This is a genomic window from Streptosporangiales bacterium (assembly GCA_009379825.1).
Lineage (GTDB): Bacteria > Actinomycetota > Actinomycetes > Streptosporangiales > WHST01 > WHST01.
Window position 1 is genome coordinate 1 of record WHTA01000046.1, and the last position, 46,258, is coordinate 46,258.

Sequence of the window (46,258 nt, forward strand, 5' to 3'; positions counted from 1 at the left end):
CAGCGCCTCGAAGAAGTCCGCGGTCTGCTCATCGGCGAGCGCTTCCGCCGAACCCGAGGAGATGTGGTGCCGGTGCATCTCGGAGCTCCACACCACGTGGTCGTGCAGCCAGATCGAGTTGAAGCCCATGGCCTCGGCCGCGTACGCGCTCTTGACCATGTTCGGCACGCTCGTGAGTGGCCCGGAATTGGGGATGCGCACCCCGAACCTGATGTCTGTCATGGCACCGTGTTCCCTCCTACAGATCCTCCGCCCGATGCACGACTCGTCCGCCCACGACAGTGGAGAAGTCGAGGAAAAGCTCTTGCAGCACGGCCGTGCGGTGGAATGGGTGTGGCTGTCGGTGAACGCGGGCAGCCCGGGACGGCCTCGGTCACCACGGCGGACGCCCCTCCATCGGATCTGGCCAGACGAAGTCGTTCAGGTCCGGCGCGTCCGAGAGGTCGGGCAACTCCTCGAGTAGATCGAGCGGATCGAGGAGGATGCGCATCATGTTGTACAGCGAGTCGTAGTTGTGCACGCGGATCAATCGGGCCGACTTCTCCTCGTCGTCGTTGAAGTGCTGGTGCCAGCACCAGTGGTCGACGACCACGAGGTCCCCTGTCGACCAGCTGTACGACTCCCCGTCGACCTCGGTGTGTCCGTTGCCGTTGACGACGTAGAGGTATGCCTCTCCCCCGTGCCGGTGCTTCGCTTGCCACAGCCCGGGCGCGAGCTCGTGCATCACCGCGGTCAACCCCGACGTCCGGTAGCCGATGGACTCGTCGACCAGAAAGGTGCTGCGCGCGCCGCGCTTGGTGACCCGCGGCGTCGCGTCCTCCCAGCGTGTGTTCAGCCGGTACGCCTCAGGGCGCCATTGCGCTGACGAGAGCCGGCGCATCCGCTCCAGGTACGGGTCGGTGACGTCGCCCGTGGGCGGCGTCGACGTGGGAGGCGGGCCGAACGCGGACACGTCGTCGCCCGCGTCCTCGAGCACGGCCACGCCGAAGTACTCGTACATCGGCGCGACGCTCCAGGTGAGGAAGCGAGCTTCCCGTCCCTCCTGGTCGTCGTTGCCCTGCCGGTGCCAGGCCCACGACGGGAGGTACACGGTGTCCCACGGCCGCCAGTGGATACGTCGTCCGTTGATCTCGGTCCATCCCTGGCCCGCGACCACGAACATGATGGCGTCCCAGGAATGCCGGTGGGTCGTCGTACGACCGCCCGCGGGGATCTCGTGCAAGGCGGCGTCGAGCACCTTCGCCGGCCGGCGGCTCTCGGCCCCGATGTACACCCCGCGCCGGCTGCCCCGCGAGGACATGTCCTCCATCACCACATCGGACGCGCGAACCACGGTCGTGCGGTGCCGGCGCGCCTCGTCGAGTATCGCCTTCCGCCGACGCAGCTGAACCTCGTAGTGCGTTGCGTCGGTCCGCGTCACCGCCCTTGCCATGGCGACCCCTCACCTTCCGGGTGGGCGGACGTCGTCAGTCCGAGTGGGTGATGAATCCTTCTGGCCCGAAGTGCACGCCGTCCTCAGGCGTGATGTGGTAATGCGAGTAGGGGGAGAACTTGCCTGAGGAGATCTCGCGCTCGACCTCTTCCTGCGGCACGTGGATGCCTGCCTCGACCTTGCGGTCCAGACCCAGCCAGTCCAACATCCGCTTGTTCGTGATGCCCATGTAGAGGACGGGGCCGGCACCGGAGTTGACGTGCGTGTGCCACTGCATGGAAGGGACGTAGAGGAAGTCACCGCGTTCCCACGGATAGCTGACGCCTTGCACGTCGCTGTGACCTGAACCCTCGATGATGTAGATGGCCGCCTCGTTGTGGTGCTTGTGCAGGCGGGTCTGCTGTCCTGGCTCGAGTCGTCCGATGTGCAGCTGGATCGTCCGCAACGGCAGATCCACGTCTCTGCCCGGGTGCTTGCGGTCCGCGTCGTCGTAGAGGTCCTTGTGCGGCTGGCGATGGATCAGCGGCGTCGCCTCGATGGGCCGGACTTCTTCCTCGTGATAGTGCAGCTTGCCCGTACGCCGCGGACTAGCCGGATCCCCATGCTGGTGCGAGTGGTCGTGGTCACTGCGCTGCTCGGGTCGCACGTCGCTCACTACCCCTCGGCCTCTCTGGTCGGTCTCTCCTGCTCGCCGAGCATGCTGGTGCCGGTTGGCTGTAACCATGGCCAGCCGCGAGAGCGCGAGGCCGGCACGGCAGGCCATCGAGAACAGTCTGCGCAAGCCCCGATGGAACGGTCAAGTATTTTGGCTACAATTTACGGAATCTTATAGGCGCACTGACCGCTATGGTGCTAACCAGGTCGCGGCGTCAGCCGGCTTCCCCGCTCGTCTCTTCGGGCGAGTTCATCTTGTCCCCGGCGGACGCCTCTGCGTCACCCACCGGTGCCTCGTCCTCGTCCAGGGCGATGGCCTCCATGCCCTTGCGGACGCCTTCCAAGTGCGAGTAGATCCACGCCTCCGCCTTGGTGAGGTCACCGCTCGCGACGTAGTCGAGCAGGTCGGAGTGCACGTGCTTGTGGTCGCTCAGCAAGCGGAAGCTGAGCAGATACCTTCCGATGCTGCTGCGCAGTTCCTCGATCAACTCCACCAGCCGCGGGTTGTGCTCGGCGTCGTACAGTTCCCGATAGAAGCGAATCCTCGCATCGAGGAACTCCCTGCCCTCGGGTTCCTCGTCGAGCTGCTCCGCGAGCTCGCGGAGCAGCACGAGCCGCTCAGGGGTGATCCGCGGCATGGCCAGGCGCACTGCGTAGGTCTCGAGCAGGGTCCGCAACCGGAAGATCTCGTCGATCTGCGCCGCGGTCAACGTGCGCACCTTTGCCCCTTTGTGTGGATGGAAGGTGACGAGACCCTCCGCCTCGAGCTGCAGCAACGCGGTGCGGACCGGAATGCGCGACACGCCTATGGCAGTGGCGAGGGACTCCTGCCCGAGCCACTCACCGGGCGCGAAGGCACCGCCGAGGATCGACTCCTTCAGGACGGAGTACACCATCTCGCCGATGGTCCGGTAACCGCCAGCAAGCTGGTTCACCACGTCGGAGAACCTCGCATCGGTGCTGAGATTACGCCGCTTCTTGCGGGGCATCAGTGCATACCCTTCCCAAAATGTGCTTTGGATACATATTATCCTATGTGATCCGCGCTCATACACCTTATGGCGGTGCTGAGCGAGACGGCGTACCGACGCGGTTGGCGAGTGCTGCCGTGGCCAGGATGCCCGACGCCGCACCGATCGCCAGTCCGACACTGTGGAGAGACATGAGCGTCGCCAGCAGCACGGGCCCCACCAGCGCGCCGAGGTCCACACAGAAGCGATAGGCGCCCAACGCCATCGCTCGCCGCGGCCCCTCTACCAGGTCAGAGAGCAGCGCGGTCTGCGAGCTCGCGAAGAAGTCGCCGCATCCCAGAAGCACGGCGGCGAGCATGAACATGACGAAGTCAGTCGCCACGAGCACGAAGACGACGCCACTGACGGCCATCAGCGCGAGTCCCGCCACCACGATGCGGCGCCGGCCGATCCTGTCGCCGAGCGCGGCGCCAGGGATGGTGACGAGCACCCCGGTCAGCGACATGACCGTGATGCCGATCGCGATCTCGATCGCGTTCAGCCCGAGATGGCTCGCCGCGAACAACGGCAGTACCGTGTTGCGGAAGCCGTGCCTGTTGACCATGTTGGCGATGACGCCGAAGTAGATGACGCCGAACGCGACGATCGGCGCACCGCGGCGCGGTTGCGGTTCGTTCTGCGCCGCAGCGGTCGTACCGCGCGCGGCACGCTGTGCTCGGCTGGCGGGCACTCTGCGTAGCGCCGGGATCAGCACCGACCCGCTCAGCACCGCTGCACCCGCAGCGAGCGCGAACGCAGAACGCCACCCGGCGAACGAGCCGACGAGACCGCCGATCAACGGATAGATCGCGACGCCGAGGTTGTTCGCCACCTGATACAGGCTCATCACCCGGCCGCGGATGTCCGGCGGCGCCACATCACTCAGCGCGGACAGGACCACCGTCGCCACCAACCCGGCTCCGATGCCGGCGACGATGCGGGCGACGATGAGGAGACCGAAGCGCGGCGCAACCGCCGCGCCCGCCGACGACAGCACGATCAGGACGACACCGACGGCGGCGACGGGGTGCGGACCTATCCTCGTCGTCAGCGCGCCCGAGGGAAGGTCGACGATGAGGCGGGCAAGGCCGTAGGTCGAGACGAACGCGCCGATGGCGGCCAGCGAGACCCCCATGTCGTCGCGGATATCGGGCAGGAGCGGCGTCAAGAGGTTGTTCGAAGCGACGGCTAGGAATAATCCGACGAAGAGGAGGTACGCCTGTCGAGGGATCCTCGTTCGCCCGCCAGCGGAGGCGGCCTCAGCGCCCACGAACCGCGCGCGGGCTCGGGATCATTCGACGACCTCCCACAGGTGGTCGACGTCGATCCGGTCCGGCGCCAGGGCGAGCTCAGGACCGTTGCTCACGATCGCGCGCAGCACGAGCTTGCGCACCTGCCGGGCATCCAGAGAGTGTGACGCGCAGCGCTCCGCCACAGCGGCGAGCCGCCCGGCCTGGCCATCCACGCGGACGCCGATCTCGGCGAGCGTGTCCACCAGCATGGCTTCGATGGCTGCCGGCTGCGGAAGCTCGAACTGCTCCCTGAGGTCGACGCGGGACAGGAACGCCTGATCGATCTCGCGCTCCTCGTTGGTCGTCGCGATGAGCAGCACGTTGTCGTGTTCGGCCGCGACGTGGTCGACTCCGGTGAGCACCGCGTTCGTCGCACGGTGCACGTCCACCGGATTCGTCTCGAAGGACGCCCTGGAGCGGTTCACCGCAAGGGCCTCCACCTCGTCGAGCAGGACGATCAGCGGCAGTCCGCGCGCAGCCAGGTCGGGCAAGGTCTCGGCGAACAGCCTGGCCACCGTGCGCTGACTCTCACCGAGGAACTCGCTGGGAAAGGCGTGCGGATCGACCACACCGAACAGCGCGTTCTCGGCGAGACCATGGTCGACCAGCGTCCGCGCGATCCGGTTGGCGAGCCCGTGCGCGAGCGTCGTCTTGCCCGTGCCCGGTGGGCCGGCGAGCAGGGCCAGCCCGTGCACGGGGAATCGTACCCACGAGACGGAAGACCGCCGGGTGAGGCAGAACAGGCCGAAGCTCAGCAGTCGAGCCTTCATCTCGTCGTCGACGACGATGCCGTCCCACCGTTCGTCCCAGCCGTCGTCGGGCAACAGCGCCCGCACGCTGAGGCCCGGCTGCTCGATCCCCTCGAACTGGGCTGGACTCGTACCCACAGCGTCGCCCACCTAGCTCAACTCCCATGCCTGTACCTGCGGCCGCGAGCGAGCCGGCTACGTGGTGGTTCCCTCTTCTGGGAAGCGCTCGATCTGGTGCAGGCCCAGTGCCTTGATGGCGAACGTGTCCTGCACCGCGAGGTACCGACACGGTTCGGTCTCGCTGTCGTTGAAGTGCTGATGCCACATCCACACCGGGAAGCTGAACAGGTCTCCTTCTGCCCAGTCGATGCGCTCCTCGTTGTGCCCGTCCCAGCTGATGGTCGTGTGCCCGCAACCCATCACGATGTAGATGACCGCTTCGGTGGTGTGCCGGTGGTTCACCGACTTCCCGAGCGGCGGCAGCTCGCTCACGTGCGGCTGCAACCGGATGTCGTGCCCGAGCCGGTAGAACCTGGCCTTGGTATTGCGGTACTCACGCGGCGTCAGCTCAGTCGTCTTCAAGTCCTTGACGATGATGGCCTCGGTGGGAGGATTCTTCTTGTTCCACTCCTCCCGCTGCTTCATCTCGCTGTTGGCCGTCTCGCTGAGCGCCTGGTCCTTGGTGATCAAGTGCTGCTGGGTGCGTACGCTCATCCCATCCCCTTCCACCGAACCTCACACGTCTCCAACGCAGCGCAGTTGGCCGCGGTAATAGAATACCGTATACAAATTCCCCGTCAAACTTACCTGGCAGGTACACGTACCGGTGGCTCAGCCCGATGAACATGTCCGTGCAGGGAGCGAACCGCTCTACGGGAAACGCCCACATGGCCAATGAATCCGTCCACTGCTGTGAGCCCGATGTAGCGAGCCTTGGAGGAGCCGTGCTGGAGAGCGGCTCGTCACCCACCAGTCATGGCGCCGGCATTCCTCCCCAACCCGGCCACCGAACCGGTTAGCACAGCTCAGGCAGGGAGGCGGGCGGTCCGGCGAGGTCCTGGTGAGAGGCCGTTGAATATGTCGGAACGAGCCGACTTGGGATCGTCGAGAGAGTCTTTTCCAGTTCGCCGTCCTCCCCTACTGCTCCAACCAGTCAGTCAGTGCAGGTAACGCCGCGTTCAGCGCCGCGCATGCTGCACGGGCGCACGGTCTGCGCGTCGCCGTCATGGAGAAGGCGCCCGCGGACGAGCTCGGCGGCAACTCCTACTACACCCGCGGGCGCGTTCCGCACGGCTTATGACAGCGTGGACGACCTCCGCCTGTGCTCGACGACGAGTCGCTCAAGCTCCTCGGCAAGTCGGTCATCCCGCCGTACACCAAGCAGGCCTACTACGACGGCATGAAACGGGTGACCGAGAGACGATGCGACCCGGTGATGACCCGGCTGCTCGTCGAGAACGGCGCCGACGTTATCCGCTGGCTGCACGGCGTCGGGCTGCGGTTCCGCCTGCTGCACGAGCGACAGGCGTACGTCTCCGACGGTGCGTACCACTTCTTCTGTGGTGTCCCGTCGGGACGGTCGACGGTGGCCAGGGCGTGGTCGAGCGGCACCTCGCGGTAGCACAGCGTTCCGGGATCGAGGTGCGCTGCGCGTCGCCGGTCACGGCCTCACCTGGACGAAGGTTGGGCGCGAGCATACGTACGCAGTACCCTGCACGACACCGGCGAGGTACTGCAACGGCCATCGCGGCCGGCGCGGACACATTCGGCGACTGGGGTTCGTGCCACAGTGTCCAGTGGGACGTGGGTGCGCCGCGCGAGCGCGGCAGCCGCGCACACGAACCAGTTCACCCGGCAGAGCTACCCGCTCGGCATCGTCGTCAACGTCCTGGGTGAGCGCTTCCTCAACGAGGGTGCCAACTACCGCAACCTCACGTACGCTAAGTACGGCCGGGAGATTCTGCGCCAACCCGGCGGTATGGCAAGCAGATCTTCGACGCGAAGACGCCCTCCAGACTGCGCACCAACGAGTACGGCACCACACCGATCACGGGTGAACACGCCTACTCGCTGGCCGAGCCGGCAGGGCGAGTCGGTGTCGATCCCGACGGCTTGCAGGCGACCGTCGACGAGGTCAACGCCGCGATCGCGGACGTGCCGTTCGATCCGCCGTGAAGGACGGCAAACGTCACCAGCGGTCGACGCCGGTCCGGTAGGTCAGGCGTAGAGCAGGTAGGGCGAGCAGCCGACTGATCGGCACCTTCCGCCCGCCGAGTGTCACCGCCCCGGTCCCCGGCCCGTGCCGACGTGCGACCCGGTTCGGGTCGTGCTTGCCTTCGGTCCACACGCCGCGGTGATCTCAGCGTCGAACATCGCGTGCATCACCAAGAGCCCGCCGGCCACGCTCATCGCCAACCAGCCCTCCCGGGCGGCACCGCCGGTGTCGGTCAACGCGAGCCGAACCTCCTCCGGCACCTCCGGCAGCCCACAGAAGGACCCCACTCTCTCGCCTACAGCGAGCGTGATGTCCGTTCCGTTGTCAAGGCCCGGCTGGTGGCGTTCGGTCTCTACCTCGCCGCGCTGCTCGCCGGCACCTCACCTTGCCGCTGCTGGTCACCGCACCCGGCTGGATCAGCGCCGCGGCGCCGGCCGCAGCGGCCCGGCCGGTCCTCACCCCGCTCGTGGCCTACGGCTACTGGCCGACCGTGGTCGTGTTGTGTACAGGGCTGCTCGTCGCGCTGTACCACCGCGCCGTCCCGACCCGCGGCCGGTGGCACCGCGACCTGCCTGGCGCCATCGCCGCCATGCTGGCCTGGCTGGCCGGTAGCTACCTGCTGCGGACCTTCCTCACCTTCGCCGTCACCCACTCCCCCGATCTACGGCGTCCTGTCCGCACCCGCCGCGACCCTGCTGTTCCTCTACCTGACCGCCCTGGCCGTGCTCCTCGGCGCCGAACTCAACGCCCAACTCGACCGACGCCACCCCAACCCCGCCACCGCCCTCGCCAAAGCCGCCCAGATCCACCGAGGACGCGCCCAGCCATGACCACCTGCCAGGCGCCCAATATCAGACCCGGGTTGCCCGCTCGGTCGGGTGACGTTGGATTCGCTGCTACAGCACGGCGCGGCTCGGGGGTCCGGTGCCGGAACACGCACCCTGGGGTGACACACATCCCGCGTGCCCGGCGCCGGACCGAGAACCCCACGCGGGGCCCGGGGCCTGGAAAGCACAGGTACAGGCCCGGCGGAGGATGGCGCACTATAGCCGCAGTCCCACCCGTCGACAGCCGGGTAGCCCTAACAGATACTGGCTGCTCAGGGCCTCGGCCCATCGACGGTGAGGGGAGGGAAGCGCAGCGGTGACATGGCCGGTGATGGTGTGCGACGGTGGCCAGCGGCGAGAGGTACACACGCTGCTGGAACTGGAAGCGTTGTTGGCTGCGATCGCCGCGGTCGGCCCGCCCAGCTGGGTGCAGATCACCAGCAGCGACGGCACCCACGTGCTCGGTGTCGCGCTCGGCCGCGGCGACGTCAGCGCCCTGACGTTCTCTGACCGCGACACCGCCACCACGCTGGCGAGCACCGCAACCGTGCCGATGCTGGGCGGCTACGACTTCGACGACGCCGGAACACCCCGACCGGTACACCACGACGACGCGATCTCCGTACAGACTGCCCACTGGGCCATCACCGAGTTCGTCCAGACCGGGCAACGGCCCCGCTGCGTGGACTGGCACCCAGCAGAGAACCCAGCCTGGCCGAGCTAGCCGGCATACAGGTCCGGTCGCGCCACGACTCCCCACCCGGGTACAGGGAAACCACGCCACTGTAACGCCCGGGCGGCAGAGTGGCACAGGCCCCGGTGCTCTAGACCAAGGGCACCGGGACCGCCCCTTGCCACCTGGTAAGCCCACGACCGCACCATCGACCACCGCCGCGAACCGGTGAATGGCCAGGTGTCCCGCATCATCGTCACCGCACCAGGCTGCAGTCCTCGATCGCGGAGGTGAGATCGGCGACGGCGAACAATTCGAGCCGTTGACCACGCCAGGTAGGCGATGTTGGTGCACCGCGCCTTCAGCCCGAACAGCCGCTCACAGGTCGACATCGCGGGGAGATCATGCCGGCCCCGGCTGTGCTCCGCCAGGTCGCCGGCTGCGGCTGGACCGTCACTATCATCGGGGGCGCAGAGGTCATCGGCGAGCCTACCCCGGCCAGCCCCGATGCCGACCACGCCAGGACGGCGGTGGGCATCGATGTCGACCTTGTCATCGGCCACACCCTCACCAGCTCCTGAGATCAAGCCCTGTCGCGGGGACCCATGATGTCACCCGTCGCGGCGCTTCTACTGCCTGGTGTCTTGATCTTCCTCAGACCCTGACCCGGACAGCTTGGCCCGAACCTTCTCCGCCGCCTGCTCAGCGGCCTGCCGCGCCGGCGCGGCCTTCTCCCGTACCACCTCGGTGGCTGCATGCCCCTTGTCGCGGACCGTCTCCGCCAACCCGTACGCGCGGGGTCCTCGCCACCGAACAGCGGGAGCTCACTACGACGAGCGGCGCCAGCAACCACCACACCCGCAACAAACCCGGCCACCGCGCCCGCGGCCAACCACCGCCACCGCGACCGGCGACGACCTCGCAACGCCTCCAGCGCCTCGACCGCCCGCTGCCGCGACTCCTCCCCCACCGCGGTACCCGCGCTCGACGCCGTCGCAACCAGACGCGACACATGCCCCCATCCGCCGGATACAGCAACAGTTCCAGGCGGAAAACCAGGTACTCCAAGGCACCTCCGCGGCGACACAACACCGCACGACGATCCGGCACGATCTCCACCGCGTACGCCCCGACCGTGCGACGCCGCCACTCCCACCGCAAGACCGCGTTCCAAGTTCCGCCGAGACTTCCGGTCGAGCGAGCGTCCAGGCGATGGCTGACATGAGGTGGGCACGACTGCCCATCTCCAATCCAGGTGGTCGGTCCAGACCCGACCCGGTGCATCACCACCGGATCGGGGTCGCTATCGGATCGCCATCCAGGTAGGAGCCACTAATTTGACCTCAGCCTGGGTGGTCGGCCTGTGGGGCAGCGCGAAGTCGATGGCCAGGGTCGCCAAGTACGACGGCATCCTGCCGGCGAAGCGCCAGCCCGACGGCAGCTTCGGCGAGGTCGACCAGGAGACGGTCCGCGAGATCGCCGCCTGGGCACGCACCGAGCGCACATCGAGCACCCCGTTCGACATCGTCATGGAGGGCAAGACGGCCGGGCTGTCCCCGCGGCCGCCGCCGACCGGGTGCGGCCGCTGGCCGAGGCGGGCGCGACCTGGTGGATGGAAGGCATGTGGGAGACCCAGGACGGCAGCCCCGGTTCGCGCGCCCGGCTCGCCGAACGCGTCGCGCAGGGCCCACCGCGCATCTGACAATGGGCGCATGACGACACGGCAACCACGCCTGGAGATCGAGTACTGCACGCAGTGCCGCTGGCTGCTGCGGGCGGCATGGACCGCACAGGAGCTGTTGACCACGTTCACCACCGACCTCGGCGAGGTAGCCCTGGTACCCGGCACCGGCGGAGTGTTCGACGTCCGCCTCGACGGCCAGCCCCTCTGGTCCCGCGGCGAACGCGGCTTCCCCGACCTCGCCGAGCTCAAGCGGCTCGTCCGCGACCAGGTCGCACCGGACCGCGACCTCGGCCACACCGACCGCCGCTGACCCGGAGCGGCGTCTGGTCCGGACGCGCCGGTAGGTTCGGGAGGGTGAACAGAGCAGACAGCTACGATGCCGTGCCGCTGATCCCCAGAGACGTCCTCTTCGGCAATCCCGATCGGGTACTTCCTTCGCTGTCGCCGGACGGCAGCAAGATCGCGTACATCGCGCCCGACGAGGGTGTGCTCAACGTGTGGGTGGGCCCGAGCGACTCGTCGGCGCCGGCGCGGCCGGTGACGGGCGACCGCGACCGCGGCATCCGTACCTTCAGGTTCTGCCACGACGACCGGCACCTGCTGTACCTGCAGGACACCGGCGGGGACGAGAACTGGCGGCTCTACGCCATCGACCTCGAGACCGGCGCGGAACGGGAGCTCTCGCCGTCCGGCTCCGGGGTGCAGGCGTACATCCTCGCGCACAACAGGTGGCACCCGCACGAGGTGCTGATCGGTCTGAACGACCGCGACGCGCAGGTGCACGACGTGCACCGCATCGACCTGCGCACCGGTGAGCGCACCCTGGTGGAGAAGAACCCCGGCTTCGCCGGCTGGCTGGTCGACTCCGACCTCGTCGTCCGCGGCGGCGTGGCGGTACGCTCGGACGGCGCCGAGGTGGTGCAGCTGCGCGACGGCGACGGCGGGGAGTTCGAGACGTTCCTCGAGATCGCGCACGAGGACACCGCGGGCACCGGCGTCGTCGGGTTCGGCCGCGACGGCCGCAGCGTGCTCGTACAGTCCACGGTGGACGCGAACGCGTCCAGACTGCTGCAGGTCGACCTGGACACCGGTGCCCAGCGGGTGCTCGCCGCCGACGACACCTACGACATCGGTGGCGTGGTGCTCGACCCGCAGACGCTCGAGCCGCAGCTCGCCGTCGTCGCCAAGGACCGGGACGAGTACGTGCTGCTCGACGACGCGATCCGGGCGGACATCGAGCTGCTGACTGCGCACCGCGACGCCGAGTTGGGCATCAGTCGCGCGGAGCGCACCGACCGGGTCTGGCTGGTCACCCACGCCCGCCCCGACCGGCCGGCGGAGTACTCCGTCTACGACCGGTCGACCGGCGAGATCCGGCCGCTGTTCGTACACAAGGAGGCCCTGCTCGACTACACCCTCGCCCAGGTGGAGCCGTTCCAGTTCACCGCGCGCGACGGCCTCACGGTGCACGGCTACGTCACGTTCCCCGTGGCGGCCGCGCGCAGCGGGTTGCCGTGCGTCGTGCTGGTCCACGGCGGACCGTGGGTGCGCGACTCGTGGTCGTACCACCCGGAGGTGCAGTGGCTGGCCAACCGTGGCTATGCGGTGCTGCAGGTCAACTACCGCGGCTCCACCGGGTACGGCAAGGCGTTCACCAACGCCGGCGACAAGCAGTGGGGCGCCAGCATGCACGACGACCTGGTCGACGCCGTGCAGCACGCGGTCGACCAGAGCTGGGTGGACGAGCAGCGCGCCGGCATCTACGGCGGTTCGTACGGCGGCTACGCCGCGCTGGCCGGTGCGGCGTTCACCCCTGAGGCGTTCCGGTGCGCCGTGGACATGTGCGGCCCGTCGAACCTGCTGACGCTTATCGCGTCGGTGCCCGAGTACTGGAAGCCGATGATCGCCGAGCTCCACCAGCGCATCGGCGACCCGGCCACCGACGAGCAGATGTTGCAGGAGCGCTCGCCGTTGAACAGCGCCCACCAGATCCGGATCCCGGTGCTCGTGGCGCAGGGCGCGAACGACCCGCGGGTCAAGCAGGCCGAGGCCGAGGAGATCGTGGCGGCGCTGCGTGACCGCGGCCTGGACCACGAGTACCTGCTGTTCGAAGATGAGGGTCACGGGTTGGCGAAGCCGGAGAACCGGGAGCGGTTCTACGCTGTCGCCGAACCGTTCCTGGCCCGGCACCTCGGCGGCCGGCAGCAGCGGGACCAGTCGGGCGCGACCGGATAGGACGGGGATTCGATGAGCTGGCGGAGCCGCCCACCGTCGCAGTACGAAGGGTTGAAGAGCGCCGGCGGGCACATCCCCCTGTGGGTGCTGCTGCTCGTCGCCGTGCTCTGCCTCGCGCTGGGCGGAGCCGCCGGCCTGACCCTGCCGCAGGAGGAACCCCTCGCCGACCCGAACGCCCGGAAGTCGGAACGGAAGCGCGACAAGCTCATCGACGAGGCGCACGACGAGCTGACCGGCGCGACTCAGCTGGACGCGGCGACCGGGGTGGCCGGCATGCCGTCGCGCTTCGACCTGGTGGTGCTCGGCAAGGAGGAGCAGGACGTCTGCGTCACCGCGTGGGACGGCTGGAAGGCGCACAACTGGTACGAGTCCGCGTGCGGCGTGGAGGTGACCTGGTACCTCGCGGCACGCCGCGGCACACCCAAGATGGTGGAGGCTGCGGCGAAGGCCAGGTTCAAGGCACGCAAGATCCCGACCGTCGGCTCGTTCGCACAGGACGAGGAGAGCGGCCCGTTACCCGACAAGCTCAGCGGCGAGGTGGTAGCCGCCCGGATGGGCACCCAGGCGCTGGTCGACATCAAGGACGACGCGCAGCTGCAATTCCCCGAGATGCAGGACGTGTACCACGACCGCGTCACCACGTTCGACCTCGCAACCGCGTACCGCGAACACGGCGGCAAGCGCAAGGTCGTCGCCCGGATGTCACTGCTCGCCCAGTACACCTGGACCTGACCGGCCACGCCGCCTAGCGGCCCCGGTGTCCGCCGGGGCTCCTCGCGGCCAGCGCCGGCGGCAGGCCGTGGCTCCTCAGCTCGGCGGCTCCCGCACTCGGCGGGGCGTAGCTCCAGGCCGACCAGGTGGCGGGCGTACGTTCGCGGGCAGCAGCGCGGCGGTTCCCGGGCTGGCCAACGGCAGCCCGATGTCGCTGGCGCCGAGCGCTTCGCCGGCGAGACCGCCGACCGCCTGGCCGGCCACGCCGCCTAGCGGAAGCGGCGCAGCCGCAGGCTGTTCGAGACGACGAACACCGAGGAGAACGCCATCGCGGCGGCCGCGATCATCGGGTTCAGCAGACCGGCAGCGGCGAGCGGTAGCGCCGCGACGTTGTACGCGAACGCCCAGAACAGGTTGCCCTTGATGGTGCCGAGCGTCTTGCGTGCCAACCGGATCGCGTCCGCGGCGACCCGCAGGTCACCGCGCACGAGGGTCAGGTCACTCGCCTCGATCGCGACGTCGGTGCCGGTGCCCATCGCCAGGCCAAGGTCGGCCTGGGCGAGCGCGGCCGCGTCGTTGACGCCGTCGCCGACCATCGCCACCACCTTGCCGTCGGACTGCAGCCGCGACACCACGTCGACCTTGTCCTTCGGCAGCACCTCGGCGACCACCTCGTCGATGCCCACCTGCGCCGCCACCGACCTGGCCACAGTCTCGTTGTCACCGGTCAGCAGCACCGGCGCGAGGCCGAGCTCACGGAACTGCCGCACGGCTTCCGCGGAGGTGTCCTTCACGGTGTCCGCGACGAGCAGCACGGCACGCGCCTCGCCGTCCCAGCCGACGGCGACGGCCGTCTGCCCGTCCTGCTCCGCCTCGGCACGCGCCGCAGCGAGCTCTGCGGGCAGGTACTGGCTCCACTGCTCGAGCAGTGCCGGTCGCCCGACGAGCACCGCGTGCCCGTCCACGATGCCCTGTACGCCGAGGCCCTCGACGTTCTCGAACTGCTCGACGGCGGCCAGCTCGCCGACCCGCTCTTCCGCACCACGGGCGATCGCCTGCGCGATCGGGTGCTCGGACGCGTTCTCCAGCGCACCGGCGACGCGCAGCACCTCGTCCTCGGCCATGCCGTCCGCGACGTGCACGCCGGTGAGCGTCATCCGGCCGGTGGTCACCGTGCCGGTCTTGTCCAGCACGACGGTGTCGACCCTGCGGGTGGACTCCAGCACCTCGGGGCCCTTGATCAGGATGCCGAGCTGGGCACCCCGGCCGGTGCCGACCATCAGGGCGGTCGGCGTCGCCAGACCGAGCGCACACGGGCAGGCGATGATCAACACGGCGACGGCCGCGGTGAGGGCGGCGGCCGCTGCGGCGCCTGCGCCGAACCAGAAGGCCCAGGTGCCGACCGCGAGCGCGATGACGACGGGGACGAAGACCGCGGACACCCGGTCGGCCAGCCGCTGCACGGCCGCCTTGCCGTTCTGCGCGTCCTCGACCAGCTTGGCCATCTGCGCCAGCTGGGTGTCGGCGCCGACCCTGGTGGCACGTACGACCAGCCGGCCGCCGGCGTTGACGGTCGCCCCGGTCACCGCGTCGTCGACCGTGACCTCGACGGGCACGGACTCACCGGTGAGCATGCTCGCGTCGACGGCCGAGCTGCCTTCCTCGACGACACCGTCGGTCGCGATCTTCTCGCCCGGCCGCACCACGAACCGGTCGCCCACGGTCAGTGCCTCGACGGGGACCCGTTCCTCCCTGCCGTCCCTCAGTACGGCGACGTCGCGCGCACCAAGCTCGAGCAGGGCACGCAGCGCGGCGCCGGCGCGGCGCTTCGACCGCGCCTCGAAGTAGCGGCCGACGAGGATCAGCGTGGTGACCGCTGCGCCCACCTCGAGGTAGAGGTCGCCGTCCGCAGGTCCGCCGCCGATGCTCAGCTCGAACGGGTGGGTCATGCCGGGCACACCTGCGGACCCGAACAGCAACGCGTAAAGCGACCACAGGAACGCCGTCAGCGTGCCCATGGAGATCAGCGTGTCCATGGTCGCCGAGCCGTGCCTGAGGTTCGTCCAGGCGACCTTGTGGAACGGCCAGCCGGCCCACAACACCACAGGTGCGGCCAGGGCGAGCGAGATCCACTGCCAGTACGTGAACTGGAACGCAGGCACCATGGACATGGCGACCACCGGTACGGACAGCACGATCGCGCCGATCAGCCGCTGCCGCAGCGGTCGGTTCTCGTCCGCCTCGGCCGCCTCGCCTGTCGCCGCCTCACCGGCCGGCCGCTCCGCCGGCAGCGTCGCGGCGTAGCCGGCCGCTTCTACCGTCTCGACGAGCAACGCCTGCTCGACGTCGTCGGGATACGTGACCTTCGCCTTCTCGGTGGCGAAGTTCACCGTGGCCGTGACGCCGTCCAGCTTGTTCAGCTTCCGCTCGATCCTGGAGGCGCATGAGGCGCACGTCATACCGGTGATCGCCAGCTCCACGGCGTTGTCGGCCGCGGAGGCGCGGTCTCGAACATCCGAGCTCATGTCGTACTCCTCAGTCGCCGTGGCCGTGCGGCTCGTCGTCGTGGTCGTCGCTGTCGGTGGTGGAGCCGGTGGGCTTCGGCACCGGCTGCCCGCGGGTGGGCAGGGTGAAATCCGCCGTACGCACCTCGCCGTCGTGCTTGAAGTCCAGGAACAGTCGGTAGGTGTCCGCGGACGGCACCTCCGCAGCGAACGTCACCTCGGGTCCTGGCTCGGTCTTGCCATCACCCGGTTCGCCTTCCGGGTGCACGTGCAAGTACGCCAGGTCGCCGGTGCGCAGCGCGACCAGGTGGCCGTACGCACCGAGATAGGGCTCCAGGTCGGTGACGTCGCGACCGTCCTTGCGGACCCGCAATGTCACCTCCGAGGAACGCCCGGACACCAGATCGCCGGTCATCGTCACCTCGTACCCGTCCACGGTGGCGGTACGGGAGACGGGGTGGTCGACCGGTTCGAAGTTGCCGGCCACGGAGAGATCCACACCGAGCGTCTGCCCATCGCCGCCTTCGGGCGCGAAGTCGGCGAAGGCGCGGTAGCTGCCCGCCTTCGGCAACCGCATGTCGATCCGCCAGGTGCCGTCGGCCGCCATGGTCGGGTGCACGTGCTGGAAGCCGCTCGTGTCGCGCCGCACGACGATCAGGTGCATCCGCTTCTCGTGCTCGACGGCGAACTTCTTGACCGGCTTGCCGTTCTGCCCGAGGATGCGGAACGCGAAGGTTCCCCCGTCGGCCGGCAACCGGGTGGTTGCCGGCGCGAAGGTGTACCCGTTGGCGGTGGACGCCAGGCCCGCAGGGTCCTGCGCCGCCGTCTTCTTCGTGTCACCGTCGTGCCCACCGTGCTTGCTGGGCTTCGCTCGCTGCGGCTCGGCTCGGCCGTCGTCGGGGCCGGCTACCGCGCCGAGCCCCCAGCCCGCCGTCGCGACCAGGGCGAGCACCGCCGCGTATCCGGTGAGCTTTGCCGCAGTGTTCATCGTCTCTCCGTTCCAGCCCTCAGGTCAGTTGACGACCGTGTAGCCGGCCTCTTCGACCGCGGCGCGTACAGCAGCCGGGTCGACGGAGTCCGCGCTGCTGACGGTCAGCTGCCCGCTGGCGAGGTCTACCTGTACGTTCGACACGCCTTCGATCTCGCTGACTTCCTCGGTCACCGAGCGAACGCAGTGTTCGCACGTCATCCCGTTGACGGTGTAGGTGGCGTCGGTCATGACTGTTCTCCGATCACGTGGTTCGGCTGATGGTTACGAGCGGACGAGCCTGGCGATCGCGTCGCTGGCTTCCCGCACCTTCTCGTCCGCCTCGGCGCCGCCCTCGGCGACGGCTTGGCTGACACAGTGCTTGAGGTGTTCGTCGAGCAGCCCGAGCGAGACGTTCTGCAGGGCTCTGGTGACCGCGGACACCTGAGTCAGCACGTCGATGCAGTACTCGTCGTTGTCCACCATCCGCTGCAGCCCACGGACCTGACCCTCGATCCGCCGCAGCCGCTTGAGGTAGGCGTCCTTGTCGTCGGTGTACCCGCGCATTGCTTTCCTCCTCCATTTGCCGACGAATCCACTTTACCCCTTACCTCTAGGGGGTAACTACCACTGGACATCGCCAGCACCCTCGTACAGATATACCCTAGGGGGGTATCGACGTCAAGCGGGCAGCAGGCTCGCCGTCACGAAGGCACAACCAGATCCACATGGTACCCCCAACGGGTAAGGAGTATTATGGAGACGCAATCACGGGGCCGGCGCGGCTGGGCACTCGGGCTCATCGCCACGGCGCAGTTCATGGTCATCATGGACACGTCGATCATCGGGGTGGCACTGCCCAGGATCCAGGCCGCGCTCGGCTTCTCGCAGGAGAACCTCTCCTGGGTGTTCAACGCCTACGTCATCGCCTTCGGCGGTCTGCTGCTGCTCGGCGGCCGATTGGCGGACCTGTTCACCGCACGGCGGATGTTCGTCGCCGGCTGGGTGACGCTGCTCGTCGGTTCCGTCGTGGCGGGTGTCGCGACCGAGCCGTGGGTGCTGCTCACCGGCCGCGCGCTCCAGGGCGTCGGTGCCGCGTTCATCGCTCCGTCGGCGCTGACGCTGCTGATGATGATCTTCGGCAGCGAGCCGAAGGAAATGACGAAGGCACTCGCGCTCTACGGTGCGGCCGCTCCGGCCGGTGGTACCGCGGGTGTGTTCCTCGGCGGCGTGATCACCCAGTACGTCAGCTGGCCGTGGGTGTTCTACGTCAACGCGCCGATCGCGTTGCTGGCGCTCGCGGCCACCCCCGCGCTCATGCCGAAGGGTGCCGTGCAGCGGGGCTCGACCGACCTGTTCGGAGCGGCTACCGTCACCGCGGGGCTTGCAGTGCTCGTCTACGCGATCGTGCGGGCGCCCGAGGCCGGCTGGGGCTCGACCGGGACGGTCGTCGGACTGCTCGCCGCCACAGTCCTGCTCACCGCGTTCGTGGTGAGCCAGGCCGTACGCCGCGCACCGCTGGTGCAGCTGAGCATCTTCCGTACGCCCAACCTCGCCGCGGCCAACGGTGCGCAGTTGCTGCTCGGTGGCGCGTGGATCCCCATGTGGTTCTTCCTGAACCTCTACCTGCAGCAGGGCCTGGGGCTGGACGCGTTCGCCAGCGGTTCGGCACTGCTGCCGATGACCGTGGCGATCATGCTGATCATGGTGGTGCTCGCGCCGCGGGTGATCGGCAGGATCGGGCCGTTGGCGACCATCGTCGGTGGCCTGCTGGTGCTGGCCGCCGGCATGGGCTGGCTGTCGCTCGTGCGGGCCGACGGCACGTTCTGGCAGGACGTGCTGCCCGCCTCGCTCGTCGCGGCCACCGGCATGGCGTTCGCCTTCATCCCTTCGCTTGGCACCGCCATCTCCAGCGCACGACCGGAGGAAGGCGGCCTGGCCTCGGGCATCGTGAACACCAGCTACCAGATCGGCTCGGCGGTCGGGCTGGCGGCGATCACCGCCGTAGCGACGTCGTTCGGAGCCGGCGAGCTCGGTGACGTCGAGGCGCTGACCGACGGCATCTCGGCGGCGTTCCTCGGTGCCGCCGGGGTCGCCGTCGCGGGTGCGCTCCTGGCCGGTGTGGCACTGCGCCGCGCACCGGCTCGGGCGGAAGCGGAGCCGGAGGTGAGCAGCACCAGGTGAGGCACACAAGGCGGCCGTCGCTGCTTGCAGCGGCGGCCGCCCGTGCGTTCAGGGAGTCGGCGCGACGACGTAAGGCTCGAGCGTACCGGCCAGGTCGCCCGGCACCCGCGCGTGCAGTCTCGTGCCGGTCGCCGTGTGCTCGAGCTCGAGCACCTCGCCGCGCTGGTGGACGCCCGCGACCAGCTCGCCGCGCTCGTAGGGCACCAGCGCGTGCACCTCGTGCTCCGGCCGCGGCAGGTCACGCTCGATCAGCTCACGCAGCTCGGCGATGCCTTCGCCCGTACGGGTGGACACGGCGACCGCGTGCGGTTCCCTGCGCAGCACCGACTTCACCGCCAACGGGTCGGCGATGTCGGTCTTGTTCACCGCGATGATCTCGGTGAGGTCCTTCGCGCCGATGGCGGCGAGCACCTCGCGCACGGCGCCGATCTGCGCGATCGGGTCGGGGTCCGAGCCGTCCACCACGTGTACCACCAGGTCGGCGTCGGTGACCTCCTCGAGCGTCGACCGGAACGCCTCCACGATGTCGTGCGGCAGGTGCCGGACGAAGCCGACGGTGTCGGTGAGCGTGTAGACCCGGCCGTCACTCGTGGTCGTACGCCGCGTGGTGGGGTCGAGCGTCGCGAACAACGCGTCCTCCACCAGCACGCCCGCGTCGGTGAGCCGGTTGAGCAACGACGACTTGCCCGCGTTGGTGTAGCCGGCGATGGCGACCGAGGGCACCTGACGGCGCTGTCTGGTCAACCGCTTGGTGTCGCGGGTGGTGCGCATGTTCTGCAGGTCGCGACGCAGCTTCGCCATCCGCTGCTGAACCCGCCTGCGGTCGGTCTCCAGCTTGGTCTCACCTGGACCACGGCCACCGATGCCGCCGCCTTGCCCGCCGACGCGGCCACCGGCCTGCCTGGACAGGTTGCCGCCCCAGCCGCGTAGCCGCTGGTTCATGTACTGCAGCTGCGCGAGCTCGACCTGCGCCTTGCCTTCCTTGCTCTTCGCGTGCTGCGCGAAGATGTCGAGGATCAGCGCGGTGCGGTCGATGACCTTCACCTTCGTGCGGTCTTCCAGGTTGCGCAGCTGCGCCGGGCTCAGCTCACCGTCGAGGATGACGGTGTCGGCGCCGCTGCCGTCCACGAGGGCCTTCAGCTCGCCCACCTTGCCAGGGCCGAGGTACGTCGCCGGGTCCGGGCGCTTGCGCCGCTGCAGCACGGCGTCGAGCACCTCAGAGCCCGCGGTCTCGGCGAGCAGCTTCAGCTCGGCCAGCGAGTTCTCCGCGTCCTCGACGGTGCCGTCGGTCCAGACGCCGGCGAGCACGACCCGCTCCAGCCGGAGCTGCCGGTACTCGACCTCGCTGACGTCCGCGAGCTCGGTGGACAGCCCCGCGACCCGCCGCAGCGCGGCCCGGTCCTCCAGGTCGAGCTCCCCCGTCACCGGCGCCTCACCGGCGTCGAGCTCGTACCCGTCGACGAGCTCCTGCGCCGCGGCGTCGATGTGTTCGTCGCCCACGGGCGACACGTTCGAATCGGTCATATGCCTATAGCCTCGCATGTTCGGCCGGCAATGACACCTTCATTTGGGGGACGGGAGGGCCGCGAGCCAGTCCGGGCGCAGCTCGCCGTCCGACACCAGCACCGCGGGGCCGGCGAGCACCGCTGTGCGGCCGTCGAGCGTCACCCGCACCTCGCCGCCCGGCACCTCGACCGTCCAGACGCCCGTGCTCTCGCCCTGCTGGCTGGCCACGGTGAGCGCCGCCGCGCACGCACCCGTGCCGCACGACCTCGTCTCGCCCACGCCGCGCTCGTGTACCCGCATCCGGATGCGCCGGTCGCCGAGTACGTTGATGAACTCGACGTTGGCGCCAGTCGGGAAGAGGACGGGATCGACCTCGGGCGCCTTGTGCAGCTCGAGCTCGGCGACCGGGACGTCCACCACGCACGCCAGGTGCGGGTTGCCTGTCGACAGCTCGACGCCGGCGAAGACCTGGTCGGCGATGCGCGCTTTGCTCTGCCCGCGCAGGTCGGGCAGGCCGATGTCGACGGCGAGCCAGCCGTCCGCGTGCACGGTGACCGTCTTGACCCCGTCGCGGGTGGCGACGGCGAGCTGGTCGCCGGCCGCGAGTCCGGACTCGAGCAGGTACTGGGCGAAGACCCGTACGCCGTTGCCGCACATCTCACCGACGGAACCGTCGGCGTTGCGGTAGTCCATGAACCACTCGGCCGCCCCGGCCAGGTGCGCCACCTCGGCGACGGCGGCGGTGCGGACCACCCGAATGACCCCGTCGCCGCCGATCCCGGCGTGCCGGTCGCACAGCAGCCTGACCAGGCCGGCGTCGATGTCGAGCCGGCCGGACGGATCGGCGATCAGCACGAAGTCGTTCTCCGTGCCGTGTCCCTTGACGAAGCGCACGCTTCCATTGTCTCAGGCCGCACCGCGTGCTGCTTGGCATGCGCGGATCGGGTGGAGATGTCACACTTCGCGAGCCGCGCGGCTCCAAGGATGCAGATCCCGAAAGAGGAGGGGCGTCGGATGTCCGATCAACCGGCCACGGATCCGGTCTTCGCGGAGTACCGGGAGCTGTTGTTCTCCATCGCGTACAACATGCTCGGCAGCGTCGCGGACACCGAGGACGTGCTGCAGGACACCTGGGTGGCGTGGACGACCCGCAACCGCGCGCAGGACGCGGAACCGGTGACCAACGTCCGCGGCTACCTGGTTCGGGTGGCCATGAACCAGGCGCTCGCCCGGCGGGCGGACGTCGACCGCCGGCGCGAGACGTACATCGGGCCGTGGCTGCCAGAACCACTCGTCGACGACGGCACTGACGTGGTCGAGCGGGCCGAGGCGTTGTCGATGGCGGTGCTCGTGGTGCTGGAGACGCTGAGCCCGTTGGAGCGGGCGGTGTTCGTGCTGCACGAGGTGTTCGGTTATCCGCACACGGAGATCGCGGACCTGCTCGACCGCACACCGGCGGCGATCCGGCAGCTCGCGCACCGCGCACGCGAGCACGTGCAGGCCCGCAGGCCGCGGCAGCGCGTCGACCGGCGGGTCCAGCGGCAGGTGACAGAACGGTTCATCGCGGCGTCCGGCGGCGGTGACCTGGCTGCGCTGATGCAGCTCCTCGCACCCGACGTGACGTTGTGGACCGACGGCGGCGGCAAGGTGCGCCGGGCGAGCCTGCATCCGATCCACGGGGCGGACAAGGTCGCCAGGTTCCTCATCGGGGTTGCACAGCAGTCCGGGGTTGTGGAGGTCAGGTACCGGTTCGTCAACGGCGACCCGTCGGCGCTGCTGTTCGCCGGCGAGTCCCCGCTGACCGCGCTGGTGCTCGACCTCGGCGACGACGGCACCCGCGTCGAGGGTGTCTACGCCGTCGGCAACCCGGACAAACTCACCCGGATCGACTGACGAGGAGCCGCATGAACCCCCACCCATTCCGCTTCGGCGCCGCCGTAGCCCTCGTGCCCGACGGCGCCACCCTGGTCGAGACCGCACGGCGGATCGAACGGCTCGGCTACTCGACCGTGCTCGTCGCGGACGGACTGTGGCTGCCGGCGCCGTTCGGCATGCTGACCGCGGCCGCCACGGCGACGTCGACGTTGCACGTCGGTACCCACGTGCTGGCCACGCCGCTGCGCGCCCCTGCGATGGTCGCGCAGGAGGCGGACACGCTCGACCTGCTCTCCGCGCACCGGTTCGAGCTCGGCCTCGGCACCGGCCAGTACCCGGCGACGCTCGGCGACGCACAGCGCCTCGGCGTGCCGTTCGGCACGCGCGCCGAGCGGGTCGCGCGCGTCGGCGAGACGATCACCGCCGTCGAGGAGCAGTTCGCCGCGAAGGACCGGCAGGCGCCGCGGATGCTGGTCGCAGGCACCGGGCGGACGCTTGTCGAGCTGGCCGCACAGCGCGCAGACACGTTGGCGCTGCCGGTGCCGTACGACCGGTCCGAGGACGGCCTGGTGGCCAAGGTGGACGAGCTACGAGCGGCCGTCGGCGCGGGGTTCGCCCGGCTGGAGCTGGCCACGAACATCCTGGCGGTCGGCGACAAGGCCGCCCCTGACTGGGTGCCGAGCCACTTCCGTGAGCTGCCCGCGGACTCGTACGGCCGGCTGGCCGGCGAGCCAGCAGAGGTCGCCGACACGCTGCGCCGCCGGCGTGACCGCACCGACATCTCCTACGTCACGGTGCCGCAGTGGTGCATCGACGACTTCGCCCCCGTCGTCGAGCTGCTGGCCGGCCAGTGAGCCTCGGGGGTCAGCGGACGGTCGCGGTCAGCGCACGGTCGACCAGCTGGGCGTCGGCGGGCAGCCAGGTGATCCGCCCGTCCCTCCTGAACCAGGAGTCCTGGCGCCTGGCGAACCGCTTCGTCGCCCGTACGGTCTCCGCCCGCGCCTCGTCCTCCGTGCACTCGCCGGCCAGGTACGCCAACACCTGCCGGTAGCCGAGCGCACGGCTCGCGGTGGGACCGTCGCGCAGGCCGTGGCGCTCCAGCTCCCGCACCTCGGCCACCAGCCCGGCGGCCCACATCAGGTCCACCCGGGTGGCGATCCGCTCGTCCAGCTCGGGGCGGGGCACGTCGACGCCGATCTGCACGGCCGGATACACCGCCCGGTGCTCGGGCAATCGGCCGTTGAACGTGCCGCGCAGCTCGATCACCTCGAGCGCCCGCACGATCCGGCGCCCGTTGCTCGGCAGGATGGCCGCCGCCGCGTCCGGGTCGCGCTCGCGCAGCCGCTCGTACAACGGCTGCGGGCCGGCGGCGGCCAGCTCGGCCTCCAGCCGCGCGCGGATCTCCGGGTCGGTGCCGGGGAAGTCCATCTCGTCGAGCACGGCACACACGTAGAGCCCGGAGCCGCCGACGAGGATCGGCACCTTGCCGCGCGCCCTGACGTCGTCCACCACGCCGCGGGCCAGCCGCTGGTACTCGGCGACGGACGCCGACCGCGTCACCGGCCAGATGTCGAGCAGGTGGTGCGGCACGCCTTCGCGCTCCTCGACGGTGAGCTTCGCGGTGCCGACGTCCATGCCCTGGTACAGCTGCATGGAGTCGGCGTTGACGATCTCGCCGCCGAGCGCGTGGGCGAGCGCCAGCCCCAGGGCGGACTTCCCGGCCGCGGTGGGGCCGGCCACGGCGACGACTTCAGGCGAGTGCACAGCAGCAGTCTCCCAGTGACCCGGCGCGCGAATTTCTCGCGTACGCCGGCCGCCGGGGCTGGCGCGTAGCCGTCTCACCTGGTAAACAGGGCCGCTCACCAGCCGTTACACGCCGCTGGTGGGACACATATCCAACAAGGGGGGTATCGATGAGCGTCTTCGACAACATGGGCGACCAGGCCAAGGACCTCGCCGGCGAGCACAGCGACAAGCTCGACGAGGGCCTGCAGAAGGCGGGCGACTTCGCCGACGAGAAGTCCGGCGGCAAGTTCTCCGACCAGATCGACCAGGGCGAAGAGGCGGCGTCGAACTTCGTCGAGGGTTTCGGCGACGAGAACCGGTAACACCTAGTCACAGCGGGCCCGCCGGCCGGGGTTCAGCCCTGTCAACCAGGGGCGCCGACGGTGGGCATGCCGAGCAGCACGCCGGTGCCGGCCGGCTCCGGGTCGGCGTTCGCACGCTCCCAGGCGTCGCCGGCGGGCGTACGCCGTACGGCCCGCACGGCACCGTCCGCGACCAGGTGGTGCGGCGCGGCGTACGTGACCCGCACGGTGGCGAGGTCCCCCGGGCGCACGTCGGCGTCCGCGGTGAAGTGCACCAGCCGGTTGTCCGGCGCGCGCCCTGAGCGCCGCTGGGTGCGGTCGTCCTTGCGCCCCTCGCCGTCGGCGACCAGCAGCTCGACGTCGCGACCGACGAACTGCTTGTTCTCCGTCCAGGTGACGCGCTCGACCTCGTCGACCAGCCGACCGTAGCGCTCCTTCACCACGTCGGCGGGCACCTGGTCGGTCATCTCCGCCGCCGGTGTGCCCGGCCGGGTGGAGTACTGGAACGTGAACGCGCCCGCGAACCTGGCCCGCTTCACGACGTCGAGGGTGTCCTCGAAGTCGGCGTCGGTCTCGCCGGGGAAGCCGACGATGATGTCCGTGGTGATCGCCGCCTCCGGCATCGCCTCGCGCACCCGGTCGATGATGCCGAGGTACCTGTTGCGCCGGTACGACCGCCGCATCGCGCGCAGCACCCGGTCGGAGCCGGACTGCAGCGGCATGTGCAGCTGCGGCATCACGTTCGGCGTCTCCGCCATCGCCTCGATGACGTCGTCGGTGAAGTCCCGCGGGTGCGGTGACGTGAAGCGCACCCGCTCCAGCCCGTCGATCTCGCCGCAGGCACGCAGCAGCTTCGCGAACGCCCCGCGGTCACCGAAGTCCACGCCGTACGAGTTGACGTTCTGCCCGAGCAGCGTCACCTCGACGACGCCGTCGGCGACGAGCGCCTCGATCTCCGCGAGCACGTCGCCCGGCCTGCGGTCCTTCTCCCGGCCGCGCAGACTCGGCACGATGCAGAACGTGCACGTGTTGTTGCACCCCACGCTGACCGCCACCCAGGCCGCGTAGCTCGACTCGCGCTTGGTCGGCAGCGTGGAGGGGAACGTCTCCAGCGACTCCTCGATCTCGACCTGCGCTTCCTCGTTCACCCTGGCCCGCTCGAGCAACGTCGGCAACGCGCCGATGTTGTGGGTGCCGAAGACCACGTCGACCCACGGCGCCTTGCGCACGATCGTGCCCCGGTCCTTCTGCGCGAGGCACCCGCCGACGGCGATCTGCATGCCAGGGTTGGCGCGCTTCACCGGGTAGAGGTGGCCGAGGTTGCCGTACAGCCGGTTGTCCGCGTTCTCCCGTACAGCGCAGGTGTTGAACACCACCACGTCGGCGACCTCACCCCGAGCCGCCGGCACGTACCCCGACTCCTCCAGCAGCCCGGTCAGCCGCTCGGAGTCGTGCACGTTCATCTGGCAGCCAAAGGTGCGCACCTCGTAGGTGCGCACGCCGGCCCGGTCGGTAATGTTCACACCCACCAGGGTACGAGTTGTGCGCGGAGCTACGGCTAGCGGTGGCCGAACTTGCGGGCGAGGACGATGAGGCTCACGATGCTGACCACGGCGGCGAAGGCAACCCAGAAGCTCGGGGCCATGTCGTAGTCGGTGATGTCGGTCAGCCAGGCGGCGATCAGTGGGGTGAAGCCACCGAAGATGGCTACGCCTATGTTGTAGCCGACGGCCATGCGCGTCGCGCGGGTCTCGGTGGGGAAGATGGCGGCCATCAACGCGCCCATCGGGCCGAAGTAGCAGGCCTTCAGCAGCGCCATGCCGAACAGCACGATGCCGAGCACCCACAGCGTCGGCACGGCGACCATGAACGCGAACATCGGGTAGATCAGCACCAGGATCAGCGCGGCGGACGGCAGCATGAAGTGGATCTGGCCGAATCGGTCCGAGTAGTGCCCGGCCACCGACGTCACGGCGAGCAGCACGAGGCCGGCGACCAGCGTCGCGATGAAGCCGCTGGAGTCCGGTAGCTTCAGCGTCTCGATGGAGTACGTGGGGATGTAGCTGATCATGTAGTTCAGGCAGGTCGTCACGGCGAGCACGCCGACGGTCAGCAGCACCAGCCGCTTCTGCTCCCACAGCACCGTACGGATCGGCGACCTCGCCGCACCGCTCTCCCGCGCCGCTACGGACTCCGGGGTCTCAGGCACGTGCCGCCTGATGTACAGGCCGACGGGACCGACGAGCAGGCCCACGATGAACGGGATGCGGAAGCCCCACGACGTCAGCTGGTCCGCGGTCAGCACGGTGGTCAACACCGTGCCGAGTACGGCGGCGAGCAGCGAGCTCATCGCCTGGCTGGTGAACTGCCAGCTCGCCGCGAACCCCCTGCGGTGCGGCAGGTGCTCGACCATCAGCGCCGTCGCGCTGCCGAACTCGCCGCCGGCGGCGAATCCTTGGATCAGCCGCGCCACCAGGATCCCGATCGGCGCCGCCACGCCGATCACCGCGTACGGCGGCATTACGCAGATCAGCAGCGTGCCGAGCACCATCAGGCCGATGGACAGCGTCAGCGCCGGCTTGCGGCCGGAGCGGTCCGCGTACGAACCGAGCACGAACGCACCGAGCGGCCGGATGAGGAACGAGATGGCGAACGTGCCGAGCGCAAGCAGCAGCGACACGGTCTCGTCGGCGTTGGTGAAGAACACCTTCGCGAAGTACGACGCGAAGTACGCGTAGACGGCGATGTCGTACCACTCGAGCGCGTTCCCCACGCACGCGGCGGCGATGATCCGGCGGGCACTGGGTCCCGCGCCGGTCGGGGCGAGGTGTTCCGAGCCGGTGGTCATCGGCCCTCAGGCGGCCAGCTGTCCAGCTCGGCCAGGTCCCAGAAGAGGCCGGTCATCAGCTGCAGGCCTTCGCGCAGCAGACCGGCCGGCAGGTGCTCGTTCGGCGCGTGCTGCGAACAGCCGGCGTACGAGTGCGGCACCCACACGGTCGGCAGCCCCAACGTGTCCGCGAACGCCTCGTTCGGCAGCGACCCACCGAGGTTGGGCAGGAGCACGGGCTCCGTCCCCGCGCTGCGCCGCAACGAGTCCAGCGTCCAGCGCACCCACGGGTTGTCCGGGTCGAGCCTGGTGGCGGCCATCGCATGGTCCAGGTTGACCTCGACCATCTCGAAGCCGTGCGCGTCGAGGTGCCTGCGTACGGCGCCCTCGACGGCACGCCAGTCGGTGTCCACCACGAACCGGAGCTGGCAGGTGGCCCTCGCATGGCCGGGGATGGCGTTGACCGGACCTTCGGGATCGCCGGCGATCATCGCCAGCACCTCGATGCTGTTCCACGCGATGACGCGCTCGTTGGGGGTGAGGCCGGGCTCGCCCCACCCGTCGTCGATGCTCGGGCCGTCGTCGCCGGCTTCCAGCGTGACGCCCTCGAGCGCCCTGCGCACCGGTTCCGGCACACCCGCCGGGCGCAGCTCGTCGACGAGGATCCTGCCGCGGCCGTCGACCATGCTCGCCACGGCGTTCATGACCACCGTCGCTGGGTTGCGCAGCAGGCCACCCCAGTTGCCCGAGTGGTGGGAACCCTCGCGCGCACGGAAGCTGAGGGTGAAGTTCACGACGCCCCGCGCGCCGAGGAACACCGTCGGCCGGTCGATGCTCAGGCGCGGGCCGTCCGAGGCGATGAACACGTCGGCGGCGAGCTCGTCGCGGAGCTGGGCGCAGGCCTCCGCCAGGCCTGGCGACCCGGACTCCTCGCCCATGTCCATCAGCAGCGTGACGTTATAGCCGAGCTTGCCCTGCCTGGCCCGGATCACGTGGTCGAGGGCGGTCAGGTTGACGGCGTGCTGGCCCTTGTTGTCCGCGATGCCGCGGCCGTACCAGTAGTCGCCCTCGACGACGATGTCCCACGGCGTCAGGCCGGCCCGCCACTGCTCGTCGTGCGCCATCTGCACGTCGCCGTGCCCGTACGTCAGCACGGTGGGCAGGTCGTCGCCCTCGTGGCGGTGCGCCACCAACAGCGGGTGCCGGCTGGACACGGGGTTCTCCACCATACGAGCCTCGAACCCGAGTCGCTGCAGCCAGGGCGCCATCTCGTCGGTCAGGTACGCGCGCAGCGCCTGCTCCTGCTGCGGGTCCTGGCTCTCGGTGCGGTAGCGCACCTTGCGCGCGAGATCGGTGAAGAAGGCGCCGGAGTCGAAGTACTTCGTCGCCTCCGCGATGGCCGTGTCGCGACTCACGTCCGACCTCCGAGCGCTCGGGAACCGTGCGCGCCTCACGCTGGCACAGCGGGGAAACGGCAACAAGACCAGGAAGCCGATCCGGTGCTGACAATAGTGCGGCAGCGGCATTGCCGAACCGGCAACGCACTGGCTACGTTGACCCGATGCCCTTGCACGACCCGGCGCTGCAGTACTTCCTCACGGTGCTCGAGACAGGCACCATCAACGCGGCCGCCCGCCGGCTGTACGTCGCGAGCTCGGCCATCAGCCGGCAGATCACCCGGCTGGAGACCGAGCTCGGGACCACGCTGTTCGAGCGGCACCAGAACGGGAGGATCGCCACCGACGCGGCCCATGCCTTCGCCGGCTTCGCCAGGCGCGCGATCCAGGAGGCCACGCACATCGTCGACGAGGTGCACGAACGGCAACGGCTCGCGGCCCGCTACACCATCGCCGCCACCGACGGCACCGGCCACGACCTGCTGCCCGAGCTGCTCACCGAGTTCCACGCGGCGCACCCGAAGGCACGCTTCGTCGTCCAGCTGCACGAGGCGAAGGCGGTGACCCAGGCCGTACGTGACGGCACGGCCGACCTGGGTATCACCTTCAGCCTCGCCATCGACAGCGGCGTGACCATCCTGTACGCACAGCAGGCACCGCTGCGCGCAGTCATGCGCCTTGGGCACCCGCTGGCCGACACGGCACCGCTCACGCTGGCCGAGGTCGCGGCCTACCCGCTCGCGTTGTCGTCGCTGGCGACCACCAACCGGCGGCTGGTCGAGGCCTGCGGCGCGTCGCACGGTCAGCAGATCGAAGCGGTCTTCGAGTGCGACAACCCGGATGCCCTGGTGCGGTTCGTCAGGAACAGCGACGCGGTCACGTTCCTCGGCCAGGTCACCCTGCCGCACCAGCCGGCGGACGTGGTGACCGTGCCGTTGCGTGAGCAGGAGTTCGGGCAGCGCACACTGCAGGTGCAGTGCCGGGCGGGCCGCAGCCTGCCGCAGGCCGTATCGAGCTTCGCCAACTTCCTCGTCGACGCACTCGAGCAGCGGGCGGTCTGACCGCCGTCACGCCCCCGCGTCGCGGTCCGAGAGGGTCTTGCCGCCGGTACCCCAGTCGGTGCGCGGCACCTCGTCCAGCACCACCCAGACCTTCGCCGGGTCGGTTCCCGTACTCGACGCGTACGCGTCGGTCATCGCGCTGATCAACTTGCGCTTGTCCTCCACGGACTGGGCGGTGGCGTGTTCGACACGGATCAACGGCATGTCACTCCTCGGGTTCCTCGGTTCCTGTCAGAGCAGCTCGTACGCGCTCAGGTCGAGCTCGCGGGTGAACTGCCAGTACTTCAACAGTGGCAACGGCCAGTTCTGGGTGACCCGGCCGTTGGCGTTCTTGTACCAGCTGCTCACCTCGGCGGCGCCCCACGCCTGCAGCCGGTTGCGTGCGTCGATCATCTCCGTGTAGGCCTCGTACGGCTCGCGCCTGCAGTCCATCGCGCGGTGGCCGCCGGCGAGCAGCGCGCGCAGGCACTCCAGGATGTACTCGACCGCGCACTCGGACATGTAGATGATGCTGCCGGTCACCACCAGGTTGGTGTTCGGTCCGTAGACGCAGAACAGGTTCGGGAAGCCCGGCACGGCGATGCCGAGGTACGCGCGCGCGTCGCCCGCCCACTGCTCATGCAGGTCGACGCCACCGCGGCCGGTCACCTGCATGGGGGTGAGGAACTCCGACGCCCGGAACCCGGTGGCGTAGACGAGCACGTCCACCTCGTGCTCGACGCCGTCGGCGGTCCTTACGCCCTTCTCCGTGACCTCGGCGATGGACTCGGTCACCAGGTCGACGTGCGGCTCGTGCAGCGTGGCGGCCCAGACGCCGTTGTCGCGCAGCATCCGCTTCGCGCCCGCCGGGTACGTCGGCAGCACCTTCTCGAACAGGTCCGGGCGGTCCGCGTACTGCCGGCGCAGCTCGTCCACCAGCTGCCGGCGCAGCAGGTCGTTGGCGGCGGACAGTGACTCCTCGCCGGGCCACTCGGGGTCGACGGCGACCAGCGGCAGCCGGCCCTCGGTCGCGATCCACACCTGCCAGAACCGGTACCAGCGGTGGAAGTCGGGCACCCGCTGGAACAGCCACCGCATGCCCGCCGACATGTCCGCGTGGTACGCGGGCGTCGGCAGCATCCACGGTGCGTTGCGCTGGAAGACCACGAGCTGGTCGACCTCGCCCGCGATGGACGGGATGATCTGGTACGCGCTCGCGCCGGTACCGATGACGCCGACGCGCTTGCCGGCGAGCTCGACCCCGGTGTCCCACCGCGCCGAGTGCATGGCGACGCCGGCGTACCTGTCCATGCCTGGCAGGTCCGGGTAGTTCGGCTCGTTGAGCTGGCCGACGGCGCTGATCACTGCGTTGACGGTGAGCGTCTCCTCGACACCCGCCGAGTTGCGTGTCCGCAGCTGCCAGGTCGCCGACTCGTCGTCGTACGCCGCGGCGAGCACCTCCGTGCGGAACCTGATCCGGTCACGCAGCTGCAGCGTCGTGGCGACGTCCTTGAAGTAGTCGCGGATCTCCGCCTGCGCGGAGAACTGTTGCGGCCAGTCGCTCTTCTGCGCGAACGAGTAGCTGTACGCGAAGTTGCTCGTGTCCAGCCGGCAGCCGGGGTAGTTGTTCTCCAGCCAGGTGCCGCCGACGTCACCGTTCTTCTCGAACACGACGAACGGCACCTTCGCCTGGTCGAGCCGGTGCGCGGCGGCGATCCCCGACATGCCCGCCCCGATCACCGCGACCGAGAAGTCGACGTCGGGCGCCACGTCGTCCTTGGTCCAGGTGGGGGCGCCGACGTCGCCGAGCAGGCCGAGCTCGTGCTCGAGCATCGGCAGGTACTCCGCACCCGCGTCACCGGTGAGGAACGCCATCAGCCGCTGCATCTGCTCCGGCGGGTGCTCGACCTCGGCCGGGAAGCCACCACGGTCACGCACCCCGACCAGGGCGTCGACGGCGGCCTGCCTGGCCCGCGCGAGCGCGTCGCCGGACAGCCCGCCCTGCGGCTCCACGAACCCTGCATCGAACGCAACGGCGGTTGGAGCGCAGCGTCGACGAGGGTCATGTCGCCGGTGAGGTAGGCCAGTGCGGCGAGCAGCGGCGACACCTCCGCCTCGTCCACCATCGCGCGGATCGTCGCGTCGTCCTCGACGATCGGCTTCAGCTCGGTCGGGTCGTCCATCGCACTATGCGCCGCGCAGGAACGGCAGGATCAGGTCGACGAGCGCGTCCGGCGCCTCGATGTTCGGCTCGTGCCCGTAGTCGGTCTCCACCACCTGCGCCGTCGGGGCGACCTCGGCGAGCTTCTTCGCCCACTGCTTCTCCAGCAGCTGGTCGTTCCTGCCCTCGACGAGCAGGACGGGCGCCGTCACCTGGGCGAGCTGGTCGAAGAACGGGTCCGCCGGCAGCGCACGCTCCACCGCGGGGTTCTTCAGCGCAGGCGCCTTCATCGCCTCCCAGTGCCCGGGCACGAGGCTGTTGCGGTACCGCGTCTCCACGTGATCGGCCAGCCCGTCGAGGCTGGTCACCAGCAGGCCGGTGAGGCGTCCCGCCTCCGCCATGCTCGGCTCGTACGAACCGAGCGCCTCGATGCCCGCGGGCAGCCGGTACGGCCCGCCGGTGCCCGACACGCTCACCGCACGCGCGATCGGCCACGCCGACGACGGGTCGACCAACGCACGCAGCACGAGCGAACCGCCGAACGACGCACCGACGAACGCCGCGTCGGTGACACCGACCGTGGCGCACCACGCCGCGACGTGCGGCACCCTGGCCGCGTACGGCGACCGGTCGAGGTACACCACCTTGTCGGTGCCGCCCCAGCCGAGCAGGTCGGGCGCGAGCACGTGGAACTTGCCGCTGAGCCGTTCGATCATCGGCGCCCAGCACAGCTCCGCGGTCGTGCCGAACGCCCCGTCGTGCACGAGCACGGCGGTCGGGTTGCCAGGGTCACCGGCCTCCAGGTACGCGGTGCGGAACCCGCCTGCGTCCACGGTCTTCGCCTGGTAGCTCTCGCCGTTCACTTGTCTCCTCTCGTGGGGTTCAATGCAGAACCGAGCCGCCGTCCACACACAGCGTCTGGCCGGTGACGAACCTTGCGTCGTCGGACAGCAGGAACCGCACCGGGCCGACGATGTCGTCCGGGTACGCGCGCCGCTTGATGGCGCGGGTGGCGATGTTGGCTTCCTCCGTGTGCGCCATCGACTCGACCATCGGCGTCGCCGTGAGGCCTGGGCTCACCACGTGGACGTTGATGCCGCGGTCGCCGAGCTCGGTGGCCAGGCACCGGGCGAAGCCGATCACCCCGGCCTTCGCCGCCACGTACGCGAACATGTTCTGTGGGCCCTTGAACACCGTGCCGGACGCGAAGAACACGATCCGCCCACCGTCGGTCATCAACGGCACGACCGCCTGGGTCACCGCGATGGCGGCGTGCAGGTCGACCTGGAGCACCCGCTCCCACTCGGTGCGACTGGTCTCGAGGAAGGGCGCGTAGTGCAGCACGGCCGCGCAGTGCACAAGCTGGTCGACCTGCGCGACGCCCAGCTCGTCGAGCAGCACCTCGACCCCGGCAGCAGTGGCGAGGTCGCACTCGACGTAGTCGACACCGTCGAGCGGCACGTCGGGACGCTGCACGTCCGCCACCACACACCTGGTGCCGTCGGCGCGCAGCGCCTCGACGATGGCCGCGCCGATGCCGCGGGCACCACCGGTGACGACGGCGACCGTCACGGGGTCACCGCCGGCTCGGTGGCGTCATCGGTCAGCCCGCGGGTGCGGGTCTCCGCCGTCACGGCCGCGCCCACGACGAAGATCAGCCCGGTGACCGCGGTGAGCACGGCCAGCCGCGACGGGATGTCGCTCACCTCGGGGCTCGCCAGCGTCACGAGCGTCGGCGTCATGCCACCGAGCGCATAACCGGTGTTCCAGCTCAACGCCGTACCGGTGGCCCTGATCTTCGTCGGGAACCGCTCGTTGAGGAAGATGAGGATCGGCGCGGTGGACGTCATCATCAGCAACGCCATGGCGATGGCGAGGACCGTGATCAGCACCACCTGGTCCGCGGCGAGGGTGCTCGCCCACAGGTAGAGCGCGGGGATGGCGACGAGCGCGGGCACGCCCACGAACAGGAACGTGCGGCGGCGGCCGATGCGGTCGCTGAGCGTGCCGCCCAACAGGCCGCCGCAGACGACCGCGCTGTTCGCCACGATCAGCACCACGGCCGCAGCGCCCTTCGGGACGCCGAGGTTGGTGTCGATGAACGTGGGGAAGAACCCCATGGTGAGGTAGTACAGCGAGGCGCCGCCGGCGACGAGCACCACGTTCACGAAGAACACCGACCGGTGACCGGCGGAGAAGAGCGTACGCAGCGGCGACTTCGGCTTCGCGCCCTTCTGGTCCTCCGCCGCCCACAGCGGTGACTCCGTGGTCTTCGCGTAGACGAAGAAGCTCAGGGCGGCGGCGATCAGACCGGTGAAGAACATGACCCGCCAGCCCATCGCGGCGAACGCCGGACCGGTGAAGATGTTCGAGACGACGAGGAACACCACGGAGGCGAGCACTGCGCCGAGGCCGGCGCCGCCACCGGCCACGATGCCCGACATCAGCCCGCGGTGCTTCGCCGGCACCGTCTCCGTACCAAGGGTGTGCGTGGATGCCACCACGCCGCCGACGAACACACCCTGCACCAGCCGGAGCACGACGAACATCGCCGGGGCGAGCACGCCCGCCGTCGCGTACGTCGGCACCGTACCCATCAGCGCGGTGGCGATGCCGACCCCGGTGATCGCGACGAGCATCGCCTTCTTCCTGCCGTTCCGGTCCGCGAAACTGCCGAACAGCGCGGAGCCTGCGGGCCGCATCACGAGCGTTACGGCGAAGGACGCGAAGACGAACGCCAGCTGCAGCGTCTCTGAGCCGGCGGGCAGCAGCAGCGGCCCGATGGTGGAAGCCAGGTAGAGGATGATGAGCAGGTCGTACAGGTCGATGCTCCAGCCCATCAGCGATGGCGAACCCCGCGGTCAGGATCTGTCTACGCTGCACCTGCGTAGTGGCTGCCATCGGACGCTCCCATCAGCGGCGGCGCTGAGCTCTGCGGTGTTCCCGACCGTAGAGCCGCGTTCCTACCGTTGCAACTAGAGATTTCTCATAGCGGTAAGACTTGTTGTTCGCCGGTCGCGCGTTCCGCTAGGCTGAACAGGTGGGGACCCCCGCGAAGTCGGAGAGCCTGTCGTCGGTCGACCGCGCGATCTCGATGCTCGAGGCGCTCGCGGAGTCCGGCAGCCTGACCGCGACCCAGCTGGCACGCCGGCTGGACACCGGCAAGGCCACGGCGTTCCGGCTGGCCAGGTCGCTGGTCGCGCGGGGCTGGGTCGTCCAGGACCGCGACCGCAGCTACCGGCTCGGCCCGGGCGCGCTGACCCTCGCGGTGCACGCGTCGGCCACGCTCGACCTGCGTACGCAGCTGCTGGCCGTGATGCACGAGCTGCACGAGGCGACCGGCGAGACGATCCACCTGACCAAGCTGGACGGCAGGCACATCGTCTACCTCGAACAGCTGATGTCGCCGCAGCCGGTGCTGTCCGTCGCCATGCTCGGCAGCAAGTCGCCGGCGCACTGCGTCTCGCCTGGGCTGGCGCAGCTCGCCTGCCTGCCCGCGGCCCAGCTCGACTGGGTGCTCGCCGGGGAGCTCGAACGGCACACCCCGGCCACGCTGACCGACCCGGACGCGTTACGGCAGGAGCTGGCCAACGTGCGGCAACGCGGCTACGCCGTCAACCGCGGCGCATTCCGGCCCGAGGTCGGCGGCGTGGGCATCGCCGTCACCGACGACCGCGGCCTGCCGGTGGCCGGCCTGTCCATCTGCATGCCGGTGTACCGCCTGGACGACAAGGACATCGCCGCGCTCGGCGCGCTGCTGCAGGCCGTGGCGGCGAAGGCCAAGCAGCACCTGCGCGACGAGGCGGCGCGGCCACCGCTCGGCCCGCGATGACCGACGACCTGATCATGCTGGCCGGCGTGAGCAAGTGGTTCGGCGACACGCAGGTGCTCGACGGCGTCGACCTCACCGTCCGCCGCGGCGAGGTCGTGGTGCTGATCGGTCCCTCCGGTGCCGGCAAGTCCACGCTGTGCCGCACGATTAACGGGCTGGAGACCGTCGATGTCGGCACCGTCACCGTGGACGGCCGGCCGCTGCCCACCGAGCCGAAGGCGCTCGCCCAGCTGCGGGCCGCGGTCGCCATGGTCTTCCAGCAGTTCAACCTGTTCGCGCACAAGACCGCGCTGGAGAACGTCACCCTCGGCCCCATCCGGGTGCGGCGGCTGGCGCCCGACGCCGCAGCCGCCGAAGCGACGGACCTGCTGGCTCGGGTGGGCGTGGCCGAACACGCCGCCAAGTACCCGGCCGAGCTGTCCGGCGGCCAGCAGCAACGGGTCGCCATCGCCCGCGCCCTGGCCATGCAGCCGAAGGCCATCCTCTTCGACGAGCCCACCTCCGCGCTCGACCTGGAGATGATCAAGGAGGTGCTCGACGTGATGACCGACCTCGCCGACGCCGGGATGACCATGCTCGTGGTAACGCACGAGATGGGGTTCGCCCGCCGGGCGGCCGACCGGGTGTGCTTCCTCGCCGACGGCCGGCTCGTCGAGGAGAACACCCCCGTCGAGTTCTTCGGCAACCCCTCGACCCCGCGGGCCAAGGAGTTCCTCGGCAGCCTGCTCGACGGCTAGGACGTCACCTCGGCCACCTTGGTCTTCCGGCCACTGAACCACTGCAGGCCGAACACGAGCGCGAACGCCGCGAGGCCGATCACGTCGCTCACCAGACCACTATGGATCAGCGCGAGGCCACCGGCGATCGCGACCAGCCGCAGCGGCCAGAACACCGCGGTCTTCACGTAGCCGACGACACCGACCCCCACGAGCGTCGCGCCGATCATCGCGGTGATGATCGTCCAGATCAGCAGCGGCCAGATGATGTCGCCCTGCAGCAACAGCTCCGGCGACAGCACGAGGATGTACGGCACGAGGAAGCCGGAGATCGCGATCCGCACCGACTGCACGCCGGTACGCACCGGGCTGCCGCCGGAGATGCCGGCGGCAGCGAACCCGGCCAGGCATACCGGCGGCGTGATGTCCGCCATCACCCCGAAGTAGAAGACGAACATGTGCGCGGCGAGCAACATGGCGACGGTCGGGTCCTCAGCGCCACCCTTGAGGATCGCGATGATCGCCGGCGCGGCCAGCGTCGCGGTGATCACGTAGTTGGCGGTGGTGGGCAGGCCCATGCCGAGGATCAGGCACGCGATCATCACCATCACGAGCGTCGGGATGAGGTACCCGCCGGCGAGCGCGACGAGACCGCCGCTGAGCTTGAGGCCGAGCCCGGTCAACGTGATGACACCCGCGACCATGCCGGCCGCCGCACACGCCGCGATGATCGGCAGCGCGATGCGCGCCGCGTCGACCATCCCGTCGAGGAAGGTCCTCGGGGTGATCTTGTCTTGCATCTGCCGCCAGCGGCCAAGTACCGCATACACCACCTGGGCGAGCAGGTTCACCCCGACGCTGAACCCGATACCGATGATGGCCGCCCTGATCGGCGAGTACCCCATCGAGAGGAAGACGAAGAGCACGATGATCGGGAAGACCAGGTAACCCCTCGTGCGCAAGAGGTTGACCACGCTGGGCAGCGCCGCCCGCGGCAGGCCGAGGATGCCCAGCTTCTTCGACTCGTAGTGCACGACCACGAACTGGGCCGCGAAGAACAGCGCGGCCGGGATGATCGCCGCCTTCATGATCTCCAGGTACGGCACCCCGGTCATGTCGATCATGATGAACGCCGCGGCCCCCATGACCGGCGGTGCGATCTGGCCACCGGTCGACGACGCGGCCTCGACGGCGCCAGCGAACTCCTTGCTGTAGCCAGCCTTCTTCATCATGGGAATGGTGAACGCGCCGTTGCTCACCACGTTGGCGATCGAGCTGCCGGTGATGGTGCCGGAGAAGGCGCTCGTGACGACGCCGACCTTGGCCGTGCCTCCGGTCATCCAGCCGGTCGCACCGAAGGCGAACTCGGTGAAGAACTTCTCCATGCCGGTGCGTTGCAGCATGGCCGCGAAGATCATGAACAAGAAGATGAACGTCGAGGAGATGGCGATAGGGGTGCCCAACACGCCCTCGGTCGTCAGGAACGACGTCGAGACGATGCGGTCCAGGCTGTACCCCTGGTGGTTGAGGAACCCGGGCATCCAGGGCCCCACGTACGCGTACGCCAGCATCACCGTGGCAACCACGACAAGCGCCGTGCCGATGGCGCGCTGCGCGGCGACGAGCACGAGCAGGATGCCGATGACGCCGACGGCGGTGTTCGACGCCACGATCTCGCCGGCCGACGCGATGATCTCCTCGGAGTTGACGAAGATGTAGAGCCCGGCGAAGAAGCCCAGCCCGGAGAGCAGTACGTCGGCGATCGGCATCCCGCCGACCCGCAGCGGCAGGTAACGGGCGGCCTGCACCGCCGCGAGCACCACGAACGCGGGCCCGGCGACGTAGACGTGTGCCTCGCCCATCACCACGAGCCAGCCGAGCACCGCAAGAGCGGATGCGCTCGCGACCCAACCGCGGATCTGTTCGCGACGGCGGTGCTGCGGCTTCGCCGGGTAGAGGAGGAAGATCAGACCGAGCCCGAAAGCCAGGTGGAACGTGCGCTGCTGATGGCTCGGCAACGTGCCGAAGATGCCCGTGTACAGGTGGAACGTGCTGAGCGTCAGGGCGATCACGTAGATGGCCGCGCGCCAGAACCTGGCCATCTCCCTCCGCACACCCGGGGTAGCGTGCGCGAAGCCGGTCGCCTCGAGCTTCGCGACGCCCTCGGCGACCTCACGCTTGACTTCTTCGACGTCCTGCTGTGCAGGGGGAACCGGCTGCGCCGTCATCGTCGCTCCTCGTGCTCGCGCGGGATGGTGCCGCCGACGCGCAGCTCCACCGGCTTTCGCGCCCCCACCAGCTCGAGCAACCGCAGCCGCTGACCATCCGCGAACGTGACCGTATGGTCCACCTTCGGGCCACCCGTCAGCAACGGGACCGTCCCGAGCACCCGACCGTGATGGTCCACGCGAAACTCCCCTCGCACGTGGCGGAACGTCGTACGGACACCGTCGATGGTTTCCGAGCCGGCCGGCAGGTTCGCTCCGAACTGGTCGAACCGCAGCTCTTCCATATGAATGCCACCGGCACCGACGGAGAAGGTCTCCGCGACCTCACGTTTGGTCACCGAGTGGATGTGGGTCAGCGTGAACCGCTCACCGTCGAGAACCGGCCGGCTGTACACCACCCGACCCGTGTGGGGGTCGACGAACTCCAGCCGCGGCCGGGAGTCCGCCATCGCGGCGCCACCTACGAGCAGCGCCGCGACCAGACCTACGGTCAGGATTGCCCCCGTCCGCACCCGGTGCCGGACCAGGCCGCCACCGGATGCGGCTCGTACGGCAGTCCTCAGTCGCACGACTTCGTGTCGAGGTACTTCTTCGAACCCGGGTGCATCTTGATGTTGCCCCGCGCCTCGTCGGCGGTATCGACCTTCAGCTCCTTGGAGACCTCGTGCTCCATCTCCCCGGCCTGCTCGTACATGGTCTGGGTGAGCTTGCACGCGGTGTCGTCGTCGAGCTCCGACGTGCCGTAGAGCGTGGCCCAGTTGGTCACCGTCGTCGACTTCGTCGAGTCGCCGTAGGTGCCTGCCGGGACGTCGATCTGGTTGTACGTCGGGTCGTCCTCCTGCAGCTTCGTCAGCACGTCGTCGGAGACGGACACCACCTCGACCGGCGTGGAGGTGGAGATCTCCGAGATGCTGCCTGCCGGCATCGCCAGCGCGGCGAACGCGGCGTCGACCTGACCGTCCTTCAGCTTGGTCGCGGCGTCGTCGAAGTCGCTCTGGAACTGCTTGACGTCCTTCTCCGGGTCCATGCCATAGGCCTCCATGATCTGCACGAAGGCCAGCGCAGTGCCGCTGCCGGGCGGACCGATGTCGACCCGCTTGCCCTTGAGGTCGGCGAACGTCTTGATACCGGACTTCTTCGAGGCCACCATCTGGTACACCTCGTGGTACACGTTGCCGAGCGAGACGATGTCCTCGACCGGCTTGCCCTCGAACTCGGCACCCTTGCCCTCGGACGCCTGGGACGAGAGGCCGTTGATCGCCATGATGAGGTCGACCTCACCCTGGTCGAGCAGCTTGAGGTTCTCGACGCTCGCGCCGCTGGCCTGGGTGCTGACGTTGACGCCCTTGATCTCCGAGGTCCACTTCTGGGCGATCTCGCCACCGAGCGGGAAGTAGGTACCGCCGGTCGACCCGGTCGCCATGGTCAGCTGGCCGCCGCCACCGCCCTTCCCCTCGCTCTCCTGGGGCGTCGAGCAGCCGGACAGGGCCAGCGCTCCGGTCGTGAGGAGGACGATGCCACCCGTGAGGAGACGGTGTCTCCGGTTACCGCTCTTCATCGTTTCCTACATCCTTCCTGGCAGCGGCCGGTTGAGCGCGGATCCAGTGGCGTTGATTGTGGTGGAACCCCGGTCTTGGTGCAAGCATTACCTTCGAAGGGAATGCGGACGTTACCGAAGCGTCCCCAAGGCATCCGCATTCTTGCGCGAGGGCCGACCCCGCCTGACAGGATGCTTCGATGAGCAATACGACCGAAGCACTCGTGGCACCGTACGGCACGTGGGAGTCGCCGATCGACGCCAGCCAGGTCGCCGGGACCGTACGCAGGCTGAACTGGCCCGGGCTCGTCGGCGACGAGCTGTGGTGGGTCGAAGGCGGCGGCGAGGACAGCGGCCGCGACACCCTCATGCGGCGCAGCGCCGACGGCACGGTCGCCGAGCTGCTGCCCGCACCCTGGTGGACGCGCAACCGGCTGCACGAGTACGGCGGCTGCCCGTGGGCGGCGGTGGCCGAGGGTACAGCGGTGGTATTCACGCACTGGCTGGACCACCGGATCTACCGGTTCGACCTGGCCGCAGACACCGCCGTACCGCTCACGCCGCAGCCGGCGCAGGAAGCCGGTCTGCGGTACGCCGACCTGGTGCCGGGCGCCCCGGGCGAGCTACTCGCAGTGCGGGAGCGGCATACCGACGGTCACATCGACCGACACATCGTGGCCGTACCGCTGGACGGTTCCGCCGCCGACGACCCGCCCGCGGTCCGCGAGGTGGTCGGCGGGTCGCATTTCCTGGCCAACCCCCGGCTGTCCCCGAACGGGCGGCGGCTGGCCTGGCTGGCGTGGGACCACCCCGACATGCCGTGGGACGCAACCGAGCTGCGGGTCGGCGAGCTCGACCCCGACGGCACCGTGCATCGCTACCAGACCGTGCTCGGCGGCCACAACAAGTCCGCGGTGCCCGCGGAGTCGGTGTTCCAGCCGGAGTGGGCCGACGACGACTCGCTCTACGCAGTCGCCGACCGTACCGGCTGGTGGAACCTGTACCGGGTGCCGCGCGACGGCGGCGAGCCGACGCCGCTGTGCGAGCGGGGGGAAGAGTTCGGCCGGCCGCTGTGGATGCCGGGCTTCCGCACGTACGCCGTACTCGCCGACGGCCGGCTGGCGGTTACGCACAGCGGCGCGGAGAGCAGCTCGCTGAGCGTGCTCGACCCGGCGTCCCGCGAGCTCACGGCTATCGACCTGTCCGGCTCCGACCTCGGTGCCAGCCCGGAGTTCGGCAGCGTGCTCAGCAGCGACGGCCACCGGATCGTCACCCTGGCGTCCAGCGCGACGGAGCACCTGGCCGTGGTCGTGGTCGACCCGGGCAGCGGGTCGGTCACCGTCGAGCGCCAGAGCATCGACCCCGCCGCGCTGCCCGACCTCGGCTGCCTGCCCGAGGTGGAACAGCTGACGCTCTCCAGCGCGGACGGCAAGGCCATCCACGCGAACGTCTACCCGCCCCGCAACCCGTGGTACGAGGCGCCGGACGACGACCTGCCGCCGTACATCGTGCAGGTGCACGGTGGCCCCACGGCGAAGTCGCCGGCCAGGATGAACCTCGAGTTCGCGTACTTCACCAGCCGCGGCATCGGGGTCATCGACGTCAACTACGGCGGCTCCGCCGGCTACGGCAGGCAGTACAGGGAACGGCTGCGCGGGCTGTGGGGCATCGTGGACGTCCAGGACTGCGCGGACGCGGCGCTGGCGCTGGCCGAGGCCGGCCGCGCCGACCGGAACCGGCTGGCCATCAGGGGCGGCAGCGCCGGTGGCTGGACGGTGCTCGCCTCTGTGACGGGCGGGGACACGTACGCCTGCGGCGTCTCCTACTTCGGCGTCGCCGAGCTGGTCACGTTCGCCGCAGACACGCACGACTTCGAGTCGCGCTACCTGGACGGTCTGATCGGTCCGTTGCCAGAGGCGCGGCAGATCTACGAGGAGCGGTCGCCGCTGGCACACGCCGACGACGTCCGCTGTCCCGTACTCCTGCTGCAGGGCCTCGAGGACGAGGTCGTGCCGCCCTCGCAGTCGGAGATGTTCCGCGACGCGCTGGCGAAGAAGCAGATCCGGCACGCGTACCTGGCGTTCGAGGGCGAGCAGCACGGCTTCCGCAAGGCGGAGACGATCGTCGCGAGCGTACAGGCGGAGCTGTCGTTCTACGGTCAGATCATGGGTTTCGACCCGCCGGGGGTACCGAAGCTGACGTTGGAGGGGCACGCATGAGCGGTGGCACGCTGACCTGGGCACCCGCACTCGACCGTCAGGACCTGCTCGCCGAGCCCGTGGTCGCCACTCTTCGGGAGTGGCCGGCCGCTGCCGAGGCGACGGTCGCCGAGATCGACCCGACGCTGGCCGACACCGCGGAGTTCTGCGCGCACTACGGCATCGCGCTCGCCGAGTCGGCCAACTGCGTCGTCGTCGCCGGCAAGCGCGGCGGCGAGGTGTCGTACGCGGCCTGCATGATCCTGGCGACCACGCGGGCCGACGTGAACACCGTGGTACGCAAGCGGTTGGCGGCCAGGAAGGCGTCGTTCGCACCGATGGACGACGCCGTCGCGCTGACCGGCATGGAGTACGGCGGCATCACCCCGATCGGCGTGCCCGCCGACTGGCCGGTGCTCGTCGACGCCGCGGTGGCCGACGCGCCGTGGGCGGTCATCGGCAGCGGCCTGCGCCGGTCGAAGCTCGCCGTCCCAGGCAAGGCGCTGACCACACTGCCGACCGCGGAGGTCGTCGAAGGCCTGGCCACCCCCTTCGAGTAGCGCGCCACACCCGGCCGTGACCGGGTGAAACCGGCGCGTGGGCGTGGTGAAACCGCACCGCGCGAACGTTGCTCCTGGCTACCGAGCGACAGGAGCAACTCGATGACAACCGCTGTCCATGCCCGCGGCCTGGTCAAGGCGTTCGGCGACGTACGCGCCGTCGACCAGGTCGATCTCGACATCCGCACGGGCGAGATCTTCGGCGTACTCGGCCCGAACGGCGCCGGTAAGACCACCATGCTGCGGATGCTGGCCACCCTGCTGACCATCGACGAGGGGGACGCCTCGATCTTCGGCGTGGACGTCCGCCGCGAACCACACCGGGTGCGGCAGCTGGTCGGCGTCACCGGACAGTACGCGTCCGTGGACGAGAACCTGACCGCCGCCGAGAACCTGTGGCTGTTCGGCCGGCTGCAGGGCGTCGGCAGCCGGCGCGCCCGCGCCACTGCGGCCGAGCTGCTCGCGCAGTTCGACCTGGTGGCGGCCGCGGACAAGCGGATCGCCCAGTTCTCCGGCGGGATGCGACGCCGGCTCGATCTGGCGGCGAGCCTCATCACCCGGCCGCCGCTGATCTTCCTCGACGAGCCGACCACCGGCCTGGATCCGCGTACCAGGGGCCAGATGTGGGACACCATCCGCGCGCTCGTGTCGAACGGCTGCACCGTCCTGCTGACCACGCAGTACCTGGACGAGGCGGACCAGCTCGCCGACCGGGTCGCCGTCATCGACCACGGCCGCAAGGTCGCCGAGGGCACGCCCGAGGAGCTGAAGACCTCGGTGGGCGCCTCGACGCTGCGGCTTCAGCTCACCGCGGACGCGGACCGCTCACTCGCGGTGGACGTCGTACGCCGGCAGCTCGGCGAGGAGCCGGTCCACACACCGGAGTCCGGGCGGTTGAGCGTCGCGCTCGACACCCCCGACCGCGCCGCCGACGTGCTGATCGGGCTGCGGCAGGCGGGCGTCCACATCTCCTCGGTGAGCGTCGACCAGCCCACCCTCGACGAGGTCTTCCTCGCAATGACTGGGCGCGGGACCGCGTCCGAGCAGGGCACCGAGAACTCAACAGCCAACGACGAACCCGTCCAGGAGATGGCCCGATGACCACTGTCACGATCGACCCGGCGACCGCCGTCGCCAACGCACGGCCGTACAACCCGCTGGTGCAGACGTTGCGGCAGACCCTGGTGATGGCGTGGCGCGCCACCAAGAAGATGCGGCGCAACCCGGAGCAGTTCTTCGACGTGACGCTCCAGCCGATCCTGTTCACGGCAATGTTCGCGTACATCTTCGGCGGCGCGATCTCCGGTGACGTGCAGAGCTACCTGCCGCTGATGATCCCCGGCATCCTCGCGCAGACCGTGCTCACCACGTGCATGGCGACCGGCGTGTAGCTGCGCGAGGACATGGACAAGGGCGTGTTCGACCGGTTCAAGGCACTGCCGATGGCACGGATAGCGCCACTTGCCGGGCCGATGGTCGCGGACCTGCTCAGGTACACCATCGCGTCGACGCTCACCTTCACCATGGGCATCCTGATCGGCTACCGTCCCGAGGGCGGCGTGCTCGGCGTGCTCGCCGCGGTGCTGCTGGCGATCTTCACCAGCTGGTCGCTGGCGTGGGTGTTCACCTGGGTCGGCACCATCGCCCGCAGCGCGCAGAGCGTGCAGGGCATCTCCATGATGATCCTTTTCCCGCTGACGTTCCTGTCGAACGCGTTCGTACCGGTCGACAGCCTGCCTGGCTGGCTGGCTGCATTCGTCAAGGTGAACCCGGTGTCGCACCTGGTCTCCGCCGCACGTGACCTGGCGAACGACGCCACCGTGAGCGGCGAGGTCGGCTGGACGCTGCTCGCCAGCGTCGTGGTGGTCGCGGTCTTCGCGCCGCTTTCCGTACGCAGCTACAAGCGGCACCTGTGACGGTCGAGCGTCTGGCGGGCCTCGCCGAGCAGGTCGGGACCGCCGCGGTTGCCGTACTCCGCGCGCAGCGCGCTGATCCGGCCGGGCGCACTGCGCTCGGCGTACGGCTCGAGGTTCTCCCACGCCATGGTCGGGAGAGTGCGGTTGTACGCGAACCGTTCGGCCAGCACCAGCAACCGCACCGCCTCGGCCGCCGGCAGGGCGGACCGGACGAGCCCCCAGGCGGCGAGCCCGAACAGCACGGTGCCGCACACCGGGTAGTCGAGGTGCGGCCGGTCGGCGTCCAGCGCCCGCAGGCCGCGGCGCAGGCACGCAAGGAACAGCTCGTCGCCCGCGGCCAGCTGCTCGTCGCCGCCGTAGAGGGCGAACGCGGTCAGCGTCGCCGACTCACCGAACAGCACCCACGGCTCCAACCCGGTCGTAGGTATTCCCAGAGCGGTAGCGACGCGCATCTCCGCCACGGCGTCCTGGTACGCCGCGAGGCCGGCCGCCACCTCTCCCCTGGCCAGGGTCAGCTCCGCCGCCGTGAGCCGCACCGAAGCCATGCCACCGAGCACCTGCCGGCCATGGACCACGAGCCGTTCCAACTCGACCAGCTCGGCCGCCGCCTCGTCCAGCCGCCCGCACGCCACGGCGGCCAACACCAGGGTCGACCGCAGCTGGATCACGTCGTCGGTGGCGCCGAGCCGGTCGAGCACCGGCAGCGCCGTACGCGCGTGCGCCACGGCCTCCGTGCGGTTGCCGAGCTGCATGTGCAGGCCGGCCAGCTGCGCGCGCACGATCGCCGCCGACCACGGGCCGTCGACCTCGCCGGGTAGCGCGAGCGCGCGTTCGGCCGCCGCGACGGCGCCTGCCGGGTCGCCGCTGTTCTCCAGCAGATGGCTGCGCCGCTGCAGCCCCGCCGCCTGGACGTAGGGGTCCGGGTCGGCGACCAGCTCGTCCAGCCGGCGAGCCATCCCCGCCTCGTCGGCCGGGTCGTACACGAGCACCGCACGGACCAAGGCGTTCACCCGCCGGTCGCCGTCTTCGCTCGTACCCAGCCGGGCGAGCAGGTCGCGGATCGGCCGGCTGCGCTCTTCGGTGAGGACCATTGCGTTGTAGAGCACGACGGCCGCAGCGGCCCGGGTGGTATCGGCCAGCTCGTCCGGTGGGTACCAGTCGGCGGCCACCAGATCGGCGAACGCGCCGGTGATCGACACCACGCGCATGTGGTCACCGCGCACCGACCAGAAGGCACCTAG

44 protein-coding genes and 1 pseudogene are annotated in these 46,258 nt (G+C 69.6%); 17 read left to right on the forward strand and 28 right to left on the reverse strand.

Going from position 1 to position 46,258, the window contains the following annotated elements; translation table 11 throughout:
- From GEV07_19915 to GEV07_19945, 7 genes are all read right to left on the reverse strand, one after another.
- A partial coding sequence (locus GEV07_19915; GenBank protein MQA04883.1) for a hypothetical protein occupies positions 1-222 on the reverse strand: 222 nt, incomplete at its 3' end.
- A gap of 151 nt (positions 223-373) precedes the next feature.
- Entirely contained in the window at positions 374-1,432 is a 1,059-nt protein-coding gene (locus GEV07_19920; GenBank protein ID MQA04884.1) for a cupin domain-containing protein, read from the reverse strand.
- A gap of 34 nt (positions 1,433-1,466) precedes the next feature.
- Entirely contained in the window at positions 1,467-2,213 is a 747-nt protein-coding gene (locus tag GEV07_19925) for a cupin domain-containing protein (protein ID MQA04885.1), read from the reverse strand.
- A gap of 88 nt (positions 2,214-2,301) precedes the next feature.
- On the reverse strand, positions 2,302-3,075 hold the full coding sequence (locus GEV07_19930) for an FCD domain-containing protein (protein ID MQA04886.1): 774 nt from the start codon (positions 3,073-3,075) through the stop codon (positions 2,302-2,304).
- 67 nt (positions 3,076-3,142) lie between these two features.
- On the reverse strand, positions 3,143-4,366 hold the full coding sequence (locus GEV07_19935; GenBank protein MQA04887.1) for an MFS transporter: 1,224 nt from the start codon (positions 4,364-4,366) through the stop codon (positions 3,143-3,145).
- Positions 4,367-4,387: 21 nt separating this feature from the next.
- Positions 4,388-5,275, reverse strand: a complete 888-nt coding sequence (locus tag GEV07_19940) for an AAA family ATPase (GenBank protein ID MQA04888.1) — start codon at positions 5,273-5,275, stop codon at positions 4,388-4,390.
- 57 nt (positions 5,276-5,332) lie between these two features.
- Positions 5,333-5,851 (reverse strand): cupin domain-containing protein, encoded by a 519-nt coding sequence (locus GEV07_19945; protein MQA04889.1) that lies wholly within the window; start codon positions 5,849-5,851, stop codon positions 5,333-5,335.
- Positions 5,852-6,458: 607 nt separating this feature from the next.
- On the opposite strand from GEV07_19945, the gene GEV07_19950 reads away from it, so the two are divergent.
- On the forward strand, positions 6,459-6,758 hold the full coding sequence (locus GEV07_19950) for a hypothetical protein (protein ID MQA04890.1): 300 nt from the start codon (positions 6,459-6,461) through the stop codon (positions 6,756-6,758).
- Between the two features lie 656 nt (positions 6,759-7,414).
- Here the strand turns inward: GEV07_19950 and GEV07_19955 are convergent.
- Positions 7,415-7,612: a hypothetical protein gene (locus tag GEV07_19955; GenBank protein MQA04891.1), complete on the reverse strand. Its 198-nt coding sequence runs from the start codon at positions 7,610-7,612 to the stop codon at positions 7,415-7,417.
- A gap of 125 nt (positions 7,613-7,737) precedes the next feature.
- On the opposite strand from GEV07_19955, the gene GEV07_19960 reads away from it, so the two are divergent.
- The 5 genes from GEV07_19960 (at position 7,738) to GEV07_19980 (ending at position 13,503) form a co-directional block, all read left to right on the forward strand.
- A complete protein-coding gene (locus GEV07_19960) occupies positions 7,738-8,499 on the forward strand; it encodes a hypothetical protein (protein ID MQA04892.1) in 762 nt (253 codons plus the stop codon).
- Positions 8,496-8,903, forward strand: a complete 408-nt coding sequence (locus GEV07_19965; protein MQA04893.1) for a hypothetical protein — start codon at positions 8,496-8,498, stop codon at positions 8,901-8,903. Before GEV07_19960 ends, GEV07_19965 begins: the two co-directional genes overlap by 4 nt.
- Before the next feature lie 1,661 nt (positions 8,904-10,564).
- A complete protein-coding gene (locus GEV07_19970; protein MQA04894.1) occupies positions 10,565-10,846 on the forward strand; it encodes a SelT/SelW/SelH family protein in 282 nt (93 codons plus the stop codon).
- Positions 10,847-10,890: 44 nt separating this feature from the next.
- On the forward strand, positions 10,891-12,771 hold the full coding sequence (locus GEV07_19975) for an alpha/beta fold hydrolase (GenBank protein ID MQA04895.1): 1,881 nt from the start codon (positions 10,891-10,893) through the stop codon (positions 12,769-12,771).
- A 12-nt stretch (positions 12,772-12,783) separates the two neighbouring features.
- Positions 12,784-13,503 carry a hypothetical protein gene (locus GEV07_19980; protein MQA04896.1) on the forward strand — a complete coding sequence of 240 codons (720 nt, stop codon included), beginning with the start codon at positions 12,784-12,786 and terminating at the stop codon, positions 13,501-13,503.
- Positions 13,504-13,578: 75 nt separating this feature from the next.
- Here the strand turns inward: GEV07_19980 and GEV07_19985 are convergent, their stop codons facing one another.
- The 5 genes from GEV07_19985 to GEV07_20005 are packed head-to-tail and all read right to left on the reverse strand — an operon-like array spanning position 13,579 to position 17,520.
- Positions 13,579-13,746, reverse strand: a complete 168-nt coding sequence (locus GEV07_19985; protein ID MQA04897.1) for a hypothetical protein — start codon at positions 13,744-13,746, stop codon at positions 13,579-13,581.
- 5 nt (positions 13,747-13,751) lie between these two features.
- The gene (locus GEV07_19990) at positions 13,752-16,007 is read right to left on the reverse strand and encodes a heavy metal translocating P-type ATPase (protein MQA04898.1); all 2,256 of its coding nucleotides are present in this window, start codon (positions 16,005-16,007) and stop codon (positions 13,752-13,754) included.
- 10 nt (positions 16,008-16,017) lie between these two features.
- Positions 16,018-16,974, reverse strand: coding sequence for a hypothetical protein (locus tag GEV07_19995; GenBank protein ID MQA04899.1), 957 nt, complete (start codon positions 16,972-16,974; stop codon positions 16,018-16,020).
- 24 nt (positions 16,975-16,998) lie between these two features.
- Positions 16,999-17,205 carry a cation-transporting ATPase gene (locus tag GEV07_20000; GenBank protein MQA04900.1) on the reverse strand — a complete coding sequence of 69 codons (207 nt, stop codon included), beginning with the start codon at positions 17,203-17,205 and terminating at the stop codon, positions 16,999-17,001.
- Between the two features lie 33 nt (positions 17,206-17,238).
- Complete coding sequence (locus GEV07_20005; GenBank protein MQA04901.1) at positions 17,239-17,520, reverse strand: metal-sensing transcriptional repressor; 282 nt, start codon at positions 17,518-17,520, stop codon at positions 17,239-17,241.
- Positions 17,521-17,709: 189 nt separating this feature from the next.
- Between GEV07_20005 and GEV07_20010 the strand changes: the two genes are divergently transcribed.
- Complete coding sequence (locus GEV07_20010) at positions 17,710-19,137, forward strand: MFS transporter (GenBank protein ID MQA04902.1); 1,428 nt, start codon at positions 17,710-17,712, stop codon at positions 19,135-19,137.
- Positions 19,138-19,185: 48 nt separating this feature from the next.
- Here GEV07_20010 and hflX read toward each other — a convergent pair whose 3' ends face one another.
- Together hflX and GEV07_20020 are read right to left on the reverse strand one after the other, a co-directional pair.
- The gene (gene hflX, locus GEV07_20015) at positions 19,186-20,679 is read right to left on the reverse strand and encodes a GTPase HflX (GenBank protein ID MQA04903.1); all 1,494 of its coding nucleotides are present in this window, start codon (positions 20,677-20,679) and stop codon (positions 19,186-19,188) included.
- Positions 20,680-20,700: 21 nt separating this feature from the next.
- A complete protein-coding gene (locus GEV07_20020; GenBank protein MQA04904.1) occupies positions 20,701-21,537 on the reverse strand; it encodes a diaminopimelate epimerase in 837 nt (278 codons plus the stop codon).
- Positions 21,538-21,657: 120 nt separating this feature from the next.
- Between GEV07_20020 and GEV07_20025 the strand changes: the two genes are divergently transcribed.
- Both GEV07_20025 and GEV07_20030 read left to right on the forward strand, forming a co-directional pair.
- A complete protein-coding gene (locus GEV07_20025) occupies positions 21,658-22,536 on the forward strand; it encodes a sigma-70 family RNA polymerase sigma factor (protein MQA04905.1) in 879 nt (292 codons plus the stop codon).
- Between the two features lie 11 nt (positions 22,537-22,547).
- A complete protein-coding gene (locus tag GEV07_20030; protein ID MQA04906.1) occupies positions 22,548-23,372 on the forward strand; it encodes an LLM class flavin-dependent oxidoreductase in 825 nt (274 codons plus the stop codon).
- Positions 23,373-23,382: 10 nt separating this feature from the next.
- On the opposite strand, the gene miaA is transcribed toward GEV07_20030, so the two are convergent.
- A complete protein-coding gene (miaA, locus tag GEV07_20035; protein MQA04907.1) occupies positions 23,383-24,315 on the reverse strand; it encodes a tRNA (adenosine(37)-N6)-dimethylallyltransferase MiaA in 933 nt (310 codons plus the stop codon).
- Positions 24,316-24,431: 116 nt separating this feature from the next.
- On the opposite strand from miaA, the gene GEV07_20040 reads away from it, so the two are divergent.
- Complete coding sequence (locus GEV07_20040; GenBank protein ID MQA04908.1) at positions 24,432-24,626, forward strand: antitoxin; 195 nt, start codon at positions 24,432-24,434, stop codon at positions 24,624-24,626.
- 41 nt (positions 24,627-24,667) lie between these two features.
- On the opposite strand, the gene miaB is transcribed toward GEV07_20040, so the two are convergent.
- The 3 genes from miaB to GEV07_20055 are packed head-to-tail and all read right to left on the reverse strand — an operon-like array spanning position 24,668 to position 28,847.
- Positions 24,668-26,128 carry a tRNA (N6-isopentenyl adenosine(37)-C2)-methylthiotransferase MiaB gene (gene miaB, locus GEV07_20045; GenBank protein MQA04909.1) on the reverse strand — a complete coding sequence of 487 codons (1,461 nt, stop codon included), beginning with the start codon at positions 26,126-26,128 and terminating at the stop codon, positions 24,668-24,670.
- Positions 26,129-26,163: 35 nt separating this feature from the next.
- The gene (locus GEV07_20050) at positions 26,164-27,453 is read right to left on the reverse strand and encodes an MFS transporter (GenBank protein ID MQA04910.1); all 1,290 of its coding nucleotides are present in this window, start codon (positions 27,451-27,453) and stop codon (positions 26,164-26,166) included.
- Positions 27,450-28,847 (reverse strand): M20/M25/M40 family metallo-hydrolase, encoded by a 1,398-nt coding sequence (locus GEV07_20055; protein MQA04911.1) that lies wholly within the window; start codon positions 28,845-28,847, stop codon positions 27,450-27,452. The genes GEV07_20050 and GEV07_20055 overlap by 4 nt, the downstream gene beginning before the upstream one ends.
- Positions 28,848-28,993: 146 nt before the next feature.
- Between GEV07_20055 and GEV07_20060 the strand changes: the two genes are divergently transcribed.
- Entirely contained in the window at positions 28,994-29,890 is an 897-nt protein-coding gene (locus GEV07_20060; protein MQA04912.1) for a LysR family transcriptional regulator, read from the forward strand.
- 6 nt (positions 29,891-29,896) lie between these two features.
- Here GEV07_20060 and GEV07_20065 read toward each other — a convergent pair whose 3' ends face one another.
- The 5 genes from GEV07_20065 to GEV07_20085 all read right to left on the reverse strand — a co-directional run bounded on the left by GEV07_20065 (position 29,897) and on the right by GEV07_20085 (position 34,870).
- Positions 29,897-30,094, reverse strand: coding sequence for a 4-oxalocrotonate tautomerase (locus tag GEV07_20065; GenBank protein MQA04913.1), 198 nt, complete (start codon positions 30,092-30,094; stop codon positions 29,897-29,899).
- A gap of 27 nt (positions 30,095-30,121) precedes the next feature.
- Complete coding sequence (locus tag GEV07_20070; GenBank protein MQA04914.1) at positions 30,122-31,882, reverse strand: NAD(P)-binding protein; 1,761 nt, start codon at positions 31,880-31,882, stop codon at positions 30,122-30,124.
- A gap of 174 nt (positions 31,883-32,056) precedes the next feature.
- Positions 32,057-32,941, reverse strand: a complete 885-nt coding sequence (locus GEV07_20075; protein MQA04915.1) for an alpha/beta fold hydrolase — start codon at positions 32,939-32,941, stop codon at positions 32,057-32,059.
- A complete protein-coding gene (locus GEV07_20080) occupies positions 32,913-33,602 on the reverse strand; it encodes an SDR family oxidoreductase (GenBank protein MQA04916.1) in 690 nt (229 codons plus the stop codon). Before GEV07_20080 ends, GEV07_20075 begins: the two co-directional genes overlap by 29 nt.
- Positions 33,599-34,870, reverse strand: coding sequence for an MFS transporter (locus tag GEV07_20085; protein MQA04917.1), 1,272 nt, complete (start codon positions 34,868-34,870; stop codon positions 33,599-33,601). The genes GEV07_20080 and GEV07_20085 overlap by 4 nt, the downstream gene beginning before the upstream one ends.
- A gap of 200 nt (positions 34,871-35,070) precedes the next feature.
- Between GEV07_20085 and GEV07_20090 the strand changes: the two genes are divergently transcribed.
- Together GEV07_20090 and GEV07_20095 are read left to right on the forward strand one after the other, a co-directional pair.
- Positions 35,071-35,862 carry a helix-turn-helix domain-containing protein gene (locus tag GEV07_20090; GenBank protein ID MQA04918.1) on the forward strand — a complete coding sequence of 264 codons (792 nt, stop codon included), beginning with the start codon at positions 35,071-35,073 and terminating at the stop codon, positions 35,860-35,862.
- Positions 35,859-36,599 carry an ATP-binding cassette domain-containing protein gene (locus tag GEV07_20095; protein MQA04919.1) on the forward strand — a complete coding sequence of 247 codons (741 nt, stop codon included), beginning with the start codon at positions 35,859-35,861 and terminating at the stop codon, positions 36,597-36,599. The genes GEV07_20090 and GEV07_20095 overlap by 4 nt, the downstream gene beginning before the upstream one ends.
- Here the strand turns inward: GEV07_20095 and GEV07_20100 are convergent.
- The 3 genes from GEV07_20100 to GEV07_20110 form a co-directional block, all read right to left on the reverse strand.
- Entirely contained in the window at positions 36,596-38,806 is a 2,211-nt protein-coding gene (locus GEV07_20100) for a TRAP transporter fused permease subunit (GenBank protein MQA04920.1), read from the reverse strand. The two genes, GEV07_20095 and GEV07_20100, sit on opposite strands and share 4 nt — an antisense overlap.
- Positions 38,803-39,162, reverse strand: a complete 360-nt coding sequence (locus tag GEV07_20105) for a DUF1850 domain-containing protein (GenBank protein MQA04921.1) — start codon at positions 39,160-39,162, stop codon at positions 38,803-38,805. The genes GEV07_20100 and GEV07_20105 overlap by 4 nt, the downstream gene beginning before the upstream one ends.
- A 203-nt stretch (positions 39,163-39,365) precedes the next feature.
- Positions 39,366-40,364, reverse strand: coding sequence for a TAXI family TRAP transporter solute-binding subunit (locus GEV07_20110; protein MQA04922.1), 999 nt, complete (start codon positions 40,362-40,364; stop codon positions 39,366-39,368).
- A gap of 179 nt (positions 40,365-40,543) precedes the next feature.
- Here GEV07_20110 and GEV07_20115 point away from each other — a divergent pair, with 179 nt between their 5' ends.
- From GEV07_20115 to GEV07_20130, 4 genes and pseudogenes are all read left to right on the forward strand, one after another.
- Positions 40,544-42,562 (forward strand): prolyl oligopeptidase family serine peptidase, encoded by a 2,019-nt coding sequence (locus GEV07_20115; GenBank protein MQA04923.1) that lies wholly within the window; start codon positions 40,544-40,546, stop codon positions 42,560-42,562.
- Positions 42,559-43,101, forward strand: coding sequence for a hypothetical protein (locus GEV07_20120; GenBank protein MQA04924.1), 543 nt, complete (start codon positions 42,559-42,561; stop codon positions 43,099-43,101). Before GEV07_20115 ends, GEV07_20120 begins: the two co-directional genes overlap by 4 nt.
- A gap of 102 nt (positions 43,102-43,203) precedes the next feature.
- A complete protein-coding gene (locus GEV07_20125; GenBank protein MQA04925.1) occupies positions 43,204-44,202 on the forward strand; it encodes an ATP-binding cassette domain-containing protein in 999 nt (332 codons plus the stop codon).
- Positions 44,199-45,017 (forward strand): annotated as a pseudogene (locus GEV07_20130) (ABC transporter permease). Before GEV07_20125 ends, GEV07_20130 begins: the two are co-directional and overlap by 4 nt.
- Here the strand turns inward: GEV07_20130 and GEV07_20135 are convergent.
- On the reverse strand, positions 44,999-46,240 hold the full coding sequence (locus GEV07_20135) for a hypothetical protein (protein MQA04926.1): 1,242 nt from the start codon (positions 46,238-46,240) through the stop codon (positions 44,999-45,001). The pseudogene GEV07_20130 and the gene GEV07_20135 overlap by 19 nt on opposite strands.
- Between the last annotated feature and the right edge of the window lie 18 nt (positions 46,241-46,258).

Excerpts from the sequence above, each read along its gene's own strand:
- GEV07_19920 (MQA04884.1), bottom strand. The coding sequence starts at position 1,432 with ATGGCAAGGGCGGTGACGCGGACCGACGCAACGCACTACGAGGTTCAG.
- GEV07_19930 (MQA04886.1), bottom strand. The coding sequence starts at position 3,075 with ATGCCCCGCAAGAAGCGGCGTAATCTCAGCACCGATGCGAGGTTCTCC.
- GEV07_19945 (MQA04889.1), bottom strand. The coding sequence starts at position 5,851 with ATGAGCGTACGCACCCAGCAGCACTTGATCACCAAGGACCAGGCGCTC.
- GEV07_19970 (MQA04894.1), top strand. The coding sequence starts at position 10,565 with ATGACGACACGGCAACCACGCCTGGAGATCGAGTACTGCACGCAGTGC.
- GEV07_19980 (MQA04896.1), top strand. The coding sequence starts at position 12,784 with ATGAGCTGGCGGAGCCGCCCACCGTCGCAGTACGAAGGGTTGAAGAGC.
- GEV07_19990 (MQA04898.1), bottom strand. The coding sequence starts at position 16,007 with ATGAGCTCGGATGTTCGAGACCGCGCCTCCGCGGCCGACAACGCCGTG.
- GEV07_19995 (MQA04899.1), bottom strand. The coding sequence starts at position 16,974 with ATGAACACTGCGGCAAAGCTCACCGGATACGCGGCGGTGCTCGCCCTG.
- GEV07_20000 (MQA04900.1), bottom strand. The coding sequence starts at position 17,205 with ATGACCGACGCCACCTACACCGTCAACGGGATGACGTGCGAACACTGC.
- GEV07_20005 (MQA04901.1), bottom strand. The coding sequence starts at position 17,520 with ATGCGCGGGTACACCGACGACAAGGACGCCTACCTCAAGCGGCTGCGG.
- GEV07_20010 (MQA04902.1), top strand. The coding sequence starts at position 17,710 with ATGGAGACGCAATCACGGGGCCGGCGCGGCTGGGCACTCGGGCTCATC.
- hflX (MQA04903.1), bottom strand. The coding sequence starts at position 20,679 with ATGCGAGGCTATAGGCATATGACCGATTCGAACGTGTCGCCCGTGGGC.
- GEV07_20025 (MQA04905.1), top strand. The coding sequence starts at position 21,658 with ATGTCCGATCAACCGGCCACGGATCCGGTCTTCGCGGAGTACCGGGAG.
- GEV07_20030 (MQA04906.1), top strand. The coding sequence starts at position 22,548 with ATGAACCCCCACCCATTCCGCTTCGGCGCCGCCGTAGCCCTCGTGCCC.
- GEV07_20040 (MQA04908.1), top strand. The coding sequence starts at position 24,432 with ATGAGCGTCTTCGACAACATGGGCGACCAGGCCAAGGACCTCGCCGGC.
- GEV07_20050 (MQA04910.1), bottom strand. The coding sequence starts at position 27,453 with ATGACCACCGGCTCGGAACACCTCGCCCCGACCGGCGCGGGACCCAGT.
- GEV07_20060 (MQA04912.1), top strand. The coding sequence starts at position 28,994 with ATGCCCTTGCACGACCCGGCGCTGCAGTACTTCCTCACGGTGCTCGAG.
- GEV07_20065 (MQA04913.1), bottom strand. The coding sequence starts at position 30,094 with ATGCCGTTGATCCGTGTCGAACACGCCACCGCCCAGTCCGTGGAGGAC.
- GEV07_20085 (MQA04917.1), bottom strand. The coding sequence starts at position 34,870 with ATGGGCTGGAGCATCGACCTGTACGACCTGCTCATCATCCTCTACCTG.
- GEV07_20095 (MQA04919.1), top strand. The coding sequence starts at position 35,859 with ATGACCGACGACCTGATCATGCTGGCCGGCGTGAGCAAGTGGTTCGGC.
- GEV07_20100 (MQA04920.1), bottom strand. The coding sequence starts at position 38,806 with ATGACGGCGCAGCCGGTTCCCCCTGCACAGCAGGACGTCGAAGAAGTC.
- GEV07_20110 (MQA04922.1), bottom strand. The coding sequence starts at position 40,364 with ATGAAGAGCGGTAACCGGAGACACCGTCTCCTCACGGGTGGCATCGTC.
- GEV07_20115 (MQA04923.1), top strand. The coding sequence starts at position 40,544 with ATGAGCAATACGACCGAAGCACTCGTGGCACCGTACGGCACGTGGGAG.
- GEV07_20120 (MQA04924.1), top strand. The coding sequence starts at position 42,559 with ATGAGCGGTGGCACGCTGACCTGGGCACCCGCACTCGACCGTCAGGAC.
- GEV07_20125 (MQA04925.1), top strand. The coding sequence starts at position 43,204 with ATGACAACCGCTGTCCATGCCCGCGGCCTGGTCAAGGCGTTCGGCGAC.